At 66.6% G+C, this 50110-nt stretch carries 44 protein-coding genes and 1 pseudogene (1 of these 45 cut by a window edge); 18 read left to right on the top strand and 27 right to left on the bottom strand.

Annotated features, from left to right (window positions below):
* Window positions 1-211 precede the first annotated feature (211 nt).
* Window positions 212-943, bottom strand: a complete 732-nt coding sequence (locus tag ACYCUK_RS05420; RefSeq protein WP_461593805.1) for an HNH endonuclease — start codon at window positions 941-943, stop codon at window positions 212-214.
* A gap of 754 nt (window positions 944-1697) precedes the next feature.
* On the opposite strand from ACYCUK_RS05420, the gene ACYCUK_RS05415 reads away from it, so the two are divergent.
* From ACYCUK_RS05415 to glcF, 3 genes are all read left to right on the top strand, one after another.
* Window positions 1698-3191 carry an FAD-linked oxidase C-terminal domain-containing protein gene (locus ACYCUK_RS05415; protein WP_461593804.1) on the top strand — a complete coding sequence of 498 codons (1494 nt, stop codon included), beginning with the start codon at window positions 1698-1700 and terminating at the stop codon, window positions 3189-3191.
* Between the two features lie 295 nt (window positions 3192-3486).
* Window positions 3487-4611, top strand: coding sequence for a glycolate oxidase subunit GlcE (glcE, locus tag ACYCUK_RS05410; protein ID WP_461593803.1), 1125 nt, complete (start codon window positions 3487-3489; stop codon window positions 4609-4611).
* A 73-nt stretch (window positions 4612-4684) separates the two neighbouring features.
* Window positions 4685-5911: a glycolate oxidase subunit GlcF gene (gene glcF, locus ACYCUK_RS05405; protein WP_461593802.1), complete on the top strand. Its 1227-nt coding sequence runs from the start codon at window positions 4685-4687 to the stop codon at window positions 5909-5911.
* A 47-nt stretch (window positions 5912-5958) separates the two neighbouring features.
* Here glcF and ACYCUK_RS05400 read toward each other — a convergent pair whose 3' ends face one another.
* From ACYCUK_RS05400 to lplT, 4 genes are all read right to left on the bottom strand, one after another.
* The gene (locus tag ACYCUK_RS05400) at window positions 5959-6510 is read right to left on the bottom strand and encodes a glutathione peroxidase (protein WP_461593801.1); all 552 of its coding nucleotides are present in this window, start codon (window positions 6508-6510) and stop codon (window positions 5959-5961) included.
* Window positions 6507-7436, bottom strand: a complete 930-nt coding sequence (locus tag ACYCUK_RS05395; RefSeq protein WP_461593800.1) for a DMT family transporter — start codon at window positions 7434-7436, stop codon at window positions 6507-6509. Before ACYCUK_RS05395 ends, ACYCUK_RS05400 begins: the two co-directional genes overlap by 4 nt.
* A gap of 132 nt (window positions 7437-7568) precedes the next feature.
* Window positions 7569-8375, bottom strand: a complete 807-nt coding sequence (locus tag ACYCUK_RS05390) for a TlpA family protein disulfide reductase (protein WP_461593799.1) — start codon at window positions 8373-8375, stop codon at window positions 7569-7571.
* Between the two features lie 40 nt (window positions 8376-8415).
* Window positions 8416-9741 (bottom strand): lysophospholipid transporter LplT, encoded by a 1326-nt coding sequence (gene lplT / locus ACYCUK_RS05385; protein ID WP_461593798.1) that lies wholly within the window; start codon window positions 9739-9741, stop codon window positions 8416-8418.
* Between the two features lie 307 nt (window positions 9742-10048).
* Here lplT and alr point away from each other — a divergent pair, with 307 nt between their 5' ends.
* From alr to ACYCUK_RS05370, 3 genes are all read left to right on the top strand, one after another.
* A complete protein-coding gene (gene alr / locus ACYCUK_RS05380) occupies window positions 10049-11242 on the top strand; it encodes an alanine racemase (RefSeq protein WP_461593797.1) in 1194 nt (397 codons plus the stop codon).
* A gap of 21 nt (window positions 11243-11263) precedes the next feature.
* Entirely contained in the window at window positions 11264-12679 is a 1416-nt protein-coding gene (gene radA / locus ACYCUK_RS05375; protein ID WP_461593796.1) for a DNA repair protein RadA, read from the top strand.
* An 80-nt stretch (window positions 12680-12759) separates the two neighbouring features.
* The gene (locus tag ACYCUK_RS05370; RefSeq protein WP_461593795.1) at window positions 12760-13083 is read left to right on the top strand and encodes a type II toxin-antitoxin system HicB family antitoxin; all 324 of its coding nucleotides are present in this window, start codon (window positions 12760-12762) and stop codon (window positions 13081-13083) included.
* A 79-nt stretch (window positions 13084-13162) separates the two neighbouring features.
* Here ACYCUK_RS05370 and ACYCUK_RS05365 read toward each other — a convergent pair whose 3' ends face one another.
* The 4 genes from ACYCUK_RS05365 to ACYCUK_RS05350 form a co-directional block, all read right to left on the bottom strand.
* Window positions 13163-13795: a LysE/ArgO family amino acid transporter gene (locus ACYCUK_RS05365; protein ID WP_461593794.1), complete on the bottom strand. Its 633-nt coding sequence runs from the start codon at window positions 13793-13795 to the stop codon at window positions 13163-13165.
* A gap of 92 nt (window positions 13796-13887) precedes the next feature.
* Complete coding sequence (locus ACYCUK_RS05360; RefSeq protein WP_461593793.1) at window positions 13888-14289, bottom strand: type II toxin-antitoxin system RelE/ParE family toxin; 402 nt, start codon at window positions 14287-14289, stop codon at window positions 13888-13890.
* 14 nt (window positions 14290-14303) lie between these two features.
* Window positions 14304-14606 carry a type II toxin-antitoxin system Phd/YefM family antitoxin gene (locus ACYCUK_RS05355; protein WP_461593792.1) on the bottom strand — a complete coding sequence of 101 codons (303 nt, stop codon included), beginning with the start codon at window positions 14604-14606 and terminating at the stop codon, window positions 14304-14306.
* 341 nt (window positions 14607-14947) lie between these two features.
* The gene (locus ACYCUK_RS05350; RefSeq protein ID WP_461593791.1) at window positions 14948-15478 is read right to left on the bottom strand and encodes a glycine zipper 2TM domain-containing protein; all 531 of its coding nucleotides are present in this window, start codon (window positions 15476-15478) and stop codon (window positions 14948-14950) included.
* A gap of 230 nt (window positions 15479-15708) precedes the next feature.
* On the opposite strand from ACYCUK_RS05350, the gene ACYCUK_RS05345 reads away from it, so the two are divergent.
* Window positions 15709-16131, top strand: coding sequence for a DoxX family protein (locus ACYCUK_RS05345; RefSeq protein ID WP_461593790.1), 423 nt, complete (start codon window positions 15709-15711; stop codon window positions 16129-16131).
* A gap of 218 nt (window positions 16132-16349) precedes the next feature.
* Here ACYCUK_RS05345 and ACYCUK_RS05340 read toward each other — a convergent pair whose 3' ends face one another.
* Window positions 16350-18215 (bottom strand): ABC transporter ATP-binding protein/permease, encoded by a 1866-nt coding sequence (locus tag ACYCUK_RS05340; protein ID WP_461593789.1) that lies wholly within the window; start codon window positions 18213-18215, stop codon window positions 16350-16352.
* A 231-nt stretch (window positions 18216-18446) separates the two neighbouring features.
* Here ACYCUK_RS05340 and ACYCUK_RS05335 point away from each other — a divergent pair, with 231 nt between their 5' ends.
* Genes ACYCUK_RS05335 through waaF form a run of 5 tightly spaced genes read left to right on the top strand, consistent with a single transcriptional unit; the run spans window position 18447 to window position 21218 of the window.
* Window positions 18447-19382, top strand: a complete 936-nt coding sequence (locus ACYCUK_RS05335) for a branched-chain amino acid transaminase (protein WP_461593788.1) — start codon at window positions 18447-18449, stop codon at window positions 19380-19382.
* A 34-nt stretch (window positions 19383-19416) separates the two neighbouring features.
* Complete coding sequence (locus ACYCUK_RS05330) at window positions 19417-19605, top strand: type II toxin-antitoxin system HicA family toxin (protein WP_461593787.1); 189 nt, start codon at window positions 19417-19419, stop codon at window positions 19603-19605.
* Window positions 19606-19613: 8 nt separating this feature from the next.
* The gene (locus ACYCUK_RS05325) at window positions 19614-19826 is read left to right on the top strand and encodes a type II toxin-antitoxin system HicB family antitoxin (RefSeq protein ID WP_461593786.1); all 213 of its coding nucleotides are present in this window, start codon (window positions 19614-19616) and stop codon (window positions 19824-19826) included.
* Between the two features lie 23 nt (window positions 19827-19849).
* Entirely contained in the window at window positions 19850-20050 is a 201-nt protein-coding gene (locus ACYCUK_RS05320) for a zinc-finger domain-containing protein (protein ID WP_461593785.1), read from the top strand.
* 13 nt (window positions 20051-20063) lie between these two features.
* On the top strand, window positions 20064-21218 hold the full coding sequence (gene waaF / locus ACYCUK_RS05315; RefSeq protein WP_461593784.1) for a lipopolysaccharide heptosyltransferase II: 1155 nt from the start codon (window positions 20064-20066) through the stop codon (window positions 21216-21218).
* A 242-nt stretch (window positions 21219-21460) separates the two neighbouring features.
* On the opposite strand, the gene ACYCUK_RS05310 is transcribed toward waaF, so the two are convergent.
* Window positions 21461-22870, bottom strand: coding sequence for a DEAD/DEAH box helicase (locus tag ACYCUK_RS05310; protein WP_461593783.1), 1410 nt, complete (start codon window positions 22868-22870; stop codon window positions 21461-21463).
* Window positions 22871-23206: 336 nt separating this feature from the next.
* On the opposite strand from ACYCUK_RS05310, the gene ACYCUK_RS05305 reads away from it, so the two are divergent.
* Window positions 23207-23662, top strand: a complete 456-nt coding sequence (locus ACYCUK_RS05305; RefSeq protein ID WP_461593782.1) for a RidA family protein — start codon at window positions 23207-23209, stop codon at window positions 23660-23662.
* A 107-nt stretch (window positions 23663-23769) separates the two neighbouring features.
* Here the strand turns inward: ACYCUK_RS05305 and parC are convergent, their stop codons facing one another.
* On the bottom strand, window positions 23770-26148 hold the full coding sequence (gene parC / locus ACYCUK_RS05300; protein WP_461593781.1) for a DNA topoisomerase IV subunit A: 2379 nt from the start codon (window positions 26146-26148) through the stop codon (window positions 23770-23772).
* Window positions 26149-26262: 114 nt separating this feature from the next.
* Window positions 26263-28236: a DNA topoisomerase IV subunit B gene (locus ACYCUK_RS05295; protein ID WP_461593780.1), complete on the bottom strand. Its 1974-nt coding sequence runs from the start codon at window positions 28234-28236 to the stop codon at window positions 26263-26265.
* 378 nt (window positions 28237-28614) lie between these two features.
* Between ACYCUK_RS05295 and ACYCUK_RS05290 the strand changes: the two genes are divergently transcribed.
* Genes ACYCUK_RS05290 through bamC form a run of 3 tightly spaced genes read left to right on the top strand, consistent with a single transcriptional unit; the run spans window position 28615 to window position 31303 of the window.
* Window positions 28615-29229, top strand: coding sequence for a class I SAM-dependent methyltransferase (locus ACYCUK_RS05290; RefSeq protein WP_461593779.1), 615 nt, complete (start codon window positions 28615-28617; stop codon window positions 29227-29229).
* A 30-nt stretch (window positions 29230-29259) separates the two neighbouring features.
* On the top strand, window positions 29260-30147 hold the full coding sequence (gene dapA, locus ACYCUK_RS05285) for a 4-hydroxy-tetrahydrodipicolinate synthase (protein ID WP_461593778.1): 888 nt from the start codon (window positions 29260-29262) through the stop codon (window positions 30145-30147).
* 10 nt (window positions 30148-30157) lie between these two features.
* Window positions 30158-31303 (top strand): outer membrane protein assembly factor BamC, encoded by a 1146-nt coding sequence (gene bamC, locus ACYCUK_RS05280; protein ID WP_461593777.1) that lies wholly within the window; start codon window positions 30158-30160, stop codon window positions 31301-31303.
* An 89-nt stretch (window positions 31304-31392) separates the two neighbouring features.
* Here the strand turns inward: bamC and ACYCUK_RS05275 are convergent, their stop codons facing one another.
* The 9 genes from ACYCUK_RS05275 to ACYCUK_RS05235 all read right to left on the bottom strand — a co-directional run bounded on the left by ACYCUK_RS05275 (window position 31393) and on the right by ACYCUK_RS05235 (window position 41640).
* Window positions 31393-32610 (bottom strand): DesA family fatty acid desaturase, encoded by a 1218-nt coding sequence (locus ACYCUK_RS05275; protein WP_461593776.1) that lies wholly within the window; start codon window positions 32608-32610, stop codon window positions 31393-31395.
* Between the two features lie 228 nt (window positions 32611-32838).
* A complete protein-coding gene (locus ACYCUK_RS05270) occupies window positions 32839-34104 on the bottom strand; it encodes an RsmB/NOP family class I SAM-dependent RNA methyltransferase (RefSeq protein WP_461593775.1) in 1266 nt (421 codons plus the stop codon).
* Complete coding sequence (gene purN / locus ACYCUK_RS05265; protein ID WP_461593774.1) at window positions 34101-34751, bottom strand: phosphoribosylglycinamide formyltransferase; 651 nt, start codon at window positions 34749-34751, stop codon at window positions 34101-34103. Before purN ends, ACYCUK_RS05270 begins: the two co-directional genes overlap by 4 nt.
* A 151-nt stretch (window positions 34752-34902) precedes the next feature.
* Entirely contained in the window at window positions 34903-35334 is a 432-nt protein-coding gene (locus ACYCUK_RS05260) for a type IV pilin protein (protein ID WP_461593773.1), read from the bottom strand.
* A gap of 12 nt (window positions 35335-35346) precedes the next feature.
* Window positions 35347-39129 carry a PilC/PilY family type IV pilus protein gene (locus ACYCUK_RS05255; RefSeq protein ID WP_461593772.1) on the bottom strand — a complete coding sequence of 1261 codons (3783 nt, stop codon included), beginning with the start codon at window positions 39127-39129 and terminating at the stop codon, window positions 35347-35349.
* A gap of 54 nt (window positions 39130-39183) precedes the next feature.
* Complete coding sequence (locus ACYCUK_RS05250) at window positions 39184-39735, bottom strand: pilus assembly PilX family protein (protein ID WP_461593771.1); 552 nt, start codon at window positions 39733-39735, stop codon at window positions 39184-39186.
* Window positions 39736-39755: 20 nt separating this feature from the next.
* On the bottom strand, window positions 39756-40568 hold the full coding sequence (locus ACYCUK_RS05245; protein ID WP_461593770.1) for a PilW family protein: 813 nt from the start codon (window positions 40566-40568) through the stop codon (window positions 39756-39758).
* Entirely contained in the window at window positions 40565-41131 is a 567-nt protein-coding gene (pilV, locus tag ACYCUK_RS05240; protein WP_461593769.1) for a type IV pilus modification protein PilV, read from the bottom strand. The genes ACYCUK_RS05245 and pilV overlap by 4 nt, the downstream gene beginning before the upstream one ends.
* The gene (locus tag ACYCUK_RS05235) at window positions 41128-41640 is read right to left on the bottom strand and encodes a GspH/FimT family pseudopilin (RefSeq protein ID WP_461593768.1); all 513 of its coding nucleotides are present in this window, start codon (window positions 41638-41640) and stop codon (window positions 41128-41130) included. The genes pilV and ACYCUK_RS05235 overlap by 4 nt, the downstream gene beginning before the upstream one ends.
* A gap of 193 nt (window positions 41641-41833) precedes the next feature.
* Here ACYCUK_RS05235 and nrdR point away from each other — a divergent pair, with 193 nt between their 5' ends.
* The gene (gene nrdR / locus ACYCUK_RS05230; RefSeq protein WP_112485772.1) at window positions 41834-42322 is read left to right on the top strand and encodes a transcriptional regulator NrdR; all 489 of its coding nucleotides are present in this window, start codon (window positions 41834-41836) and stop codon (window positions 42320-42322) included.
* Window positions 42323-42368: 46 nt separating this feature from the next.
* Entirely contained in the window at window positions 42369-43508 is a 1140-nt protein-coding gene (gene ribD, locus ACYCUK_RS05225; RefSeq protein ID WP_461593767.1) for a bifunctional diaminohydroxyphosphoribosylaminopyrimidine deaminase/5-amino-6-(5-phosphoribosylamino)uracil reductase RibD, read from the top strand.
* A gap of 12 nt (window positions 43509-43520) precedes the next feature.
* Here ribD and ACYCUK_RS05220 read toward each other — a convergent pair whose 3' ends face one another.
* The 5 genes and pseudogenes from ACYCUK_RS05220 to ACYCUK_RS05200 all read right to left on the bottom strand — a co-directional run.
* Complete coding sequence (locus ACYCUK_RS05220) at window positions 43521-44717, bottom strand: pyridoxal phosphate-dependent aminotransferase (RefSeq protein WP_461593766.1); 1197 nt, start codon at window positions 44715-44717, stop codon at window positions 43521-43523.
* Between the two features lie 253 nt (window positions 44718-44970).
* A pseudogene (gene nusB, locus ACYCUK_RS05215) lies at window positions 44971-45477 on the bottom strand (transcription antitermination factor NusB); the annotation flags it as partial.
* On the bottom strand, window positions 45423-45890 hold the full coding sequence (gene ribH / locus ACYCUK_RS05210; protein WP_461593765.1) for a 6,7-dimethyl-8-ribityllumazine synthase: 468 nt from the start codon (window positions 45888-45890) through the stop codon (window positions 45423-45425). The gene ribH and the pseudogene nusB, both read right to left, overlap by 55 nt.
* Window positions 45891-45903: 13 nt before the next feature.
* Window positions 45904-47070 (bottom strand): bifunctional 3,4-dihydroxy-2-butanone-4-phosphate synthase/GTP cyclohydrolase II, encoded by a 1167-nt coding sequence (gene ribBA, locus ACYCUK_RS05205; RefSeq protein ID WP_461593764.1) that lies wholly within the window; start codon window positions 47068-47070, stop codon window positions 45904-45906.
* Between the two features lie 156 nt (window positions 47071-47226).
* On the bottom strand, window positions 47227-50110 hold the 3' portion of the coding sequence (locus tag ACYCUK_RS05200; RefSeq protein WP_461593763.1) for a translocation/assembly module TamB domain-containing protein. The gene runs 1100 nt beyond the window's last position; 2884 of the gene's 3984 nt are visible here — the last part of the coding sequence; its start codon lies off the right edge, out of view; it ends in the stop codon at window positions 47227-47229.

Genomic DNA, 50110 nt, shown 5'->3' with positions numbered 1-50110 from the left:
GCTTGATATTTAGATTGGGTGTTGATGTATTCCAGGCCACTGACGGAGTATGGCGACTTGTTCGCGACGCGACCGAGGTTGAGGATAACCGCCGTAGCCACAGCGACAATAACAAGCGCAAGCATGATTTCCATCCTTTTATTCTCCTAAGCGGCTAACGTAAAATTGAGGGGCTCGCCCGCTTCTGGGCGAGTCCCGCTCGAATGCCGGGTTAGCGGTTACCCTCGGTTTTATTTTCGTACATATCCATGACAGGGCGGCTCCCACGGCGAGAGTTGCAATGCAAGCAGGCAGTAGTAAGGTTTTCGTAAGTATTATCTCCGCCTTCCGAAACTGGCTGAATATGATCTAGTGTTGCAGTAAACCTAGTAAGTTGCTTGCTACAGTAATGGCATTTGTAGCTATCTCGCTCAAAGACCTTGAGTCTGTTTTCTTTCACATTGTAGTAATCCAACTCCCGGCGTACATCTATTTGTGAAGGTTCGGCTTGCATCGAAAGACTGGCTTTGTAGGTTTTGCATAGTTCAATTTCTTCAGGAAGAAAGATTTTATACAAAGTGCCTTCCCTGTTGGTATCACCTGATTTTTGAATAACTCCCTTTTTCTCTAAACCGGCAAGAGCTTCTTGAACGGAGCTATAACTTAGCGATGACGATTGCCCACTGCTAGATGTAACTATCCCTTGCTGCATACCGCGTGTGCTCACTCTCGCATATTGTTGACCATTTCCAAGAATGGCTCTGCGGAAAAGGTGCCAATATATTGCAGCTTCATACGGAAATAACTGTGGCTGAAGGTAATCAACGACAGCAGAGACAATGGAGGGTATCTCTAACGCATCAAAATTGTGCGCGAAAATGGATTCGTCACTGTCACGAGCTTCGCTTTCAAGCGTGTCGAGAAGTGCTCTGATTTTCTCAATTGTGTTTTCTGGCTCGTCCATAGTTTTGACCGCTAACGTAATGTAGGCCGTCGGATAAACCTGGCATCCCAGGATATCCGACGGAATAGACACAATAGCCTGTGGAACTTGCGAAAGCGCTGAAAGTCTGCGACCCGCATGACGGCTGGGTTTCCAAGGCTATGACGGGGCGGACTCACGCTGATGAGCGGCACACAAACCCCGTCATCGATCTGCGCGGATTGATGCTCCACCGGGGCCATCCCTGATGCGACACTGCGCAGCAAATTGGCTTCCATCACCCACATCTGTCCAGCTCCACGTTGCACCACTGGAGAATTCTTCAGCATCTCCGCCGTTCACAGACTAGCGGTGACGGCAGGGCATGCCAAGTTCAAAGCTGTACTGCTTGACGTCCGCATGCAATTGTTGCGTTTCGTCGCTTGGATGCGGCAAGCGCATCAGCCGGTCACGGGAGTTCCGTGTGAATCCGGCGTTCGCCGCTTTTCCGGCATTCGGCTGCGGCTGCGCATGCGTGCCTCTGTCCGGTTTGACCGTTGACCCAGCCTTCGATGGCGCGGGTCAACTGGCCGCTTCTTGCCTGAGAACACCATCCGGCTGCTTTCCGGGCCGCCGCCCCGCACCCGCGCCACCTCCCTTTACCCCCATCCCGATCAAGACAGCTTTGCCCGGCGTTCACGCCTGCGTCGGGTTTGTCCCTCATGCACTGCAACATGGGCTGCGCTATGGTTTGAAACAATCCATAAAACCAACTTGCGTTCACAAGCCCGCAACCATGAATGCCCCCATCCCCCAAGACCTCGCCGCGCGCGCGCGGCGCCAAGCCGAGGTGGTGGCCGCCCTGACGGACGTGCTGCCTGCCTCCTGCCTGCTGTGGCAGCGCGAGGATGTAACCCCCTACGAATGCGACGGCCTGTCCGTCTACCGGCAGAAGCCGATGGTCGTGGCGCTGCCGGAGACCGAGGCCCAGGTGGCCGCGGTGTTGCGCGTTTGCCACCACCTGCACGTGCCCGTGGTGGCGCGCGGCGCGGGCACCGGGCTGTCGGGCGGGGCGCTGCCGCATGCCGAGGGCGTGCTGCTGGCGCTCTCGCGCTTCAACCGCATCAAGACCATCGACAAGCTGGCGCGCACGGCCACGGTGGAATGCGGCGTGCGCAACCTGGCCATTTCCGAAGCCGCCGCGCCCCACGGCCTGTACTACGCGCCCGACCCCTCCAGCCAGATCGCCTGCACCATCGGTGGCAACGTGGCGGAGAACTCCGGCGGCGTGCATTGCCTGAAATACGGCCTCACCGTGCACAACGTGCTGCAAGTGCGCGGCTACACCGTGGAGGGCGAGCCCATCACGGTGGGCAATCTGGCCGGCGACTGCGCGGGGCCGGATCTGCTGGCCGTGGTCATCGGCAGCGAGGGCATGCTGATGGTCGTCACCGAAGTAACCGTCAAGCTCATTCCGAAGCCTGTGCTGGCGCGCTGCATCATGGCCAGCTTCGACGATCTGCGCAAGGCCGGCGACGCCGTGGCCAGCCTGATTGCCGACGGCATCATCCCGGCCGGGCTGGAGATGATGGACAAGCCCATGACCCGCGCCGTGGAGGATTTCGTGCATGCCGGCTACGACCTGGACGCCGCGGCCATTCTGCTGTGCGAGTCCGACGGCACGCCGGAGGAGGTGGAGGAGGAAATCGGCCGCATGCTCGCGGTGCTGCAAGGCTGCGGCGCCACCGCCACCACCGTGAGCCAGAGCGAGGCCGAGCGCCTGCGCTTCTGGAGCGGGCGCAAGAACGCGTTTCCCGCCTCGGGCCGCATCTCGCCCGACTACTACTGCATGGACGGCACCATCCCGCGCAAGCGCATCGCCGACATGCTGCTGGCCATCCAGGGCATGGAGCGCGAGTTCGCGCTGCGCTGCGTCAACGTGTTCCATGCCGGCGACGGCAATCTGCACCCGCTGATCTTGTTCGACGCCAACCAGGCCGGCGAGCTGGAGCGCGCCGAGGCCTTCGGCGCAAAAATCCTGGAGGCCTGCGTCGAGATGGGCGGCTCCATCACCGGCGAGCATGGCGTGGGGCTGGAAAAAATCAACTCCATGTGCGTGCAGTTCAGCCCCGAGGAACTCGAACAGTTCCTGGCCATGCGCCGCGCCTTCGACCCCGCCGAGCACCTCAACCCGGGCAAGAACATCCCCAGCCACGCGCGTTGCGCCGAGTACGGCAAGATGCATGTGCGCGGCGGGCGCGTGGCGTTTCCGGAGCTGCCACGCTTTTGAGCCGCGCACTCACCCCGCCCGGAGCGCTTCTCCTCCACAAACTGCGGTGGACGAAAAGGGACCGTGATGGCAACCAGCACGTCGCGCAGCGCTGTTCTCACTTCCCCCGCTGGTGGGGGCAGCCGGGAGGGGCACCCAGAATCTTCGCGCAGCGCAGCTTTCACCTCCCCCACGGGTGGGGGAGGCCGGGAGGGGGAGCCGCGATGCGCAACAACCCTCCCCTCTCCAACCCTCCCCACGGCGTGGGGAGGGCGTGAACCGCAGGACTCGATCCACCATTTCATCGCCTGAACCCGTGAACCCATCCGACACACTCGCCACCCTGCAAGAGCAGGTGCAGCAGGCAGCAGCCAACCACACCCCGCTTGCCGTGCGCGGCGGCGGCAGCAAATCCTGGCTCAACCCCGCCTCGCGCCAAGCGCGCACCGGCACCATGCTGGACCTGCATGCCTACGCCGGCATCGTCAGCTACGAGCCCACCGAACTCGTCGTCACCGCCCGCGCCGGCACACCGCTTGCCGAGCTGGAAGCCCTGCTTGCGACCCAAGGCCAATGCCTGCCGTTCGATCCGCCCCATTTCGCCCACACCGGCGCCCGCGCCACGGTGGGCGGCATGGTGGCGGCAGGGCTTGCCGGTCCCGCCCGCCAGGGCGCCGGCGCGGTGCGCGACTATGTGCTGGGCGCGGTGCTGCTGAGCGGCCGCGCCGAGGTGCTGCATTTCGGCGGCCAGGTGATGAAGAACGTCGCCGGCTTCGACGTCTCGCGCCTGCTGGTGGGGTCGATGGGCTCGCTCGGCGCCATTCTGGAGGTCTCGCTCAAGGTGCTGCCGCGCGCCCCGGCCGACGCCACGCTGGTGTTCGAGATGAGCAAGGAGCGCGCGATCGAGCAGGTCAACATCTGGGGCGGCCAGCCGCTGCCCATCGCCGCCAGCGCCTGGTGCTGCGGCGGCGATGGCTCCGATCACCTCCTCCACCTGCGCCTGCGCGGCGCCCAGGCTGCAGTGGCCGCCGCCTGCGCCCGTCTGGGTGGGCAGCGCGTGGACGATGCCGCGGCAGCCGCGTTGTGGCAAGGCCTGCGCGAGCAAACCCTGCCCTGGTTCGCCACCACCTGGGCGCAACCCGGAGCCGCCGGCGAAGCCCTGTGGCGCCTGGCGGTGCCGCCCACCACGCCGCCCATGCGCCTGCAGGGCGATCTGCTCATCGAATGGGGCGGCGCCCAGCGCTGGCTCAAAACCGCACTGCCCGCCGCCGTGATGCGCGAAGCCGCCGCACGGGCCGGTGGCCACGCCACGCGCTTTCGCGGCGGCGACCCGGACACGCCGGTGTTCACCCCGCCAGCGCCGCCGCTGGACCGCATCCACCGCGAGATCAAGCGCGCCTTCGATCCTCACGGCATCTTTCCGACGGTGATGGCCAGCTGAACCCAGCACCGACGACCTCCCGCCCTTCGCGTCTCACCGCCCCCCGCCTCACCGACCCCTCCTTCCTGCCTTCATGGAAACCCGACTCTCCCCCGAATTCGCCGGCACGCCCGACGGCCAGCAGGCCCAGAGCATCCTGCGCGCCTGCGTGCATTGCGGTTTTTGCACCGCCACCTGCCCCACCTACCAGTTGCTGGGCGACGAGCTGGATGGCCCGCGCGGACGCATCTACCTCATCAAGCAGGTGCTCGAAGGCGCCGCGCCCACGCGCAGCACGCAGCAGCATCTGGACCGCTGCCTCACCTGCCGCAATTGCGAAACCGCCTGCCCCTCCGGCGTGGCCTACGGCCAGTTGGTGGACATCGGCCGCCGTGTGGTGGACGCCAAGGTGCAGCGCCCAATGGCTGAACGCGCCAAACGCTGGGCGCTGAAAGAAGGCCTCACTTCGCCGCTGTTCGGCACGGCGATGAAGCTCGGCCAGGCGCTCAAGCCGCTGGTGCCCAAATCGCTGAAAGAGAAGGTGCCGCCGGCAACACCGGCCAGCGCCTGGCCGACGCGTGAACACGCGCGCAAGGTGCTGATGCTGGCCGGCTGCGTGCAACCGGCCATGGCGCCGAACATCAACGCCGCCACCGCCCGCGTGCTCGACGCCCTGGGCGTGCAGGCGCTGGTGGCCGAAGGTGCGGGCTGCTGCGGCGCCATCCGCCAGCACCTGAGCGACCACGACGGGGCGCTGGCCGACATGCGCCGCAACATCGACGCCTGGTGGCCGCAAGTCGAGCGTGGCATGGTCGAGGCCATCGTCGTCAACGCCTCAGGCTGCGGCGTGCTGGTGAAGGACTACGGCCGCGAGCTGCGGCACGATCCGGCCTATGCCGACAAGGCCGCACGCATTTCCGCACTCGCACGCGACCCGATCGAATTCCTCGCCGCGCACGGCGAGCACATCGCCGCCAAGCTCCGGCACAAGCCGGCCGAAAACCTGGCCTGGCACCCGCCCTGCACCTTGCAACATGGCCAGCGCCTGGGCGGGCAGGTGGAAGCGCTGCTGCGCAGCCTGGGTTTCAGCGTCAGCCTGCCGGCGGAGAGCCACCTGTGCTGCGGCTCGGCCGGCACCTACTCCATGCTGCAGGCGGATTTGTCGAAGCAGTTGCGCGAGCGCAAGCTCAAGCACCTGGCGCATGTGGCGCCGCAGCGCATCCTCAGCGCCAACATCGGCTGCATCCAGCACTTGCAAGCCGGCACCACCATGCCGGTGCAGCACTGGCTGGAGTTCCTCGACGAAGCCTTGCGGAACTAACTGAGAGCGGGCTCGAACCGGGTCGAGCTGGACCGACCCTGGCCGGATCAACCGGCAGCCACGGGTGCCGACACGGGGTTGTCCAGCGCGATCTCGATGTCGGCCCGCAGCGCATCCGGCTGGGTCTGCGGCGCGTAGCGGCGGATCACCTGACCGTCGCGGCCAACCAGGAATTTGGTGAAATTCCATTTGACGACTTCGGTGCCGAGCACGCCGCTGGCCTGGTCCTTGAGCCAGCGCCACAACGGGTGGGTATGGGCGCCGTTGACGTCGATCTTGTCGAACAGCGGAAATTCGACGCCGTAGTTGATGCTGCAAAACTGGGCGATCTGCTCCGGCGTGCCCGGCTCCTGCGCGCCGAACTGGTTGCAGGGAAAGGCCAGGACCTCGAAACCACGGTCGCGGTAGGCGTGGTGCAGCGCCTGCAGCCCGGCGTATTGCGGCGTGAAGCCGCAGGCGCTGGCGGTGTTGACGATGAGCAGCACCTTGCCGCGCCATTGCGCCAGCGACTGCGCCTGGCCGTGGATGTCGGCGGCGCTGAAGTCGAACACGCTGGGTGTTGCAGGTTTCGTGGTGGTATCGGTGTCGGCGGCGCTCATATCGGAGTCTCCCGGGGCGAATGTTGCTGCGGTGGCTGCGGCGGCAGCGCCGGTTGGCGCCAGGCCGCGAGCAGGATGGCCAGCAAAATGAGGCTACCACCGATCAGCGCCTGCACGCTGAGTTGCTCGGCCCCCAGCAGCACCGCGCTGCCGCTGGCGAAGACGATCTCCACCGTCATCACCACCGCCGTGAGGCTGGACGGCAGGCGCTCTGCGCCATATTGCAGGCCGAGGTTGGCGGCGAGAAAGGCCAGCGCCAACAAGCCCACGGCCAACACCAGCGGCAGCGTCGGCACGGGCAGGCCGCTGGCCACGCCAGCGGCCGCCAGCGCCGCCGCCAAGCCACCGGCCACCAGCGTGCCGCCGGCGAACATCGCCAAGCCGCGCGCCTCCGGCGGCGTATGCGCATACTTGCGCAACAGCACGTTGTTGAGGGCGAAGGTCATGCCGCCCACCACGCCCAGCCAGTCGGCCGGATGCTGCGGCAGCGGCAACCCGCCGCCCGGCGGCCACAGCACCACCATCGCCCCGGCCAAGGCCAGCACCAGCCGCAACCCCACCAGCGGCGTAAGCCGCTCCTGCAGCAGCCAGCGCGCCAGCAGCGCCGCCCACACCGGCATGAGGTAGAACAGCAGCACCACCCGCACCACATCGCCCTCGGTCACGCCCCAGTTGAACGCCGCGTTGGTCGCGCCCGAAGACAACAGAATCAGCCACAGCGCAGGGTTGCGCAGCAGCGCGCCCAAAGCCCGAGGCCGCGCCAACAGAATGGCCGCCGTGCTCAGCCCATAGATCGCCGCCGTTGCCCACAAGGGATTCAAGCCCAGCGCATGGAGGTCGCGAAACGGCCACCACGACACGCCCCAAACGAAGGCGTTGAGCATCAGGCCGCTGATGGCGGCCAGGGTTTGGCGGGACGTGTGCATACAGAGAAGTGGAGTCCGCTCGGTGAGCAGAGAAAACATGCAGATCGGTGGGTGGCCAACGTCTTGTTTCGTCCTCCTGCGGCAAGGCGAAGCAAGGTCGCGCACCACCAGCAAGCTTAGGTGAAAGACGTCTTAGTTCCCGCCCAGTTCCGCAACGCCCTGCTGCAGCGTCGCGGCCGACAGTTCGCCGATATGCATGCGCTGCACCTTGCCGTCTGCGGCGATGAACAGCGTGGTGGGCAGGCCGGGGGACTGGTAGTACGACAGCAGGCGGCTGTCGGGGTCGAGCAGCACCTCGGGGGGCGCGAGTTTTTCGCGGTGCAGGAAGTCGGCGACGCGCTGTGCCGATTCGCCCTCGTTCACCAGCACGATGCGCACGTTGTGTTCCCGTTGCGCGGCCTGCACCAGGGTGGGCAGTTCGCGCCGGCAGGGCGGGCACCAGGTGGCCCAGAGGTTGAGCACCAGCGGCTTGCCTTCCAGGCTTCGCAGCGCGACCTCGCCGCCGCCCAAACGCTGCAGACTGAGCTGCGGCAGTGGCGGCCGGGGTGGCTGCACCGCCTGCAACAAGGCACCGGCTGCCAGGATGACGGCCGCACCGGTTGCCGCGCTCATCGGCAGGCTGCGCCGTAGCGTGGGCCGGCGCCAGGCCCAGAACGCCACGCCAAGCACGGCAGCCGCCCAGCCCGCCACGGGCGTGAAGCCGCGGTCGCGAATGTCCAGCATGGACAGCATCGTGGGGTAGTTCGCCAGGTGCTGCGCAACGAAGACCGCGCGCGCCACCACCAGGGCCAGCACCAGCAGGGGCAGCAAGGCCGGCTCCGCATGGCCCTGGCCTTTGCGCTGCGCCGCGCCGGCCACAAACACCGCCACGGTGTAGCCCAGCACCAGGATGAGCGGTCCCCAGGGTAGCACCAGGGGGCCGATGCGCAGCGCGTCCATCAGGTGGCGGCGGTTGGGTTCAACCGTGAGGACGATGGGCTCAATGCCCGGACTCGTGGCGCGGCTCGCCGATGATCTGGGTCCAGTCGCGCTCGCGCATATTGCGCTTGTTCCACTGCATCACCAGCCACATGGTGCCGACCACGAACACGCCGAACAGGCCGATGATCCACTGGATATGCAGGTTCAGTTTGATGAGCAGGGCGTACACCGACAGCATGACCAGCACGCTGACGTTCTCGTTGAAGTTCTGCACCGCAATCGAATGCCCGGCCGACAACAGCACGTAGCCGCGGTGCTGCAGCAGCGCGTTCATCGGCACCACGAAGTAACCGGCCATGGCGCCGATGGCGACCATGAACATGCCGGCCAGCACCAGATAGAGCGGCAGATGCAGGCTGCCGACGCTGAACTGCAGGTCGGGCACCAGGCTGCGCGTATACAGCGACAGCACCATGCACAGAATGCCCATGCCCATGCCCATGGGCAGCACGGTCAGGCTCTTTTTCAGCGGCACGCGGGTGGCGGCCAGTATGGCGCCTGCCGCCACGCCGAATGCCACGGTGGCTTGCAGCGTGGCGGCTTTGCTCAGGTCCAGCCCCAGGGCATACTCGGCCCACTTGATGACGATGAATTGCAGCGTGGCGCCTGCGCCCCAGAACAGCGTGGTCACGGCCATGGAAATCTGCCCCAGCTTGTCGGTCCACAGCACCTTGGTGCAGTGGATGAACTCGACCAGTTGCTTCGCCGGGTTGGCGGTCTGGTGCGGGTAGCGGGCGCCGGTGTCGGGAATTTTCAGATTGCACAGCGCGGCGATGATGTAGACAAAGACGATGACCCCAAGCGCCGCCTCGGCCGCGGTGTTGATGCCCAGGTGCGCGAGACCCGGCAGACCCAGCAGATAACGGCTGGCCATCTGGCTCACCAGAAAGCCGCCGAACACGGTGCCGAGAATGATGGAGCCCACCGTGGTGCCCTCGATCCAGCCATTGGCCGCCACCAGTTGTTGCGGTGGCAGCAGCTCGGTGAGGATACCGTACTTGGCCGGCGAGTAGGCTGCGGCGCCGAGACCGACCACGCCGTAAGCCAGCAACGGGTGGACGCTGGCGAGCATGAGCATGAGTCCGACGACCTTCACCAGATTGGTGATGAACATGACCCTGCCCTTCATCATCGAATCGGCGAAGGCGCCGACGAACGGCGCCAGCACCACGTAGGACACGGTGAAAAAAAACTTCAGCAGTGGCGTCATCCAGCCCGGAGCCTGCAGTTGCAGCAGCAAGGCGATGGAGGCGATGAGCAACGCGTTGTCGGCCAGCGACGAAAAGAACTGCGCGGCCATGATCCAGTAAAAGCCTTTTTTCATTATCTCGATCGCAGTTGCATCACGGGTGTCGCCGGTCGCGCGGGCGGCCCTGCTTGTCTCCCCCAGCCTGTTGCTCGCTGCCGCCAGGCTGCGGCTTTCGAGAAAAACGGAGTGCCCCGAAATTTTTTCGATCCCCACGGGGCGGCTGCGCTAAGTTGCAGGTCTGGGGGCGGTTTATAGCACAGCGGTCGAGCCAGGATTTCTGCGCAAACTACACTGCGCTTCCACCTCCCGCACACCCCCTGCACGCCTCCTGGTCACCACCTGCACGACCCCATCACGAGCACGGCAACGCCCTGCGCCCCCCATGCCACGCCCCATTCAAGCCACCATCCACCCCGAGGCCCTGACCCATAACCTGGCGCGCGCGCGGCTGGCGGCGCCGCAGGCGAAGGTGTGGGCGGTGGTGAAGGCCAATGCCTATGGGCATGGCATCGAGCGCGCGTTCGCGGCCTTGCGCGCGGCCGACGGCTTTGCCCTGCTCGACCTGGCCGAGGCCGAAGCCCTGCGCGCCCTGGGCTGGGGCGGGCCCATCCTGCTGCTGGAGGGCTGCTTCGGCGCGGACGACCTGCAGCTTTGCGAGCGCCTCAACCTGTGGCATGTGGTGCACGACGCGGCCCAGCTCAACTGGCTGGCGGCTCGGCGCAAACCCCGCGCGCACCGCGTGTATCTCAAGATGAACACGGGCATGAACCGGCTGGGCTTCACGCCCGCGCAGTACCGCGCCGCGTGGGAGCGGCTGCAGCAATGCCCGGCCGTGGGCGAGATCACCCACATGACCCATTTCGCCACCGCCGACGGCCCGCAAGGCACGGCCGATGCGTTCGACTTGTTCCAGCGCTGCATGGACGACCTGCCGGGCGAGCGCAGCCTGTGCAATTCGGCAGCGTTGTTGCGCCATGGTCATGGGCACCGCCCGGCGGATGGGGTGCTCAAGCTCGCCGCGCATGCCACCCGCACCGCAAGCACCGCACAAGCCACCGAACAAGAAGCGCCCCAAGCCGCCATTCTGGGCGACTGGGTTCGTCCCGGCATCATGCTCTACGGCGGCTCGCCCACCGGCCTGGCGTCCGATGCGAAGGCCTGGGATCTGCACCCGGCCATGAGCCTCGACACCCGCATCGTCGGCGTGCAGCAGATTCCCGCCGGTGCCAGCGTGGGCTACGGCGCCGCCTTCACCTCCGAGCAGCCGATGCGCATCGGCGTGGCCGCCGTGGGCTATGCCGACGGCTACCCGCGCCATGCGCCCACCGGCACTCCCATCGTGGTGGACGGCATCCGCACCCGCATCGTCGGCCGCGTGTCGATGGACATGGTCACCGTGGACCTCGACCCCGTGCGCGCCGCCGGCCGCGCCGCCGACGTCGGCAGCCCGGTGCTGTGCTGGGGCCGCCACAACGGCATCGAGTTGCCCATCGACGAAGTCGCCGCCGCCGCTGGAACCCTGGGCTACGAATTGATGTGCGCCCTGGCCTTGCGCGTACCCGTGCAAGTGGAGTGAGGGGCGTGGTCACGCCGCATCATGGCTAAACCCCAAACCGTCTACGTCTGCTCCGAATGCGGCGGCAAGAGCGCCAAGTGGCAGGGCCGCTGCCCGCATTGCGAGGTCTGGAACACGCTGGTGGAAACGGTGGAGAGCGCGGCGTCCGGCCCCCGCCCCGGCGCGCGGCATGGCGCGGCGGCAGCGCAGTTCGCCGCGCGCGGCGTGCTGGCCGCCCCCAGCGGGCCCATTCTGCTCACCGAGGTGCAGGCCGAGCGCCATCGCCACCAGCCCAGCGGCATCGATGAACTCGACCGCGTGCTCGGCGGCGGCCTCGTGCCCGGCGGCGTGCTGCTGCTGGGCGGCGACCCGGGCATCGGCAAGTCCACGCTGCTGCTGCAGGTTCTCGCGGGGCTGGCGACCACCTTGCCGGTGCTCTATATCAGTGGCGAAGAATCCGCCGCGCAAGTCGCGCTGCGGGCGCAGCGCCTGGGGCTGAAAGACGCCCCGGTGCGACTGATGGCCGAAACGCAGTTGGAGGTCATGCTCGACACCCTGGCGAATGAACGTCCCGCCGTGGCGGTGATTGACTCCATCCAGACCGTCTACACCGAGGCCTTGTCATCCGCCCCCGGCTCCGTCTCGCAGGTGCGTGAATGCGCGGCGCAGCTCGCCCGCGCCGCCAAAACCAGCGGCATCACCCTGGTGCTCGTCGGCCATGTCACCAAGGAAGGCGCGCTCGCCGGGCCGCGCGTGCTGGAGCACATGGTCGATACCGTGCTGTATTTCGAGGGCGACGCGCAGTCGCGCTTCCGCCTCATCCGCGCCATCAAAAACCGCTTCGGCGCGGTGAACGAACTCGGCGTGTTCGCCATGACCGAGCATGGTCTCAAAGGCGTGTCCAACCCCTCGGCCATCTTTCTCTCCACCCATGCCGAACCCGTGCCCGGCACCTGCGTGCTCGCCACGCTGGAAGGCACGCGCCCACTGCTGGTGGAAGTGCAGGCGCTGGTGGACAGCGCCGCCGCGCCCAGCCCGAGGCGCCTGTCCGTCGGCCTGGACGCCGCGCGCCTGGCCATGCTGCTCGCCGTGCTGCACCGCCACGCCGGCGTGGCCAGCGGCGATCAGGACGTGTTCGTCAACGCCGTGGGTGGCGTGCGCATCACCGAACCCGCCGCCGACCTCGCCGTGCTGCTCGCCATCCAGAGTTCGCTACGCAACCGCCCCCTGCCCCGCGGCCTGCTCGCCTTCGGCGAAGTGGGCCTGGCCGGCGAAATCCGCCCCGCCCCCCGCGGCCAGGAACGCCTGCGCGAAGCCGCCAAGCTCGGCTTCTCCATCGCCATCATCCCGGCAGCGAATGCACCCAAGGGCGCGGGCAGACAGTTCGAGGGGCTGGAACTGCACCCGGTGTCGCGCATCGATGAGGCGCTGGAGGTGGTGCGGGGGTTGCAGGGGTAACAACGCGGCAGCTCCCAAAAGCGCTTCGTACCGAGTTCGGCAGGTGCTCCTTGCCATCGGGAAACTAGAGGGCTTTCACCATGAGCGTTGACCATTACACCTATCGCGTCACTTGGTCGCCGGAGGATGGCGTGCATGTCGGCTTGTGCGCCGAGTTTCCTTCCCTCTCCTGGCTGGCTTCGACGCCCGAAGCGGCCTTGAAAGGGATTCGGCAAGTTGTGGCCGAAGCCGTGGCCGATCTGCCAGCCAGCGGCGAAGACATTCCAGCTCCGCTTGCCGAGAAGCATGACAGCGGCGAGTTCCGGGTTCGCATTCCGCCGGAAGTTCACCGCGCCTTGGCCTTGCAAGCTGCTGAACAGCACGTCAGCCTGAACCGCCTCGCCAGCGCGAAACTGGCGGCTTAAAGACTTTGGCTTGGTTGGACGCCTTGGTGCACAGATACGGCGTCGTCCCGCTGTGGATTCAAGCTCGAACCCATCCCGGCTACAGCAGCCCCGCTGCGACATACGCGGCCAATCCCAACAAGCAGAGCGCCACCAAACCATCAAGGATGCGCCAGACGGCGGTCGAGGTCACCCAGGCGCGCGCCCTGCTTGCGCCCCAGACCAGTAGGCTGAACCACAGTGCGGAAGCCAGTACAGCACCGAGCGTGAATGCCGGGCGCTGCGGCGCTGGCAATGCGGCACCCACCGTACCCAGAATGAGCAAGGTGTCGAGCCACGCCACCGGATTGAGCAGGGAAGCAGCGAGCAGTTCCGGCCAACCATTGCCGCGCGGGGCTGTGCGTTCTGCAGGTTCAGTGGCTTGCCACTTCGCCACCTCGGCATCGCCACGCAACGCGGCGCGTGCCGCGCGCTGGCCGTGCCATGACATGACGACCACGCCAATCCATAGCACCGTGTGTTGCCGTGTGGGAGATTGCTGCAGCATGGCCGACACACCCACCATGCCGATAGTGATGAGCAGTGCGTCGCTAAAGGCACCGATGGCGACCAGCCCGGGCGGCCAGCGTCCGGCCAGGGCCATGAGGAGAACAACGATGTCTTTCGGACCGGGATAGATGAAAACGCCCAGGCCAAGGAGCAGGCCTTGCGACAAGGCGGAGGTTGTGGTCATGGTGCATGCCGACAACCTCCGAAGCTGGACCGGCTCAGGTCAGAAACAAGGAAATCATAGCCACGGCGCGTGATGATTCCAATGCGCCCCTGTCATTGCGTCCCCTTGCTGCACTCCCACTGGCTTTCAAAATCGAAAGAGAGTTGCAGGTGGTGCCTGATGGACAACAGATGGATTGTCGAGTCGATGCGGACGTAAAGCAGCAGGTAGTGAGGAAGGATGTATTCGCGCAGCTCGCCGTCCTTTGCAATGGCCTCGAGTTTGCGGTGCAAACTGTCGATGCCGTTGCTGGCTTCGACGGAGCGGGTTGGGCGGTCAAAGAACCGCCTGCCCATGCCGGGAAAGCGTTCCAGGTTCGGGATCACGGTGTCGGTCAGTTCGATCAGCAGGGCATCGAATGCCTGGAGCGCATCAGCCTCCAGCAAGAAGCGCTCGACCTCTTTGAGATTGCCCTCGAAGTTCGCCGTGAGCTTGACGCGGTGCTTGTTTGCCATGTTGCCCCGACGACTCAGCCGCTGGCCTTCGCGGCGCGGCGGCGCTTGAGTGCGGTCAAGGCACTGCGCGCGTCTTTCACCTTGCCAGCGCCGACATCATCCAGGCCTTTTGCTGCATCGCTGATGACGAGGAGATGGATGCGCTCGCGCTCCAGTTGGTGGTAGTAATCCAGCCGTTCGGAGTCGATGATGGCGACATAGCTCTCGCCGTTTTTGGTGATGATTTTTTCAGCGCCAGCCTTGACCTGCTCAACCAGATCGGACAAATGGGTACGGGCCTGCGTGAGAGGCACGACATCGCTTGCAGAGAATGCCATAACAGCCTCCAGTGGATTCATAACGTACAGAATACCGTGCACTATACGCGCGGTCATTGGCATTGAACATGCGAGGCGGAGGCTACCCAGCCTGTCCGAACCAGCAGGCGAAAGCCAACACGGCGCCGAGCGTGAAGCCGGACTCCGCCCTGTTGACATTCAGCCCCGAAGCTTGCCCTGGATGTGCAAGGTGACGAGCCACGCCGCTGATGACTGCCGTTCCCCGTTGAGGCACCTTGTTCGCGCTCTGACGTCAAGAGGCTGCAGGGAAGAGCCGGACGGAAGCCTGAATGGGAGCCTTGACGCGGGACCCCCTGGCCCGACGCCAAGCCGGTGGCGCCTCAGTTGCACCCCGTGGCCATCGCCCCCAGGCCGGAGCCCACCGCCGCTGCCGCGACGCGGCCGTTGCCGTGGCCGACCATGGAGCCGATCAAGCCGCCAGCCACGGCCCCGAGCGCCTGGTTGACGCTGGGGCCGCCCGGGCAGTTCTGCGTGGCGATGGCGCCGATGCCGGCACCGGCTGCGGCGGCTGCGACCCGTCCGTTGCCATTGCCGATGGCCGAGCCTGCCAAGCCTCCGGCCACGGCCCCCAGCGCGGGGTTGATGGCCGGGGCGGCGTAGCTCGGAGCCGGCGCGTAACTGGGCGCGGGCGCATAGACGGGCGCCTGGTTGTTGTAGCCGTAAGCGGGTGCCGGTTGTGCCGCATAGGCGGGTTGTTGGGCATAACTCGGCTGCTGCCCATAGACCGGCGGGGGGGCGTAGGCGGGCTGCGGGGCGTAGCCATAGCCGGGCTGGGCGGGGTATTGGGCGCAGCCGGCAAGAGCGGCGAAAGCCGGCAGCATGATGGTCAGGGCCAATGAACGGACACGCATCGCAGTTCTCCTTCCTCTGAGTGTTGATTATCGTATTCAACGAACCAGCACGAATTTTGCGGACAGCTGACGCGAACGGATGTCGCGGTTGTGACGCCGGACATGAATCTGCCTACACTTCGGCAACCGCGGCGCATGCCGCCAAGCTCGCACGGCGCATGGCGAGCCTTCATCCACGCAGCCGGTGCGGCCACGACCGCAAACCGCCGGCCAACACCCAGGAGATTCGGATGCAAGACGCACTAGGAGCCCTGTTGATTGCCATTGGCCGCGTGTTGATGGCCGCTGTTTTCATCCACGCCGGCCTGTCGAAAATCGACGGCTACGCCCAGACCGCCGGCTTCATGCAGTCGCACGGGGTGCCGGGCGGGCTGCTGCCGCTGGTCATCCTGCTGGAACTGGGCGGCGGCATCGCCCTGGCGCTTGGCCTGTTCACCCGTTTCATGGCTGCGGCGCTGGCGCTGTTTTCCATTGCGGCAATCCTGATCTTCGTGCTGCCGCCGGCCGGGCGCATGGGTGTGATCGTGATGTACGCCGAAATCGCCATGGTCGGCGGGCTGGTTCACTACGCGGTGCGCGGCGGTGGCGGGCTCAGCATCGACCAACTGCGGCAGACCAAAAAAAGGCGGCGTTCGAGCGGCTTCGGGTATTGAGCGCAGGCACCGCCCGTGGCTGGGCGCAAGACGCTCTCAAGGAAACGCAGGGCCGTCCCGAGTTTCCTTGACTCCCTCGGGGGGAGTCCGCTTGCGGACTGCAGGGGCGCTCATGAGCAAACGTCGGGCCGCCCCGGGTTTTCTCATCCCGCTCGGGGGGGCTGCTCTCAACCCAACTTGGGCGTGCAGCAGGTGGGCCAGGCCCGTGGCCAGTCGCGTCAAGCCCCTGCCAGCGCCCAATCGCCCGACTCGCTCGCGGCCTGGGTTTCGGCCAATTGCGGGGTGTGCGACACCAGGCGGGCAGGCTCGCCCTCGCCACCGGCCTTGACCAACAGAATCTGCCGGTGAAAACGCACCACCCCGGGCCGGTGCGCCACGCTCACCAGAGTGGTATGCGGCAACTCGCGCTGCAGCAACTCGTACATGGCGGCTTCGGTGGGTGGGTCGAGCGCGCTGGTGGCTTCGTCCAGGAACAGCCAGTCGGGCGCGGCCAGCAAGGCGCGGGCAATCGCCAGGCGCTGTTGCTCGCCGGGTGAGAGGCGCTGCATCCAGGTGTCGGCTTGGTCGATGGACGCGAACAGATAGGGCACGCGGGCCTGGGTCAGCACCACTTGCAAACGGGCATCGTCAAACTGCTCTGTCGGCATGGGATAAGTGAGCGCCTGGCGCAGCGTGCCGATGGGCAGATACGGCTTTTGCGGCAGGAACAGGCTGCGCCCTGCTGGCAGGCGGTAATGCGTGCCTTCGGCATACGGCCAGATGCCGGCGAGCCAGCGCACCAGGGTGCTCTTGCCCAGGCCCGAGGGGCCGACGAACAGGGTGTGCTGCATGGGCTGGATGCGCTGGCCGTCGGCCTGGAGCAGCAGCCGGCCGTCGGGCGTGGCGACGCGCAGATCGCCGAGCTCGATGGCGAGCGCGGCTCCGCCGCTGCTGCCGCCACTGCCGGGGCCTTGCGGCAGCAGCCCGCCGGCCGCAGGCGCTCCGGGCAACTGCCCATCCATCAAATCTGAAATCGGCACATGGCGCACCGCCTCGACCGACTGCACGAAGGTGTAGAGCCGCTCGACCGTGGCGCGCCAGTCGACGATGCGGCCATACGCGTCGATGAACCATGACAAGGCGCCCTGCACCTGGCCGAAGGCACTGGCGGTTTGCGTCAGCCCGCCAAGCTGGATCTGCCCGGCAAAGTAACGCGGAGCGGCCACCAGGATGGGGAAGATGATGGCGAGCTGGCCGTAGAACGAGCTGTACCAGGTGAACAACTTCTGCCGCTTCATGATGCCCCACCAGTTGCTCCACACATTGGCGAAGCGGCTGTTGTGGCCTTCCATCTCGCGGTCTTCGCCGCGGTAGAGGGCGATGCCCTCGTTGTGTTCGCGCGTGCGCGCCAGGCCGAAGCGGAAGTCGGCCTCGTAGCGCTGCTGGTTGAAGTTCAGTTTGATGAGCGGCTTGCCCACCTTGTGCGCGAAATAGCTGCCGATGCCGGCGTAGGCGATGGCGACCCACACCATGTAGCCGGGAATGCTGTAGCCCAGAAGCGTGAAAGCGCCCGACAAGGTCCACAAGATGGTGAGGAAGGACAGCAGCGTGACCAGGGACGAGATGAAGCCAAAGAACAGGCTGAGCGAATCGTTGACGAAGCTGCGAATGTCATCGGCAATCCGCTGGTCGGGGTTGTCGGAGTTGCCCTGGCGCAGCGACATGCGGTAATGCGCACCGCCCACCAGCCAGTCTTTCAGGAACACCTCGGTGACCCAGCGCCGCCAGCGGATCTGCAGCATTTGCAGGAAGTATTGCGAATACACCGCCAGCACGATGTAGAGCAGCGCATAGCCGCTGAAGACCAGCAGCAGGTGCTTGAAGTCCGGAAAATTCTTGGCCTGAATCGAGTTGTAGAACGCCGCATTCCAGAAGTTCAGCCGCACGTTCACCCAGACGAGGGCCAGGTTCATCGCCAGGATGACGAGCAGCAGTGCCCAGCCCTTTTTCTTGTCGTCGGAGACCCAATAGGGCTTGGCGAGCTGGATGAAATCACGGAACGCGAAACGGTAGGGCTTGGGCTGGGTGTCGGACATGGTGGCCATGGCGGCAAGGAATGGGGAACAGCGAGCGTCCCGACGCGGCGCGCGGGCAGAAAAATCGTCCACAGCATAGCCACAGGTGCTGAAGTCTGTCTGAATCCGGGTCTGCGCTGGGGCTGCTCCTGCGTCAGCTCGGACGCCTGCCTGGGAGTTGCTCGCCTGGCCAAGCGCCAGGGCGCCGACAGGCTCCTAGAATGATCCGTTCGACCCGACTATCCCTGGAGACTTTGCATCATGGCCCTGCCCACATCCATGTCCGACCGCGACGGCAAAATCTGGATGGACGGCCAGCTCGTCGAATGGCGCGACGCCAAAATTCACGTGCTGACCCACACCCTGCATTACGGCTGCGGCGCTTTCGAAGGCGTGCGCGCCTACAAGACCGACAAGGGCACGGCCATCTTCCGCCTGCGCGACCACACCGAGCGCCTGTTCAACAGCGCCAAGATTTTGCGCATGGAGATCCCCTTCACCCTCGAGCAGGCGATGCAGGCGCAGCTCGACGTGGTGCGGCTCAACGGCTTCGACTCCTGCTACATCCGCCCCCTCACCTGGATTGGCGACAAGAAGCTGGGGGTCTCGCCGCGCGGCAACACCATTCACCTGATGGTCGCCGCCTGGCCCTGGGGCGCGTATCTCGGCGAAGAGGGCCTCAAGCGCGGCATCCGCGTCAAGACCAGCAGTTTCACCCGCCATCATGTGAACATCACCATGTGCAATGCCAAGGCGGTGAGCAATTACACCAACTCCATCATGGCGAACATGGAAGTGACCGCCGATGGCTACGACGAGGCACTGCTGCTCGACCCGCAAGGGTTCGTGAGCGAAGGCGCGGGCGAGAATATTTTCGTGGTGCGCGAAGGCGTGCTCTACACCCCGGACCTGTCGTCCGGCGCGCTCAACGGCATCACCCGCAAAACGGTGTTCGCCATTTGCGAAGACCTGGGCCTGACGGTGAAGGAAAAGCGCATCACCCGCGACGAGGTGTATATCTGCGACGAAGCCTTCTTCACCGGGACCGCGGCGGAAGTCACGCCGATTCGCGAACTCGACGGCATCACCCTCGGCCCCGGCCATCGCGGCCCGATCACCGAGCGCATCCAGAACGCCTTCTTCGACATCGTCGGCGGCCGCAACCCGAAGTACGCGGGCTGGCTGTCGGCGGTTTGAGTCGTTGTCCATTCCTGCATGCTGACGTGAAACGATGAAGGTCGGTGAGATACTGCGTCTGCCGCACGAGGCCGGGTGGACATTGGTTGCGACGCGAGGTAGCCACCGACAGTTCAAACATCCAACCCAGCCGGGTCGGGTCACGGTGCCAGGCAAACCTGCCGACGATCTGGCAGCCGGAACTCTGAACAGCATCCTGAAGCAAGCCAACTTGAAAAAGTGAGATCCATCATGCGTTACGCCATCGTGATCGAACCTGCCGACGGCAATTTCTCCGCCTACGTTCCAGACTTGCCGGGATGCGTTGCAACGGGCGCGACGGTTGCTGAGACCGAGCGCGAAATCCGTGAGGCGATTGCCTTTCATCTCGAGGGTTTGCAGCAGGATGGGTTGACCATTCCACCGCCGCAAAGCCAGGTTGAATACGTTGAAATAGCCGCCTGAATTCCACTCTCTCGAAAGCACCCATGAGCGCCATTCCCAAGCCCGACATGCCCGTGGTCGAACTCAAGGCCAAAGACCTGCCCGCTTACTGCCCCAACCCGAACATGCCCATCTGGAGCAGCCACCCGCGCGTGTTCATCGACATCACCCACGGCGAAGCCGCCTGCCCCTACTGCGGCACGCGTTACCGCCTGGCCGAAGGCGAAGTGGCGCACGGGCATTGAGGCGGCGTCCCGCATGACCCGCGTCCTGCTGATCGCCCCACAGTGGATCGGCGACGCGGTGATGGCGCAGCCGCTGGTGGCGCTGCTCGCGGCGCGCGGCGAGCAGGTCACCGCGCTGGGCCTGCCCGGTGTTGCGCCGGTTCTGCGCGCCATGCCGGGTGTGGTGGACGTGATCGAAGCGCCGTTCGCGCATGGCAAGCTCGACTTCCCCGTCCGCCGCCGCCTCGCCGCGCAGTTGCGCGAGCGAGGCTACGAGCGCGCCTACATCCTCGGCAACAACGTCAAGTCGCGGCTGGTGCCATGGCTGGCGCGCATTCCGCAGCGCATCGGTTATCGGGGCGAAGCGCGCGGGCTGCTGCTGACCTACGCCGCGCATGCGCCAGACTCTGCCCATGCGTCCAGCGCCGCGCACCCGGTCGAGCCGCTTGCCATCTCGCCCATTGCCGGCCGCATTCCGCGCGAAGCCGCAGGTAGCAAGCTGGCCAGTGCCGGGCAGGCCGGCGCTTCGCGCAGCGACATGCGGCGCCACTACGCGGCACTTGCAGCCTGCGCTCAGCCTGGCGCCGCCACAGCCGCGGCTGCCTCAGCAGCAGCAACGGGCCCAGCGCCGATTCTCGAACCCACGCTGCACATCGCGGCCAGCATGGCTGACACCGCCCGCCAGCAATTCGGCCTGCCCGAACGCTGGATCGCACTCTGCCCCGGTGCCGAATACGGTCCCGCCAAACAATGGCCGGTGGAGCACTACGCGGCGCTGGCCCGGCTGGCGCAGCAGCAGGGTTACACCGTTGCCGTGCTTGGAGCGCCGCGTGATGCGGCCATGGGTGAGGCCATCGCCACGCAGGCAGCGGGAAGCGTCAACCTCTGCGGCAAAACCCGTGTGGAGCAAGTCATCGCCCTGCTCGCCAGCAGCCAGGGCACGGTCAGCAACGACTCCGGCCTGATGCACGTCGCCGCCGCGCTGGGCTGCGCCACCGTCGGCCTCTACGGCTCCACCGACCCGCGCCACACCCCGCCGGCTGCGCACCGCAGCGCCACCATCTGGCTGCAACTCGACTGCAGCCCCTGCTTCCAGCGCACCTGCCCGCTGGGCCACCTGAACTGCCTGCGCGGCATCACGCCCGAGCAGACATGGGGGCAATTGCGTGGGTTGATGCAGGGGTCGTAGGTCTTCGCCGCAGGCCTTCGCTTGCGCATGGCGGCTGGTGGTTCGAAGCAGCTTGCCGCGAGCATCGGGCTGGCGTGCAAGAACAAAGGGCGAGTGCCGCGGCTGCGGCCCTCGCCCTTTGTTCTTGTTGATCGATCTCTCGCGGACCTTGGTTCCGTTCCGCCAGAGCCCGTTCGAGCTTAGGGCAACACGGAACAAGTCCCTCGTGCGCGTTGCAGCACGGGAACGGATTCAGCGTCGCCTTAGCGCCCGCCGTCGCGCCTGGGGGCGCCGGACGGGCCACGCCGGCCAGCATCGCGGCGGGGTGCGCCGGAACCTGCACCGGCACCATCACGGCGACCGCTGCCATGGGCGTGGCTGGTGGCATCGCTACGGCCATGACCATGACCCGCGACAGCGCCGCGCGATGCGCCTTCGCCACGGCGCTGGCCACCACCGCCACCGGCTGGCTTGCCACCGCCGCCAATGGTGGTGCGACCGACGCGAATGGGCTGCGCACGCTCTTTCGGATCGGGCTCGAAGCCGGTGATGAGCTTGCGGTCGATGGGCTTGCCGATGAGATTCTCGATGTCGCGCAGGAAGCGCAACTCGTCCACGCACACCAGCGAGATGGCCTGGCCTTCGGCGCCTGCGCGGCCAGTACGGCCAATGCGGTGGACGTAGTCCTCGGGCACGTTGGGCAACTCGTAGTTCACCACCATGGGCAACTGGTCGATGTCGATGCCGCGCGCGGCGATGTAGGTGGCCACCAGCACCTGCAGCTTGCCGCTCTTGAACGAGGCCAGCGCGCGGGTGCGTGCGCCCTGGCTCTTGTTGCCGTGAATGGCATCGGCGCCGATGCCGTCGGTGTTGAGCTGTTCGGCCAGGCGGTTGGCGCCATGCTTGGTCCGCATGAACACCAGCACCTGGTACCAGTTGCTTTCGCGGATGAGGTGCGAGAGCAGCTCGCGCTTGCGCTCACGGCCCACCGGGTGCACGGTCTGCTGCACCGTGGCAGCGGTGGCGTTGCGGCGCGCCACTTCGATCACCGCCGGCTTGTTCAGCAGCCCGTTGGCCAGGCCCTTGATCTCGTCGGAGAACGTGGCCGAGAACAGCAGGTTCTGACGCTGCTTGGGCAGCAGGGCGAGGACGCGCTTGATGTCGTGGATGAAGCCCATGTCGAGCATGCGGTCGGCCTCGTCCAACACCAGGGTGTCGATGCCGGAGAGGTTGAGCGAGCGCTGGCCGTGGTGGTCGAGCATGCGGCCGGGCGTGGCGACGACGATGTCCACGCCGCGCTTAAGCGCGTCGAGCTGCGGCTGCATGCCCACGCCGCCGTACATCACCATGCTGCGCAGCTTGAGGTTCTTGCCGTAGTCGCGCACGCTCTCGGCCACTTGCGCGGCGAGTTCACGCGTGGGCACCAGCACCAGCACGCGGGGAATGACGCGGCCCTGGGCGTCGTGCGCCTGCTCGGTCTGGCTCAGGCGATGCAGGATGGGCAGGGTGAAGGCGGCTGTCTTGCCGGTGCCGGTTTGCGCGGCGGCCAGCAAGTCGCCGCCCTTGAGCACCGCGGGAATGGCCTGAGCCTGAATGGGCGTGGGTATGGTGTAGCCCTGCTCGAGCACGGCGCGCAGGATAGGCTCGGCAAGTCCGAGTTGATCAAAGTTCATGGAAGCTTTCGAAGCCGCATGGCGCAAGCCTTGTGCGGCAAGTGTCTTGCAACCGCTCAACCGGGAGGCCGAACACCAGCTTGTTGCAAGACGGAGCCGGAGAGTTCCGGCAGGATGTCAGATCGACAGGGTGCGCAGAACTGGGCAGCACACCGCAGCCGCACACTATAGCAGCGCTGGTCAGGTGCCGTACTGCGGATGACGCTTTGGCGCAACGGCGGTGCCGCGCAAACATCACGGACTGCAGCGTCCCGAACGTCCCAGCCTGCTTATGCTGTGTGTTCGAGCCAACGGTTCAATCCAATCGAGTCAATCCCAACATACGGCACCACCACCATGTCCATCTCCGCCACACTGCAACAACTCGGCATCACCCTGCCGCAAATCGCCACCCCGGCCGCTGCTTATCTGCCTTTCGTGCAGACCGGAAATCTGCTGTTTCTCTCGGGCCACATCAGCAAGCAAAACGGTGCGGTCTGGGCCGGTCAGCTCGGGCGGGAACTCACCACGGCGCAGGGGCGTGAAGCGGCGCATCTCGTGGCCATCGACCTGATGGGCACGCTGCAGGCGGCCACGGGCGATCTTGGGCGCATACGCCGCATCGTCAAGCTCATGGGCCTGGTGAACTCGGTGCCCAGTTTCACCGAGCAGCATCTGGTCATCAACGGCGCGTCGGAACTGCTCGGCCAGGTGTTCGGTGCCAAGGGCCAGCATGCGCGCAGCGCCTTCGGCGTGGCGCAGATTCCGCTGGGTGCGGCGGTGGAAATCGAGTTGATTGCCGAAGTGGATTGAGGCGCGAGTCGCTCACGCCCGACGCGGCGGCCGGCGGCGTTTCAAGCCGCGCGCAGCACGTTGGATTTGACGATCCTGCTTGACCAGGGGCAACGTGCGCCGGTGGTTCACACCGCCCGCAGCCCCGCAGGTTTGAAGCCCGGCCCGGCAACGGACTTGCCCTTGCGGGCGCGCTTGCCGGCGTAGTCCTGCTGCGCGCGCGCCTGCAGGGTCTGGGTCTTGGGCGTGCCGCCACGGCCGGTTCCCAGAATGTCCAACGCGACCCCGGGCAGCAGGGCAACGGCGGCCAGCACGGTTTCCTTCGACTCCAGCGCCATCAACGTGACGCCGCGCCCGCCGCGCGGCAGTTGGCGCAATTCGTCCACGCCGAAGATCAACAGCCGCCCGCTGCTTCCGAGCACGGCGATACGCTCGGCCGCCACCACGACGCCCGCTTCGCCACGGGCCATGCGCAGGGCTTGCGGCGGCAACAGGGTTTCGCCGGCTTCGATGGCGAGGAAGGTTTTGCCGGCCTTCTGCCGGCTGTTCAGGCTTTCGGCCGGGGCGATCAAGCCGTAGCCGGCGCTGCTGGCGAGCAGCAGCGGCGTGTCGGCCGCGCCGGCCCAGTAGTGCGCGGGCGTGGTGCCCGAGGCCAGGTCGATGAAGCTGGTGACGGGTTGGCCGTCGCCGCGGCCACCGGGCAATTGCGCGATGCCGATGCTGTAGGCGCGGCCATCGCTGCCCAGCACCCAGAGGGTGCCGGTGCTGCGGCACTCGAAAGTGGCGAGCAAGGCGTCGCCCGGCTTGAAACCGAGGTTGGCAAGCTCCAGGCCGTGGCCCTTTTGCGTGCGCAGCCAGCCCATTTGCGAGACGATGGCCGTGACGGGTTCATCCGGCACGCGCACGTCCAGCGTGGCCCGGCTCTCGGCCTGAATCAAGGTGCGGCGGGCATCGCCGAACTGCCTGGCATCGGCCTCGATCTCCTTGATGACCTTGCGTGTCAGCGCCCGGTCGTCGGCCAGCAGGGTTTGCAACTCGCCCTGTTCCACCGTGAGCTTGTCGATCTCCTGCTCGATCTTGATGGCTTCCAGCCGCGCGAGTTGGCGCAGGCGGATGTCGAGAATGTCGTCGGCCTGGCGCTCGCTCAAGTTGAAGCGCTGCATCAGCGCGTCCTTGGGCTCGTCGCTTTCGCGGATGATGCGAATGACCTCGTCGATGTTCAGCAGGACGACGCGCCGGCCTTCGAGAATATGCAGGCGCTCCTGCACCTGCTCCAGCCGGTGGCGACTGCGGCGGCGCACGGTGGCCTGGCGGAAAGCGGTCCATTCGCGCAGGATGTCGAGCAGGCTTTTTTGCCGCGGCTTGCCGTCCGCCCCCACCACCACCAGATTGAGCGGCACGCTCTGCTCCAGGCTGGTGGTGGAGAGCAGCACGCTGACCAGTTCGTCCACCGGCACGCGCGAGCTTTTCGGCTCGAACACCAGGCGCACGGCGGCGTCGCGCCCGGACTCGTCGCGCACGCCGTCGAGCACGGCCAGCACGGTCTGCTTGAGCTGTTGCTGCTCCGTGCTGATGGCCTTCTTGCCGGCCTTGGGCTTGGGGTCGGTGAGTTCCTCGATCTCCTGCAGCACGCGCTGCGCGCTGGCGCCCGGCGGCAGCTCGGTGACGATGAGTTGCCATTGCCCGCGCGCCAGTTCTTCAACGCTCCAGCGCGCGCGCACCTTGAGGCTGCCACGCCCGTTGGCATAGGCCTCGCGGATGTCTTGCGGGCTGCTGATGATCTGCCCGGCGGTGGCGAAGTCCGGCCCCGGCACGATGTCGAGCAGTTCGTCCAGCGTGAGGCCGGGCTTGCGCAGCACGGCGACGCAGGCCGCCGCCACTTCGCGCAGGTTGTGCGCCGGAATTTCGGTGGCCAGGCCCACGGCAATGCCGCTGGCGCCGTTGAGCAGAACGAAAGGCAGGCGCGCCGGCAGCAGGCGCGGCTCGATGGTGGAGCCGTCGTAGTTGGGCACGAAGTCCACCGTGCCCATGTCCACTTCGTCGAGCAGCAGCCGGGCGATGGGCGTGAGCCGCGCCTCGGTGTAGCGCATGGCGGCGGCGCCGTCGCCGTCGCGGCTGCCGAAGTTGCCCTGGCCGTCGATCAGCGGGTAGCGCTGGGCGAAGTCCTGCGCCAGGCGCACCAGGGCGTCGTAGGCGGCCTGGTCGCTGTGCGGGTGGAACTTGCCGAGCACGTCGCCCACCACGCGGGCGGACTTCACCGGCTTGGCGCCCGAGGCCAGGCCCATGCGATCCATCGCGTACAGCAAGCGGCGCTGCACGGGCTTCAAGCCGTCGCAAACGTCCGGCAGGGCGCGGCCCTTGACCACGGAGATGGCGTAGTCGAGATAGGCCCGGCGCGCGTAGTCGGCCAGCGAGGGGTTGTCGGCGTCAGCCACGTCCAGGGATGCGGGCGGGTCGGCAGGCGGGGTCGAGAACAGATCAGGCGTGGGGTCGGCGGGTGTGGTCATGAGGCGGGGATGAAAACAGCAAGCATGGGGCCGCGAAGGACGTGAAGAAAAACACACGAAGCAAGACGAAGATCGAACGCTGGGCGCCGCGCATTCGGGCGCGCAGCGCCTGCCCTAAACATCCACCTCGATCTGATCACCATAGGCCTCCATCAGGTTGCGCCGGGCCTGGGCTTCGCCCTTGCCCATGAGCTGCACGAACAGCTCGGTGGTGGCGGTCTCGCCGACCCGGCCGAGGTGCACGGGCATGAGGCGGCGGGTGTCGGGGTTGAGGGTGGTTTCCCAAAGCTGCTCGGCGCTCATCTCGCCCAGTCCCTTGAAGCGCGACACGCTCCAGGCGCCTTCGCGCACGCCGTCCTTGCGCAGGCGGTCGAGGATGGCGGTGAGCTCGCCTTCGTCCAGCGCATACAGCTTGGTTGCCGGTTTTTTGCCGCGCGCCGGTGCGTCCACGCGGAACAGCGGCGGCCGCGCCACATGCACGTGGCCACGGGCGACGAGCTGCGGAAAGTGGCGGAAGAACAGCGTGAGCAGCAGCACCTGGATGTGCGAGCCGTCCACGTCGGCATCGCTCAGGATGCAGACCTTGCCGTAGCGCAGCTGGGCGAAGTCGACGGCGTCGTTCGGCCCATGCGGGTCGAGCCCGATGGCCACGGCGATGTCGTGAATTTCCTGGTTGGCGAACAGCCGGTCGCGCTCCACCTCCCAGGCGTTGAGCACCTTGCCGCGCAGCGGCAGCACCGCCTGGAATTCCTTGTCGCGCCCCATCTTGGCCGAGCCTCCGGCCGAGTCGCCCTCCACCAGGAACACCTCGTTGCGCGCCACGTCGCGGCTTTCGCAATCGGTCAATTTGCCCGGCAGCACGGCCATGCCCGAACCCTTGCGCTTCTCCACTTTCTGCGCCGCGCGCTGGCGGCTCTGCGCCTGGGCAATCACCAGCTCCGCAAGCGCCTTGCCCTGCTCGACATGCTGGCTCATCCACAGCTCCAGCGCCGGGCGCACGAAGCCGGACACCAGGCGCACCGCATCGCGGCTGTTCAGGCGCTCTTTCATCTGGCCCTGGAACTGCGGGTCCAGCACCTTGGCCGAGAGCACGAAGGAAGCGCGCGAGAACACGTCTTCCGGCAGCAGCTTCACGCCCTTGGGGCAGAGCGCATGCAGTTCGATGAAACCCTTCACCGCCTGGAACAGGCCTTCGCGCAAGCCCGACTCATGCGTGCCGCCGGCAGGCGTGGGAATGAGGTTGACGTAGGACTCGCGCAGCACATTGCCTTCGCTGCTGAACGCCACGCACCACGCCGCGCCCTCGCCCGCCGCGAAGCCTTCGGTCTGGCTGCCGGCCTGGCCTTCGCCTTCGAACTCGACCAGCACCGGCGTGTCGCCCAGGGCCTCGTGCAGGTAGCCGCGCAGGCCTTCATCAAAACGCCAGGTCTGCGTCTCGCCGGTCTTCTCCTGCAGCAGACTCACCTCCAGGCCCGGCAGCAGCACGGCCTTGCTGCGCAGCAGGTGCAGCAGCTCGGACTGGGGCAACTGCACGCCGTCGAAATACTTGGCGTCCGGCCACGTCCGCACGCGGGTGCCGGTCTTCCATTCACCGCGCGTCAGCGGCCGCGTCCGCAGGGGCTCGACCGGAGCGCCGTGGGCAAAGGCGAGCGTGGCCGCCTGGCCGTCGCGGTGCACTTCGACTTCAAGGCGGGTGGCCAGCGCATTGGTCACGCTCACGCCCACGCCGTGCAGGCCGCCGGAGAAGCGGTAGGCGGCACCGGCGTCGAGTTTGTCGAACTTGCCACCGGCATGCAGCCGGGTGAAGACCAGTTCCACCACCGGCACGCCCTCCTCGGGATGCAGGCCGATGGGAATGCCGCGGCCGTCGTCCTGCACGCTGGTGCTGCCGTCCGCATGCTGCGTCAGGGTGATGTGTCGGGCATGGCCCGCCAGGGCTTCATCGGCGCTGTTGTCGATGACCTCCTGGATGACGTGCAGCGGGTTGACCGTGGAGGTGTACATGCCCGGCCGCTGCTGCACCGGCTCCAGGCCCTTGAGCACGCGGATGGAGGCTTCGCTGTAGGCCGGAGGGGTTCGGGTTGCCATGGGGATTGTGGATCAGACGAGGACATTGTGGACAAGCGTCAGGGGGTGTCCGGCTGGCCCTGTCGGTTGCGTTGGTGCAAAAAACTTATCCCCACCAGATGGGGATAGAGCACCTGGCCGGAAGCCGAAAACCTTGATTCCATGCGGCTCGGCTCGGGCCTGCCCAAAAATTCAGCAGCGAGGCGGCCGGCTGAAAAGACGTTAACAAGACTTGACAAGACCAGGCCGAGCCTATCTCGATGAGTTCAAGCGCCGGAATTCTAAGAGCCACGCCTGGCGGCCTGCCCGACTTGGGTTGGGTGGAGGTTGGTGGGCGGCAAAGCCGGGCCGGGCCGATTCTGCTTGAATGTCGCGACTCACTTCCCGCGCCACACACCCATGACTCTGCCTTCCCACCATCCTGGCCTCGACGCAGCCGATGCGCGACACGCGCAACTCGCGCCTTCGCCCTGGGTGCTGCGCTTTGCACCGCTCATCGCACCCGCCGCCTCGGTGCTCGACGTGGCCTGCGGCGGTGGCCGCCATGTGCGCCTGCTGGCCGAGCGCGGCCATGCGGTGCACGCGGTGGATCGCGATGCCCAGGCCGTGGCGCCGCTGCATGCCATCGCCCAGGTCCGTGTGGCGGACCTGGAAGCGGGTGACTGGCCCTATGCGACGCAGACCTTCGGCGGCGTGATCGTCGCCAACTACCTGTGGCGGGCGCTGCTGCCGCAGATCGTGGCGGCCGTGGCTCCGGGGGGGGTGCTCATCTACGAGACCTTCGCACTCGGCAATGCCAGCGTGGGCAAACCCAGCAACCCGGACTTCCTGCTGCGCCCCGGCGAGTTGCTGGACCTGGTGCGCCCTGCCCTGCGTGTGGTGGCCTATGAGGACGGCTATGTCGATGCGCCCAAACCCGCCTTCGTCCAGCGGGTGTGCGCGGTGCGCGAGCCCGCGCCACCACACCATGCCGAGGCAGGCGCTGCGGCGCTTCCCGCCAAGTACAATCTGTAGGTTTCATCTCCAGCGTGGCATGAACCCCGCATGAACCCAATCACCGGCAGTATCGTGGCCCTGGTCACACCCATGGGTGATGACGGCAGCGTCGATTTCGACGCCCTGCGCAAGCTCATCGACTGGCACATCGCCGAAGGCACCGATTGCATCGGCGTGGTCGGCACCACCGGCGAATCGCCCACGGTCAGCGTGAAAGAGCAGCGCGACATCATTCGCGTGGCCGTCGAACACGCCGCGGGGCGCGTGCCCATCATGGCCGGGGCCGGGGCCAATTCCACGGCCGAGGCCATCGAGCTGACGCGCTTCTGCGAGGACGTCGGCGCCGACTGCACGCTGCAGGTCGTGCCCTACTACAACAAGCCGACGCAGGAGGGCATCTACCGCCACTTCCGCGCCATCGCCGAAGCCGTGGACATCCCCATGGTGCTGTACAACGTGCCCGGCCGCACCGTCGCCGACATGCTGGCCGAGACCGTGCTGCGCCTGGCCGAGGTGCCGAACATCGTCGGCATCAAGGAAGCCACCGGCAATATCGACCGTGCGCTGCAAATCCTGCGCAAGCGCCCCCAAGGCTTTGCCGTGTACTCGGGCGACGACCCCACCGCCGTGGCGCTCATGCTGCTGGGCGGCCAGGGCAACGTCAGCGTCACGGCCAACGTCGCCCCACGGTCGATGCACGCGTTGTGCATGGCCGCCATCGCCGGCCATGCCAGCGAGGCGGCGCAACTGCACTTCAAGCTCATGGAACTGAACCGTTTGCTGTTCATCGAACCCAACCCCATTCCCGTCAAGTGGGCACTCGCCGCCATGGGAAAAATGGGTGGCAGCTTGCGCCTGCCGCTCACGCCGCTGTCCAGCCATCAAGATGCCCTTCGTGCTGCCTTGGCCGACCTGGGCATCCCCGTCCACCACTGAAACGTCCACCATGCGTCGCACCCCTGTCCTGCATTTGTCCGCTCTCGCCCTGGCCCTGGCCTCGCTAGGTGGCTGTTCCTCGCTCAACACCGTCGTCACGGGCAAGAGTGTCGATTACGAAAGCGCCAAAGCCGGCCCCGACCTCGTGGTGCCGCCCGACCTCACGCAACTGGCGCGCGAGCAACGCTACACCATGCCCGAGGGCGGCACCAAGACCGGACCGGTGAGCGCCCTGGCCTACCAGAACGTCACCACGCAGCAAGCGCAAGTCGTCCAGAGCAATGCCGTGCTGCCGCAGTACCCGGGCATGCGCATCGAGCAGGCTGGCGGCCAGCGCTGGCTGGTGGTGGATACACCGCCCGACAAGCTGTGGGATACGGTGAAGGAGTTCTGGCAGCAAAACGGCTTCTACCTCACCAAGGCCGATGCGACCACCGGCGAGATGGAAACCGACTGGGCCGAGAACCGCGCCAAGCTGCCGCAAGATTTCATTCGCAAATACCTCGGCAAGGTGTTCGACAGCATGTATGACACCGGCGAGCGCGACCGCTTCCGCACGGTGTTCGAACGCACGCCGGATGGCAAGGGCACCGAGATTTTCATCACCCACCAGACCATGGTGGAGGTCTACACCAACCAGGACAAGACCCAGACCACCTGGCAGCCCGGCACGCCCGACCCGACACTGGACACCGTGTTCCTGCGCAAACTCATGGTGCGTCTGGGCATGAATGAAGCCCAGGCCAAGGCCGCCGTGGCTGACGTAACGACTCCCGCAACAGCCCTGCATGCCAGCCTGATCGACAACGGGCGCGCCCTGCAGGTGCAGGACGGCTTCGACGAAGCCTGGCGCAAGGTGGGGCTGGCCATCAACACGGCCGGGTTCACGGTGACCGACCGCAATCGCACGGCTGGCGCGTATGACATTCGTTACGTCAATCCGGCGGAGGCCTTGAAGGCCGAAGAGAACAAGGGCGGTTTCCTCAGCAAGCTGTTCGGTGGCGACAAGACCGTCGTCAAGCCCGAGGACTTCCGCATCCTGGTGCAGCCCGCGGGCTCGGTGTCACAAGTCAGCGTGCAGGCGGTGAAGGCCAGCGCCGGCAGCCAGCAGTCCGCGCAGAACATTCTCAAGGTGTTGCAGCAGCAATTGCAGTAACCGGTGCCGTGAATGGCGCGCCGGTCGTGGCGCCTGGCTCCCGACAAAACACGCTGTGTCGCCAGCCCTGCATCACATCCGGGACAAGATCAAACCTGGTAGCTGCGCAAACGTAGCGACATGCTCTGCAGCGCCGCAATGCCGCTTTGCTCGGCGCGCTGGCACCAGTCCTGCAGGTGCAGGCGCACTTGCTCGGCAGAGGCCGAGGACTGCTCCCAAACCGCCTTGAGGTCTTCGCGCATGTGCAGGAGCTTGTCGATCACCGGGCTGTTCTGTGCAGCGGCGTCAACCACGGCGAGCGACTTCGCATCCAGGGTCTCGCGTTCGCGCGTGACGAGTTTGCGCGCGGCGCGCAGCGCCGCCCATTGCCCGCGCGAACCTGCGCCCTGCGAGCGGATACCGGCCTGGGCACGCAGCAGTTCGGCGTGCATCGCGCGCTTGATCTCGCGGGCGTAGCGTGCCATCAGGTCGTAACGGTTGGTGATGACGGTCTGCACCAGCGCCAGATCCACATGCGGCCGCAGCGCGCCGATTTTCGCCTGGGGCGGCAGCTTGCGTGCCTTGGCCAGGCCGAACCAGGTGAGCAGGCGGATATAGGCCCAGCCGATGTCGAACTCCCACCATTTGAGCGAGAGTTTGGCCGAGGTCGGATAGGTGTGATGGTTGTTGTGCAGTTCCTCGCCACCGATGAGGATGCCCCAGGGGAAGACGTTGTGGCTGTTGTCGCGGCTGGCGTAGTTGCGGTAACCCCACCAGTGGCCGAGGCCGTTGATGACGCCCGCGGCCCAGATCGGAATCCACAGCATCTGCACCGCCCAGATGGTGCCGCCGATGGCGCCGAACATGAGGACGTTGGCAATGAGGGTGATGCCCACGCCTTGCCAGGCAAAGCGCGAATAGACGTTGCGCTCCAGCCAGTCGTCGGGCGTGCCACGGCCGAATTTGGCCAGGGTTTCCTGGTTTTTCGACTCGGCCCGGTACAACTCCGAGCCGCGCAACAGCACGGTGGAAATGCCGCGTGCGACGGGGCTGTGCGGGTCGTCCACGGTTTCGCATTTGGCGTGGTGCTTGCGGTGGATGGCGACCCATTCCTTGGTCACCATGCCGGTGGTGAGCCAGAGCCAGAGGCGGAAGAAATGCATCACCGCCGGGTGCAGTTCCAGGGCGCGGTGGGCCTGCGAGCGGTGCAGGAACACGGTGACGGCGATGATGGTGATGTGGGTCACCACCAGGGTGTAGAGCACTATCTGCCAGGCGCTTGCATGCAACACGCCATGCCCCGCCCAATTCAGGAAACCATTCAACATTGTTCTTGCAATCCGTAAGACTTCAAACGTGAGGGTCGGCTCACAAAGCCGCGGCACGGACTCGCGAGATGAAGCTGTGCGCGCCGTTATCCAACCTTCTTATTTTAGAGCCTAGACTGACCCGTCACGGAACAAGGCCATGCGCCTGAACCGAGCGGCGCTCCGGTGTGAAACCGCGCTGCAATGCCAGCGAAGCAGCCGATGGTTGGCAGCGCACGCGGCAGGGGTTCAAGCGCGTTGCATCACCGCGGCAAAAAAACCGTCGGTACCGTGCCGGTGTGGGAACAATTCCAGCATCGGGTTGTCCGTTGCCGGCTCGAAGCTCACTTGCTGGTGGGCCAGCGTTTCGGCTGCGTTGTGGAGCGTGAAGTCGGCCCGCTCACGCAGGAATTGCGCCACGATCTCCCGGTTCTCGGCCGGCAACAGGCTGCAGGTGGCATAGACCAGGCGCCCGCCGGGTTTGAGCAGCGTGGCCGCCGATTTCAGAATGGACGCCTGCTGCGCCGCCAGCTTGGACACGTCGGCTTCGTTCAGGCGCCATTTCAAGTCGGGGTTGCGGCGCAGGGTTCCCGTGCCGGTGCAGGGAGCGTCCACCAGCACGCGGTCGAGTTTCCCGGCCAGGCGCTGGATGCGGTCGTCGCGCTCATGGGCAATGACCACCGGATACACGTTCGACAGGCCGCTGCGCGCCAGGCGCGGGCGCAGTTTGTCGAGGCGGTGCTCGGCCACGTCGAAGGCATAGAGCCGGCCGGTGTTGCGCATCATCGCGCCCAACGCCAGGGTCTTGCCGCCGGCGCCGGCGCAGAAGTCAGCCACCATCTCGCCGCGCCGGGGTGCGAGCAGCAGCGCCAGCAACTGGCTGCCTTCGTCCTGCACTTCGATCGCGCCTTCGGTGAACAGGGTCGAGCGGTTGAGCGCCGGCTTGCCCTGCACGCGCAAGCCCCAGGGCGAATAACGCATGGTCTCGGAGGCGATGCCCAGGCTGCGCAGTTCGGCCAACGCTGCCTCGCGCGTGGTCTTGAGCAGGTTGACGCGCAAATCCAGCGGAGCCGGCTGCAGCAGGCTTTGGGCCAGGGCCTCGAATTCACCGCCGCCCAGGTCGCCACGGGCCTGCAGCGCCTGCGCCATCCAGTCTGGCTGGCTGTAGCGCAATTCAGGCGGCAAGGTGGACAAGTCGAGCTTGAGAATCCCCTCGCGCCAAGCCAGCAGCTCGGCCGGAAAGGCCTCGTCGAGCTGACCATGCGCGTCGCCCTGCCAGCCGAGCACGAGCAGGTGCAAGTCCTGCGCGCCGCTTGCGCCTTGCGCCAGGTGGCGGTAGAGGCGCAGATTGCGCACGATCTGGTAGATGCTCTCGGCCAGGACATGGCGATCGCGCTGGCCGAGCTGGGGATGGGCGCGGAAATAGCGCGAGATGACGACATCGGCCGGCAAGTCGAAGCGCAACACCGCGCGCAACAACTCGCGCGCAGTACTGACCAGAACGCGGGGCTTCATACCGCCTCCTGCCGGGGCTGGGCGCATGGCGCGGGCAGCACCCGCACATGCAGGCCCTGGACCTGCAAGCGTCCTTCCACCAGGGCACGCACCGCTGCGGGATAAATGCGGTGCTCCTGGTCCAGCACGCGCGCGGCCAGGGATTCTTCGGTGTCGCCGTCCAGCACGGGCACGACGGCCTGGGCGACGATGGGGCCGTGGTCCACATCGGGCGTGACCAGGTGCACCGTGGCGCCGTGCCACTTCACCCCGGCATCGAGCGCGCGCCGGTGCGTGCCCAGGCCCGCGAACGCGGGCAAGAGCGAGGGATGGATGTTGATCAGGCGGCCGGCATATCGGCGCACAAAACCGGGCGTGAGCACGCGCATGAAACCGGCCAGCGCCACCGCCTTCGGTGCGTAAGCATTGATGCATGCGGCCAGCGCGGCGTCGAAGGCCTCGCGGCTCGACGCCTGGCGATGATCGACCACGTGCGTGGCAATGCCCCGCTCGCGCGCGAAGCCCAGTCCAGCGGCATCCGGTCGGTTGCTGATGACGGCAGCCACCCGCGCCGGCCAGGCTTCGGCCGTGCACGCGCGCACGATGGCCTGCATATTGGTGCCGCGACCGGAGATGAGGATGACGATGGGGGCTTGAGCTGCTTGCATGGGCGGCAGTGTAGCCGTGGGCTTGCGCGCCAACGGCACCAAGCGCCCTGCGGCGCGGCTGGAGCACTGCACGCAGGCGAACGCACGCAGCCGTGCGTTGTCTCCTCAGCGTCCTGGGTGCGGCCGCGGAAAAGCGGCCGCACCGGCTTGCTCACCAACAAGTGCTGACGGGCAGCGCACCACTCACCGTTTTCACGCCCAGCGCGTTGACCGAAAAATTGCCGCAACCGTCGTTCTGCTGGTCGCCTTGCGCCGTGGCCGTCGCCGTGAACGACGGCGGGCTGGTGGTGTTATCCACCGTGACGCTGAGCTGGAAGTAGTTGGTCGCGGCGTCGGGCACGGCTGCCGGCAGCGCGCTGTAGCCCAGGTCCGCGGCCGTGGCCGAGTAGGCGTTGTTGGTGGTGTAGAACCTTTCTTCGCGGCTGGCCAGGTCCAGCACCGCCGTCTTGGCCGCGGTGCGGCGCGACTTGCGCACCGAGTCCTGGTAGGCCGGCAGCGCAATGGCGCTCAGGATGGCGATCACCACCACCACGATCATGAGCTCGATGAGGGTGAAGCCCCGCAGGGTTTGACGGCGGTTCATCATGCCTCCGGCTCAGCGCAGTTCAGTCCAGGTCAGGCGCTGGCCAGTGCCGTTGGGCGCCGGATTGACCTGCTGCACATTGGGATTGCCACTGTTGTCCTGGTTGATCATGTAAGGCTTGCCTTGATCGGTGACGAGACTCGGGGAGCCCACTGCGTTCAGGTACATGCCACTGACGATCTGACCGCCGATGGTGACGAAATTTCCAAGGCTGTCGGCGAAGAAGGAGTTGGGCAAGGCGCCCCCATTGAGCGGGTTGATCGCCATGGTCCAGCCCCCTGGCGGCGCTGGCGCGTAGCAGCTCAGGCCTTGCGAATTGGGCGAGGGAATGGTGCTGTTGACGATGAAGGTGCCAAAGGCCAGCGTCGGGTTGTAGATGATGCTTTCGCCGGAACTGGGCAAGTCGAGATAGAAGCCCAACTGGTTGTTGTTGCTGGGGCAGGATGACGAATTCTTCCAGCACACGGTGTTGGTGGTGAGGGTCCGGTAGCCCGTTCCCGTGCCGGCAAACGCCCGGCCGCTGGTGTCATAAGCGCCTTGCACCGTTTGCTGCTGCATCACGCTGCGGGCAATGCTTTGGGTGCCGCTCAAGGATGTGTACTGCGCCTGGGACTGCGCATTCCAACCGTTCATATCCCAGTCCCAGACGCCGTAGATGCTCTGCACGCCCGTGGGCGAGTTGTTCGGCAACTGGTCGGCGGTTTCGATATTCTTGCCCGTGCCGAACATCACTTCGATGCGCGGCTGCCCCACGCGTGAAGGCACCGAGAGCACTTGCACTTGCGTGGTGATGGGCTGGGCCGTGGACGTCGCGTTCTTGGCGGAAAACAGCGCTTTCGCCGACGTGCCACCAAACTTCGAGACTGCCCATCCGCCCGAGGCCGTGCAGCCGGTGGTGGTCACGCCCGGGGGATTGCAGCCGCTCACGTCGAATCGCCAGAGGTTGCCGAACAGGTCGCCGGCGTACAAGTAGTCGACGACGTGGTCGCCGTCCAGATCGGCCGAGGTGACGTAGTTGATGCCGTTGGCACGATGCTGGCCGGTCGGGTCCGAACTGGGGCCCGCGCCCGTATCCAGTTCGTAAATGGCCCCTGTCTGGCCGCTCGGGTTGGTGCCCGAGGCGCCATTCTTCACGGTGGCGATGAAAATGGCTGCGGTTCCCGTGCTGCTGTTGTAGCCATTGCCGAAAATCACCGCCCAGTCGCCGTTGTGCATGCGGCGGACGATGGGCGTGCCATAGCTGTAGCCCAGGTCGTTCTTGCAGTTGGCATTGTTGGCGCAAGTGAGGTTGCTCAGGTTGAGTTCCTTCACCACCAGGGTCGACGCATTGCTCTGGCTGAAGTTGGCTGGATTCGTGATGTCGAGGGCATACACGCCCTGTCCGCCACCGCCCAGCCCCCCCACCAGCCAGGTATGCCAGGCCCTGTTGTAATAAAGATCGCCCGTGCCCGGCGTGGCATCGACGAAATAGCGATGCGTGTAACCCGGGGCGGTGAAGTTGAAGTTGCTGTTGATCGGCGTGCCTGAGGGGTTGGTCGCGATCTGGCCGAGCACGGTGCTCGGCATATAGGCGATCAACTCCTTGCCGTTATTCGTCGTGGTGCTGAACGTTCCCGTCGAGGTGTACTTGCCTGCGGCGAAACCATGGACGAAGCCATCGTTGCTGCCAGCGTAGACGACGTGCTGCCGGGTCTTGTTATTCGACACAAAGCTGCCGTAGCTGTTGCTTGCTGCGTTTTCGGCCGGTGCCAGGCTCGAGTAGAGCGCGTCTCCCCAGGATGTCGGGTAGCTCAAGTTCGGCGGCCCGACCCAAACCGGGCTGGAGCCGACGATGTCGCCGAGCACGCTGGTGCGGGTGCGAAATGGGCCGCCCTTGCTTTGCTCCTTGCTGCGGTCGCCACGCAGAAAATTCACCACGTCGGAGCCGGTGAGTGACGTTCCACTCAGCACCGGATCATTGTTCAGGGCCGACTGCTGCGCACTGTTCAAACTGCCGTAGGCGAAGGCAACGCCTTGGCTGCCGTTCCAGGTCAACATCGCGCGGCTGGTTGCGCTTTGCGCCCCTGACGAAAGATAGGCCGCGGCAGGAGTTGGGGGCGACAGGCAGGGGGACCCGGTCAGCTCACAAGCCGCGTCCCAGTTCGGTGTCGAGCTGGCGGCGAGCTTGCCATTGACATCGGCCCCAAGCGGGTAGGCGAACAACTGCCCCCACCAGTTCGCCGGGTGGTACTGGCCGAGGTAGATCTGGGTGGAGGTTTGAACCACGGCTCCCTTGACCGCGTTCACCCCAATGGAGTTGAGGGTCTGCGGCACCTGGGCCAGGTTCAGACTGGCCGTGGCCGGATTCGTGTTGATGGTTGACGCCAGGCTCGTGCTGTCGTTATTCGGATAGGCATCGGTGAACTCCGTCGTGCTGATCGTGGCCACATTGCTGAGCGCACCGGTGGTGCCCGCCGGAACCTGCCCCTGGATGGTGAAGGTGGCATTGCCCACGAGGGCGAGCTTGATGCCGCTGACGCTGAAGCTGCTGCCGGCGATCGTGCCGGCGCTTGCCGCTGCCGGGCAACTGGAGCCCGCACTCGCCGTGCAAGACCAGGTCACGTTGGCCAGGGCGCTGGGGAGGACGTTCGTGAGGGTGGCGTTGTTGGCCGGGGTGGAGCCGATGTTCGCGGCGGTGACGACATAGGTGACCGTGCTGCCTGCGGCGACCGTGCTGGGGCCGGACTGGGTCACGCTCAAGTCCGGCAGGCCCTCGGTGAAATACACATCCCGGACTTCGTGGTAATTGGTCGCCCCGCCGGTGGAGCCGGCGAAGCCGAACTTCACGGTTGGCGGCAATGGGGTCCAGTTCGATGGAATCGTGAAGTCTGGCGCCTTGTTACCGGTGGCGGGGGGCGTATTGCCTGCTGGATAGGGCGCACTCATCATCTGTGTGAAGGCGCCATTCGGTGTGGTCGCCCAATACAGCGTGACGGTGTAGCCGTTTTGCGGATTCGCCGGATCCGTCGGAGAAATATTCAGCCGGACGCGACGGTAGAACAGCGCATCGGTCGGCCGCACGCTGGCGGACGGTGTGTAGAACGTCGAAAAAGGCCCGACCGAGGCCGGCACGTTTTTCTGGTTGACGTCGGCCAGCCATTTGTAGCCATTGCTGCCATTGCCCGGACCGCGGATGCCCAGCGCGGTGTAATAGCCCGAGCTGTGGCCCTGAGGCTCACCGCCATTCTGGCAACGGTCGTAGCCATTCTCGAAATTGCCATAGTCGTCGATGCCGACGCCGATCACGGCGTTGCTCAGGCCTCCCGGAGTGTTGCCATAGCCGGCGCAATAGCCGAGCGCACCGCCGAAGTCGCCCTGCACGAATTTCGTGGTCGCGCCATCGAACAAATACATGCTGATGCCGTCGGCGCCGGTACCGCCCCAAGCGGTGTAGGTGAACTCCACCTGAATGCCCAGACTGCTGACGTTGATGGGCAGGTTGTAATAGGCCGAACCCTTCTGGTTGTTGGTGTTGTCGGTCAGCCGCAGCCAACCCTGGCCTGCCGCGTCGACGCCCGTTGCCGCCGTCAGCGAGGAGTTCTTCCCGGTATAGGCCACGCCAGGGCTTGCAGCGCCGGCGTAGGTCCAGCCGCTGGCGCCGGCATCGCGAAAGCATTGCGAAACCGGCTGGAAACTGGCCGATGTGGCGGGCTTTTCTTCGTCGGCTTGCGAGGCGCCGGCGAACAAGACCGAGCTCGCCGCAAACAGCGCCCGGTACACAGTGCTGCGGTAACGAATTGGATTGAATCGAGCCATGGTGCTTGCCCCTGGGAATGGTGTTTGATGTGCCGGGTCGATGCGTTGTCCGCCTCAAGGCCCGGTGAGGTCTTTGATCGACGTGAAGGCGTACGTGCTTTGCACCACGGCAACGGCATTGGCGTTGCCGCCATAGCCCAGCGCCGTGATGAGATAGACGGTGGCGTTCTTGGTGGCGTCAGGCCCGAGGTACTGGATGTGGAACTTGGGGCTGGCGTAGTAGGTGCCAGCGCCTCCCGAGGTGGACACCGTGGCCGATGGCAAGGCGTAGGTGGTGGCCTTCGTCCAGTTGGATAAGACTGCCGGGCTGCTGAGCTGGTTGGTGCACACGCGCGCCGTATCGACGGGCGAAGGCGCGCCGGAGCATGCGGCCCCGGTGCCGGCGTTGTTCTGGTTCAACCACCATTCGGCATAGCTCAAGGCACTGTTGGCGGCTTCGAGGGCGCGTGTTTTTTCGCGCAAGTTGCCGGCCATGCGCTCTTGCATGCCAAAGCTGCGAAACATGGCCACCGCAATGACGGTGAGCACCACCAGAATGAGCAGACTGGCGATGAGCACGAAGCCCGAATGCTGTGGACGATGGGACTCGCAGGCCAGTGCCTGCATGGCGATTGGCGACGGCCTTGTCATAGTTGCCCCAGGATGTCGATGACCCGCGTGAAGTCCACGGTTGCCGGCTGCCCCGGCTGTCCGGCGAGCGGGTTGCTGAAGGTCAAGGCGACCTTGACGCTCTTGACGCTCGACCAGTTGCTCACGCTGGCCGCCGAGAGGTATCGATTGACCGAACCGCCGCCATTGGTGTCCACCCCGTACAGCAAGGTCATGGCGGTCACGCCGTCCGAGTGCAGCGTGCCGGCCAGATTGCTGCCGACGAGAGCCTGGGTCTGGCCGCCAGTCCCGCTGGTTGCGGTGCTGACGGTGCAACGCAACGCGCCCCCGCTGAAGGAGTACGTGTTCAGGTAGGTGACGTTGGCCGTGGCCGTGGACGGATTCGTGTCGCCCAGACAGCTCATGGTGCCGTCGCCAGGGGCCGCCACCATACGCACGACGATGGCGTCCTGGCCATTGAGGGTGCCGCCAAAAACCGACTGGCCAGCCGCGAAAGTTGCCGGCAAGGGGGCGGAAGCCGCGTTCTGCACCGGCAGCGCCGTCCCCGTGTTGGGAATCGGCGTTGGCGGCTGGGGGGTTGGGTAATAGCCCGCGCCATGGATGACCTCGCTCATCAGGGTCATGGCCAGACGCTCGTTGTCCTGCAAACCGGCAATGCCCTGCTGCGCGCTGAAGGTCTGGCGGGTGGTGTAGAAAATGGTGAACAAACCGCCGAGCAGAAACAGGGCAATCGCCATGGCGACGAGGACCTCGACCAGCCCCAAGCCGCGCTGCCCGAAATGCCCCGCCGGCTTCGGCGTGCGCTGAGGAATGCAACGGCGTGTTGTCATGGCTGCACCAGCAGGGTGTAGGTTTGTGTGGCCGAGGAACCCGGCGCCCCATTCAGCGCCACCGTCTTTTCGGACCAGGACACGCTCACCTGGCAGCTCACCGGATTGCCGGCTGCGCATTGCACCCGCCCGGTGCCGTTGGGCAATTGCTGCGCGATGGACAGGCCCCAGCTCTGCAAGTCGTAGGCGGCCATTTGCAGCGGTGCCGAGCACACGCTCGTTTCGCAGTCCGTCCCCTGGCTGCTCACGGAACCGCTCAAGGTGGTTGACGACCACGAGGTTCCAGACAGCGAGCCCGTGACCGTCACGTCCACCGAAGACGCCGACTCCCAATAGCCCCGGTTGGCGCGCATCATCGAACCCATGCTGGCGGCCTGGATGGCGGCAAGACTGCGCTGGCGCGCCGTGCTGGTGTTGCTGAGGGCAAGAGCCTGCATGCCGGCGATGCCGAGCAGCCCGATGGCGATCACGAGCAGCGCGATCAGAACCTCGATCAAGCTGAACCCCGACTGGAACTTGTGAGTGCTCCAGGGGTGGCCCTGCGTTTTCTTGCGTGGCTTCATGGGCAGCCCGATCCTGAAAGTAATTGCACATAGCCAACCGTCGAAATCCTGACGCACTGGAGGCGATCGGCAGCCCCTGCCGCGTCGTCAAGCTTGATGCTGCCGGCATTGCTGCTGAAACCGTTGCGATTGAAGGTCACGGCCGGGAGACTTGACGATGCCAGGGTGTCGGTGGAGCCGAGAGCGGGCTGAACCCGCAAAATCGGCTCTCCCGTATCGACGGTCCTGTTGCCGTTGGCATCCGAAAAAATCAGCCACCCATTCGCCCAGTTCGTGGAGTTGCTGCATGCCGCGCCGTTGCTCGAAGCACAAACCGTGACCGGCTGCCCCTGCTTCACCGCCTCGCCGCGGGCGTATTGCAGGTCGCCGATCAAGGCGTTCATTTCCGACGCCATGCGGTTGGTGGTGGTGATGCCCTGGTAGGACGGCAGGCCCACGACCAGCAGGATGGCCACCAGGGTCACCGTCACCAGAAGCTCGACCAGGGTCATGCCGGATGCAGTTTTCATGGGGGCAAGCCTAGCCAGTCTTCGTTTCCTTCAGTAACTTTTCGGGACGAGCGGTATCAATCGGCCGATGAACGGTCCGTTGCGGTGAGGGTTTGCGACACTGGATGCCTGGCTGCGCCGGCGCCTGCCTGGCGTTTGGCGCTGGACCCGGCGCCGGGGAATAATGCCGGTTGCGCCTCTTTGCGAACCCGCCATGAAATGTCCTTTCTGCCAGCATCCCGACACCCAGGTGGTGGAGACCCGTGAGGTGGAAGACGGCACGGCGCTGCGGCGCCGGCGGCGCTGCGCGGGTTGCGACAAGCGCTTCACCACCTATGAACGCGCCGAGGTGAGTTTTCCCGCGGTGGTGAAAAAAGACGGCCGGCGGGTGGACTATTCGCGCGACAAGCTCCTCGCCTCGCTGACCCTGGCGCTGCGCAAGCGCCCGGTGGGGGCGGACGCGGTGGACGCCGCCATCGGCCGCATCGAGGAAAGCCTGCTGCAGACCGGCGCTCGCGAGCTGGATTCGGCCCAGATCGGCGAGTGGGTGATGGACGAACTCAAGCGCCTGGACGACGTGGCGTATGTGCGCTTCGCCTCGGTCTACCGCAGCTTCAAGGACCCGGCGCAGTTCGTGCAGATCCTGGAAGAAATGGCGCGCAGCGGCAAGCCGATCCGTGCACCCCGCGCCAGGAAAACCTGACCCTCCCCAACCTGCCAGGCCCTGCCTGATCGACCGAGCACCGCGCATGACGATCCCCTCCACCCCCACCCAAGCGGACTCCGCCGATGCAGCCTTCATGCGCCGCGCGCTGGAGCTGGCCGAAGGCGCGCTCTACCGCACCAGCCCCAACCCGCGCGTGGGCTGCGTCATCGTGCAGGGCGGGCGCGTCGTGGCCGAAGGCGCCACCGAGCCGGCCGGGCAGCGGCATGCGGAAATCGTCGCGCTCGACGCCGCAAGGGCACAGGGCGTGGACGTGCGCGGCGCCAGCGTCTACGTCACGCTCGAGCCCTGCGCCCACTTCGGCCGCACCCCGCCCTGCGCCGGCGCGCTGGTGGCGGCCGGCGTGGCCCGGGTGGTGGCCGCCGCGCGCGACCCCAACCCGCGGGTGGACGGCGGCGGCCTGGCACGCCTGGCGGCTGCCGGCATCCGCACCGAGTGTGGCCTGCTGGAAAACGCGGCGCGTGAACTCAACCTCGGTTTTTTCTCGCGCTTCGAGCGCGGCCGGCCCTGGGTGCGGCTGAAAGCGGCGGCCTCGCTGGATGGCATCACCGCCCTGCCCAACGGCCAAAGCCAGTGGATCACCGGGCCCGCGGCGCGTGCCGACGGCCACCACTGGCGCGCACGCGCCTGCGCCGTGCTCACCGGCATGGGCACCGTGCGCGACGACGACCCGCAACTCACGGTGCGCCATGTGGCCACACAGCGCCAGCCGGTGCGCGTGGTGGTGGACAGCCGCCTGGAGTTGCCACCCACGGCCCGCCTGCTGCAGACCGAGCCGCACAAGGTTTGGGTGGCGCACGCGCTGCCGCCGGAGCAGGCCGAGCCGCGTGCACGCGTGCTGCGCGAGCTGGGCGTGCAACTCATCGCCCTGCCGGTGGACGCCGCCAAACCGGGCAAGACCGACCTGGACGCACTGCTGCGCGAACTGGCGGTGCGCGAAATTGGCGAACTGCATGTGGAAGCCGGCGCGCGGCTCAACGCCTCGCTGCTGAACGCCGGGCTGGTGGACGAGTTGCTGCTCTACCTCGCACCCAGGCTGCTGGGCCAGGGCGCAGGCATCGCGCCCTTCGGGCCGCTGCAGGCGGTGGCCGATGGCATCAAGCTGCAGGGCCTGCAGATCGAGCCGGTTGGCGAGGACTGGCGGGTGCGTGCGCGCTTGGGGTGAACGAGAACCGGCTCAGCCGGTGGCGCTGCGCCTGTTGCCACGGGCCAGGTAAGCGCCCAGCCGACCGGCTGCTTCGCGCAAGTTCTCCACGCTGTTGGCGTAGCTCAGGCGGAACCAGCGTTCGGGCTGCACGGTGGCGAAATCCTTGCCCGGCACCAGCACCACGCCGGTCTCGCGCATCACGTCGAAGCAGAAGTCCCAGCTGTCCGCAGCGTGGCGCGAGCAATCGGCCCAGACATAGAAGGCGCCGTCGGGCAGCACCGGCACGTCCAGGCCGATGGCTTGCAGCGCAGGGACGATGACGTCGCGCCGGCGCTGGAATTCGGCGCGACGGCGCTCGGCCTCGGCCAGGGTGGCTGGCGCGAAGCAGGCCAGCGCGGCATGTTGTGCCGGGGTGCTGGGGCAGATGTAGAGGTTGCCGGCCAGGCGGGTCAGCGGTTCCACGAGTTCCTGCGGCACCACCATCCAGCCGAGGCGCCAGCCGGTCATCTGGAAATACTTCGAGAAGCTGTTGATGCTGATGATCGATGCATCCAGCGCCAGCGCGGTGCGGCCGTAGGCGGGGTCGAAACCGAGTTCGAGATAGATCTCGTCCACCAGCAAAAAGCCGCCATGCTTGCGCACCACGGCGGCGATGCGCGCCAACTCATCCGGTGCAATCGACGTGCCGGTGGGGTTGGACGGCGAGGCCAGCAGCACGCCGCGCGTGGCCGGGCCCCAGGCGGCGTCGATCTGCGCGGCGGTGGGCTGGAAGCGCGTGGCCGCCGTGGTGGGCAGCAGGCGTGCGCTGCCGCCGGCCGCCGCCACGAAGTTCTTGTTGCACGGGTAGGTGGGGTCGGGCATCAGCACTTCGCTGCCCGGCTCGACCAGCAGCAGGCAGGCCAGGGTGAGCGCGCCGGAAGCGCCGGCGGTGATGAAGATGCGCTCGGGCGACACCGCCACGCCATGCTTGCCGGCGTAATGCTGGGCGATGGCTTCGCGCAGCGCCGGCAGGCCCGGGGCCAGGGTGTAGCCGCTGCGGCCCTCGCGCAACGCGACGATGCCGGCGTCCACCACCGGTTGCGGCGCGGTGAAGTCGGGCTCGCCGACGCTGAGGTGAATCATGCTGCGGCCTTGGCGCCTCCATTGCGCCTGCTGCTCCCAGGCGGCGCGCACCACATCCATCACATAAAACGGCTCGACCTGTTGAAGGCGGCTGGCGAGTTGCATGGCTTCAGGACTCCTCGGGTTTGCGCCTCGCGGCCGGTTTGCGCTGGGCCCAGACGTCGTCGGGTTTGGAAGCGGGCCGGGTTGCGGCTGCGGCGTCCTGCCCGACGACAGCGCTGCGCGATGCCGCAGGACGACGCGGTGCACGCTCCGGCTTGCGGCGAGCGGACTCTCTGGGCTTGAAGCTCACCGGCACCTTGGCCGCAGGGTTGGCCGGCATGCCGCCCTCGTGCTCCCGGTAGGGCTGCGGCGTCAGCCGGTCGCCGGTTTCATCCGGTCGCAGGATGATGGCCAGACGGTCGAGCACGCCGTTGACGTACTTGAACCCGTCGGTGCCGCCATAGACCTTGGCCAGATCCACCGCCTCGTTGATGATGACCTTGTACGGCACCTCCAGCATGAAGCGGAGTTCGTACGTGCCCAGCAGCAGCAGCGCATGCTCCACCGGCGACAGCTCGCGCGTGGGGCGGTCCAGATAGGGCTGGATGACGGCGTCGAGGCTGCCGGCCTCGCGCATGCAGCCATGCAGCACGGCCTGGAAATGCTCGGTGTCGAGCTTGATGGTGGGGTAGCGCTCGCGCAGGAAAGCCTCGATGGCGCCAGCCTCGCTGCCCGACACCAGCCACTCGAACACGCCCTGCAGGGCCAGTTCGCGCGACTTGCGCCGCGCACTCTTGGGATTGGCTGAATTCATGGTGTGGCGGTGCCTCAGGCGCCGACCTGCGCCAGCAGATTGGCCATTTCCACCGCCACGCGAGCGCATTCGCCGCCCTTGTCGATGCGCACGATGGCCTGCGCTTCGGTGTCGACCGTGATGATGCCGTTGGCCACCGGCAGGCCGAAGTCCAGCGCCACCTGCTGCACGCCCACGGCGCTGGTGTTGCACACCAGCTCGAAGTGGTAGGTGTCGCCGCGAATGACGCAACCCAGGGCGATGAGCGCATCGAAACTGCCGCCCTCGGCCATGGCGGCCAGCGCCTGCGGCACTTCCAGCGCGCCGGGAACGGTGAGGTGGCGAACGGCATCCGGCTTGACGCCGAGCCCGTGCAATTCAGCCAGGCAGGCCTCGGCCATGCGGTCGGTGAGCTGCACGTTGAAGCGCGCCTGGACGATGCCGATGCGCAGCTCGGTGCCATCGAGCAGGGCGGGGTTGTCGCGATGTTGGGCGTGTCGCATGAAAGGGCTGAGGTTAAGGATCGGATCGGCGCGCGGGAGCTTGCGGCTGCACGACAGAGATGGCCGTGGCGCCTGGCGTGGCGGGCGGGGGTTCGAAGCCTTCCACCTCCAGGCCGTAGCCGGTCATGCTCGGCATCTTGCGCGGCGCGGCCAGCAGGCGCATGCGGCGCACGCCGAGGTCGCGCAGGATTTGCGCGCCAATGCCATAGGTGCGCAAGGCGGCGGCCGCGCCGCGTGGCGGCACCGGCTGGTGCAAGGCGGCGAAATGCTGCAGCAGCCCGGAAGCGCTTTCGCCGGCGTTGAGCAGCACGGCCACCCCGGCCTCGGCCTGGGTGATGCGCGCCAGCGCCTGCGGCAAATTCCACGAATGGGTGGTGGCCTGGGCGTCGAGCAGGTCGAGCGCCGACAGCGGCTCGTGCACCCGCACCAGCACCGGCTCGCGCGCCTGGGCGGGCTTGCCATGCACCAGCGCGAGGTGCACGCCGCTGCCGGTGCGGTCGCGGTAAAGCAGGGCTTGAAACGTGCCGAACGCGGTCTGCATCGGGCGCGCATCCACGCGCTCGATCAGGCTCTCGGTGCGGCTGCGGTATTCGATCAGGTCGGCAATCGCGCCAATCTTCAGGCCGTGATGCGCGGCGAAGCGTTCCAGGTCGGGCAGGCGGGCCATGGTGCCGTCGTCGTTCATGATCTCGCAGATCACGGCGGCTGGCTCCAAGCCAGCGAGGGCGGCGAGGTCGCAGCCGGCCTCGGTATGGCCGGCGCGCATCAACACGCCACCGTCCCGCGCCATCAGCGGAAACACATGGCCGGGCTGCACGATGTCGGCGGGCTTGGCATGCGGCGCCACGGCCACGCGCGTGGTGAGCGCGCGATCGGCAGCGGAAATGCCGGTGCTCACGCCCTCCGCCGCTTCGATCGACACGGTGAACGCGGTGCCGTGGGAGGAGCCGTTGCGCTGCACCATGGGCTTGAGGCCGATCTGCTCGCAGCGCGCGCGGGTGAGGGTGAGGCAGATGAGCCCGCGGGCGTGCGTCGCCATGAAATTGATGGCCTCGGGCGAGACATGCTGGGCGGCGAGCACCAGATCGCCCTCGTTCTCGCGGTCTTCCTCGTCGACGAGGATGACCATGCGGCCAGCCTGCATCTCGGCGACGATTTCGGGGATGGGGGATAAAGGCATGCGAAGGCTGCGCCCGGGAGGCGCGCTGGACTCAAAACGGCATTGTAGGAGGCCGGCTACAGCGATGCAGCCACGGAGCACACGAGAAAACAGCGGTGCCGCCGCGAGGGTGATGGATCTCCCCCGACCGCACGCTGCCGACGGCGGCAAACCGACTCAATCGAAACGGAAGGTGTAGAACAAGTCGACCGCGCTGTCGGCGCCGGACTGCAGGCGCAGGTAGAAGCGGTGGGTGAAGTCGTAGCGGATGTTGAACAGGCTGCCGGTGGTGCCCAGGCCGCGCTCCACACTGACCGAGAGCTTGGAGGTGATGCGTTTGCCCAGGGTGACGATGCTGTTTTGCAACCCGCCCTGACCGCTGAGCGAGAGCTGGTCCAGCCCCAGCGCACTGGCGATGCGGCTGGTGACGGGCGCGCCCTGCCCGGAGGCCAGCAGCGCTCCGGCAGCGGTTTGCAGCAGCGCCAGATTGTTGGGGCTGGCGCTGGTGAGGTCTTGCCCGAGCACCAGCCAGGACAGGATTTCGCTGTCGGGCATGACTGGCGTGGAGGTGAGCGTGACGACGGGCGCGCGCAAGGTGCCTGTCACTTGCACCCCCACCTGCACCGGCAGGCCGTCGCGCTGGGCGCTGAAGTTCAGCCCGGGGCTGTCGATCGGGCCGGAGAAATTCACCGCCCCGCCTTTCACCAGGGTGAGGGTCTGGCCGTAGGCGCTGTAAGTGCCTTCGCGCACTTCAATGCTGCCGAACGCGGCCAGCGGGCGGCCGGGCGCGGCGCGCAAGGTGAGCTGGCCGCCGAGCTTGGCGTTCAGGCCGTAGCCGGTGACATGCACTTCGCGCCCCAGATCGACCTCGACCACGGCCGCGATGTCGTAGCCGGCCGCGGGCGGCGACGTGGGCGCAAGCGCCGGCCGGCCCACGACGACCACGTCGCTCGCCAGCTTGGGCGCACTGCCGCGCGGCAGCTCGAAGTCGGCGCTGTCCACGCTCAGTTTGCTGTTCAGCTGCACGCTATGGCCTTGCAGCGTGAGCGTGCCGCTGCCGCTGACCACCGCCTGGCGGTCGGGGCGGTTGAGCACCTGCAACTGCTGCGCGCTGAACTGCAGGCTGGCCTGCGGCTTGGCGTTGGCGAAGCTGGCACTGCCGCTGGCCGTGAGCTTGCCCTGCCCGCCCTGCACGCTGAAGCTGGTGAGCTGCAGGGTGTCGCCGCTGAAGCTGGCGTCGAGCACGCCGCCTTGCAAGTTCAGGCCCTCGTCGGGCAGGGCCACGGCCAGGGCGCGGCCGGTGAACGCACCACGCAGTTCGGGCTTGGCCACGCTGCCGGCGGCTTTCATGTCCAGCAGCAGCGTGCCGCCCAGCTTGGCGGTGGGGCCGAGCAATGGCGCGGCCCAGGCGATGCTCGGCAAGTCGGCATGCAGGCTGCCGGCCAGCGGCGCTTCCCCGGCCACGCCCCAGGCCTGGCCGTGTTTGCTCACCTCGGTCTGCACCTCGGCGTGCAGGCTGCCGAGCAGGCTGCCGGCGGCGTCGAACCGGGCGGACACGGCATCGTCCTTCGCTTGCAGTTGCAGCCGCAGTTGCGACAAGCCCAGGCTCAAGCGCGGGTCGGTGGGCAGGTTCACATCGCCCGCGCTGCGCGCAACAACGACATGGCCCGACAGGGTGTTGGCGGCATGCAGCGACCAGTCGGCGTCGAACCGCAGGGTGGACTGCACGCCGTGCTGATGGACGCCGAACAGGGTCAGCCAGTAGGCCGGGTCCAGGCCCTGCGCGCTGCCCGTGGTGTCGAGTTGCCCGGCGTTCCACGCCGCGCTGGCGAGGTCGAGCGAGCCGCCGGCGCTGCGCAACCTGGCGTGCTGCAGCTCCACATGGTCTTTCGCCAGCAGCAATTGCGCCGGGGCCAGCAAGTCCACGGCGTAGCGCCCGCGGTTGCTGAACTGCTCGATGCTCCCCTTCCAACCCTGCGCGGCGGTGTAGCCGCCGGCCAGCGCGGCGCTCAAGTCGAGGTCGGCGTTGCGCAGGCGCAGCGCGATCCGCTGCGCGTCCAGCCGGCCCGTCGCATCCACCTCGGCCTGCTGCAGCGCGAACGTGCCGGCGGTGATGCCGCTGCCCTTGAGGTGCAGCTTGAGCAGGCCCTGCGCTCCGGCTTGCAATTGGCCGCTGGCGTCCAGCGCCTGCACCCGCACCTTGCCAGGGGCGGCCAGTTGGCTGGCGCGCAAGGTGAACTGGCCCGACGGCGCGGCGGGCGTGCCGGCCAGGGTGCCGCTGCCCTGCGCCCGGCCGGCGAAAGCAGGGTCGATCTCGGCCAGCGCGGGCGCGGCCAGGGTCCAGTGCAGCAGGTCGCCGGCGCGGCCGAAATCGCCCAGCGCCTTGAGCGTGTTGCTGCCGAGCTTGAGGTCGGCCTCGAGGCCGCGTACCCCCGCCGGCGACACCTGGCCGCGCGCCGATCCGGAGAACACATGGCCGCGCCAGCGGCTGGGCTGCACTTGCAAATCCACCTGCGCGCTGCGTGCGGCGGCGTCGCCCCGGGCTTGCAGCTTGAGGTTGAGGTCGGCTGCGGGGTAGGCGCCGGGTGTGGCACCAAAGCGGCTGGGATCGAAGTGGTCGAGCACGGCATGCGCGGCGAAGCGTTGCGGCGCGCGCAAGTCCAGCGAGCCGCTGGCGTCCAGCTGCCCGCCCTGGGCCTGCAGATGGGCGCGGGCGATGTCGATGCGCTCGCCACGCCGGCTGGCGCGCAGCTCGGCCAGCCACCCGGGCTGCGCCAGCCGCGCCTGCAAATCCTGCTGCTGCAGGCTGCCGCGCAGTTGCAGCGGGCCGCTCAGGCGCGTGGCCAGCAAGGAGGAGTCGATGGCGCGCAAGTCGAGCTGGCTGGCCTGCAGGTCGAGGCGGAAGTGGCCTGGGGCCGCAGCATCGGCAGCCTGGCCACCAGCCCGAGCGACGGCAGTGCCGGCCGTGGGCTGCGTGCCTGGCCGGCTTGCGGGCTGGACGCCAGGCGCTGCAGCCACGCCAGGCGCTGGCGTCGGCGTTGCCATGTCGTAGCTGGCGCTG

The sequence above is a fragment of the Thiomonas sp. genome, assembly GCF_054608695.1.
Note: the sequence above shows the minus strand (reverse complement) of the source record. Positions and strands in the feature narration are given on the sequence as shown.

What these genes read in the sequence shown, in the direction of transcription:
- ACYCUK_RS05420 (WP_461593805.1), bottom strand. Translation starts at nt 943, where the DNA reads ATGGACGAGCCAGAAAACACAATTGAGAAAATCAGAGCACTTCTCGAC.
- ACYCUK_RS05415 (WP_461593804.1), top strand. Translation starts at nt 1,698, where the DNA reads ATGAATGCCCCCATCCCCCAAGACCTCGCCGCGCGCGCGCGGCGCCAA.
- glcF (WP_461593802.1), top strand. Translation starts at nt 4,685, where the DNA reads ATGGAAACCCGACTCTCCCCCGAATTCGCCGGCACGCCCGACGGCCAG.
- ACYCUK_RS05400 (WP_461593801.1), bottom strand. Translation starts at nt 6,510, where the DNA reads ATGAGCGCCGCCGACACCGATACCACCACGAAACCTGCAACACCCAGC.
- ACYCUK_RS05395 (WP_461593800.1), bottom strand. Translation starts at nt 7,436, where the DNA reads ATGCACACGTCCCGCCAAACCCTGGCCGCCATCAGCGGCCTGATGCTC.
- ACYCUK_RS05390 (WP_461593799.1), bottom strand. Translation starts at nt 8,375, where the DNA reads ATGGACGCGCTGCGCATCGGCCCCCTGGTGCTACCCTGGGGACCGCTC.
- lplT (WP_461593798.1), bottom strand. Translation starts at nt 9,741, where the DNA reads ATGAAAAAAGGCTTTTACTGGATCATGGCCGCGCAGTTCTTTTCGTCG.
- alr (WP_461593797.1), top strand. Translation starts at nt 10,049, where the DNA reads ATGCCACGCCCCATTCAAGCCACCATCCACCCCGAGGCCCTGACCCAT.
- radA (WP_461593796.1), top strand. Translation starts at nt 11,264, where the DNA reads ATGGCTAAACCCCAAACCGTCTACGTCTGCTCCGAATGCGGCGGCAAG.
- ACYCUK_RS05370 (WP_461593795.1), top strand. Translation starts at nt 12,760, where the DNA reads ATGAGCGTTGACCATTACACCTATCGCGTCACTTGGTCGCCGGAGGAT.
- ACYCUK_RS05365 (WP_461593794.1), bottom strand. Translation starts at nt 13,795, where the DNA reads ATGACCACAACCTCCGCCTTGTCGCAAGGCCTGCTCCTTGGCCTGGGC.
- ACYCUK_RS05360 (WP_461593793.1), bottom strand. Translation starts at nt 14,289, where the DNA reads ATGGCAAACAAGCACCGCGTCAAGCTCACGGCGAACTTCGAGGGCAAT.
- ACYCUK_RS05355 (WP_461593792.1), bottom strand. Translation starts at nt 14,606, where the DNA reads ATGGCATTCTCTGCAAGCGATGTCGTGCCTCTCACGCAGGCCCGTACC.
- ACYCUK_RS05350 (WP_461593791.1), bottom strand. Translation starts at nt 15,478, where the DNA reads ATGCGTGTCCGTTCATTGGCCCTGACCATCATGCTGCCGGCTTTCGCC.
- ACYCUK_RS05345 (WP_461593790.1), top strand. Translation starts at nt 15,709, where the DNA reads ATGCAAGACGCACTAGGAGCCCTGTTGATTGCCATTGGCCGCGTGTTG.
- ACYCUK_RS05340 (WP_461593789.1), bottom strand. Translation starts at nt 18,215, where the DNA reads ATGGCCACCATGTCCGACACCCAGCCCAAGCCCTACCGTTTCGCGTTC.
- ACYCUK_RS05335 (WP_461593788.1), top strand. Translation starts at nt 18,447, where the DNA reads ATGGCCCTGCCCACATCCATGTCCGACCGCGACGGCAAAATCTGGATG.
- ACYCUK_RS05330 (WP_461593787.1), top strand. Translation starts at nt 19,417, where the DNA reads ATGAAGGTCGGTGAGATACTGCGTCTGCCGCACGAGGCCGGGTGGACA.
- ACYCUK_RS05325 (WP_461593786.1), top strand. Translation starts at nt 19,614, where the DNA reads ATGCGTTACGCCATCGTGATCGAACCTGCCGACGGCAATTTCTCCGCC.
- ACYCUK_RS05320 (WP_461593785.1), top strand. Translation starts at nt 19,850, where the DNA reads ATGAGCGCCATTCCCAAGCCCGACATGCCCGTGGTCGAACTCAAGGCC.
- waaF (WP_461593784.1), top strand. Translation starts at nt 20,064, where the DNA reads ATGACCCGCGTCCTGCTGATCGCCCCACAGTGGATCGGCGACGCGGTG.
- ACYCUK_RS05310 (WP_461593783.1), bottom strand. Translation starts at nt 22,870, where the DNA reads ATGAACTTTGATCAACTCGGACTTGCCGAGCCTATCCTGCGCGCCGTG.
- ACYCUK_RS05305 (WP_461593782.1), top strand. Translation starts at nt 23,207, where the DNA reads ATGTCCATCTCCGCCACACTGCAACAACTCGGCATCACCCTGCCGCAA.
- parC (WP_461593781.1), bottom strand. Translation starts at nt 26,148, where the DNA reads ATGACCACACCCGCCGACCCCACGCCTGATCTGTTCTCGACCCCGCCT.
- ACYCUK_RS05295 (WP_461593780.1), bottom strand. Translation starts at nt 28,236, where the DNA reads ATGGCAACCCGAACCCCTCCGGCCTACAGCGAAGCCTCCATCCGCGTG.
- ACYCUK_RS05290 (WP_461593779.1), top strand. Translation starts at nt 28,615, where the DNA reads ATGACTCTGCCTTCCCACCATCCTGGCCTCGACGCAGCCGATGCGCGA.
- dapA (WP_461593778.1), top strand. Translation starts at nt 29,260, where the DNA reads ATGAACCCAATCACCGGCAGTATCGTGGCCCTGGTCACACCCATGGGT.
- bamC (WP_461593777.1), top strand. Translation starts at nt 30,158, where the DNA reads ATGCGTCGCACCCCTGTCCTGCATTTGTCCGCTCTCGCCCTGGCCCTG.
- ACYCUK_RS05275 (WP_461593776.1), bottom strand. Translation starts at nt 32,610, where the DNA reads ATGTTGAATGGTTTCCTGAATTGGGCGGGGCATGGCGTGTTGCATGCA.
- ACYCUK_RS05270 (WP_461593775.1), bottom strand. Translation starts at nt 34,104, where the DNA reads ATGAAGCCCCGCGTTCTGGTCAGTACTGCGCGCGAGTTGTTGCGCGCG.
- purN (WP_461593774.1), bottom strand. Translation starts at nt 34,751, where the DNA reads ATGCAAGCAGCTCAAGCCCCCATCGTCATCCTCATCTCCGGTCGCGGC.
- ACYCUK_RS05260 (WP_461593773.1), bottom strand. Translation starts at nt 35,334, where the DNA reads ATGAACCGCCGTCAAACCCTGCGGGGCTTCACCCTCATCGAGCTCATG.
- ACYCUK_RS05255 (WP_461593772.1), bottom strand. Translation starts at nt 39,129, where the DNA reads ATGGCTCGATTCAATCCAATTCGTTACCGCAGCACTGTGTACCGGGCG.
- ACYCUK_RS05250 (WP_461593771.1), bottom strand. Translation starts at nt 39,735, where the DNA reads ATGCAGGCACTGGCCTGCGAGTCCCATCGTCCACAGCATTCGGGCTTC.
- ACYCUK_RS05245 (WP_461593770.1), bottom strand. Translation starts at nt 40,568, where the DNA reads ATGACAACACGCCGTTGCATTCCTCAGCGCACGCCGAAGCCGGCGGGG.
- pilV (WP_461593769.1), bottom strand. Translation starts at nt 41,131, where the DNA reads ATGAAGCCACGCAAGAAAACGCAGGGCCACCCCTGGAGCACTCACAAG.
- ACYCUK_RS05235 (WP_461593768.1), bottom strand. Translation starts at nt 41,640, where the DNA reads ATGAAAACTGCATCCGGCATGACCCTGGTCGAGCTTCTGGTGACGGTG.
- nrdR (WP_112485772.1), top strand. Translation starts at nt 41,834, where the DNA reads ATGAAATGTCCTTTCTGCCAGCATCCCGACACCCAGGTGGTGGAGACC.
- ribD (WP_461593767.1), top strand. Translation starts at nt 42,369, where the DNA reads ATGACGATCCCCTCCACCCCCACCCAAGCGGACTCCGCCGATGCAGCC.
- ACYCUK_RS05220 (WP_461593766.1), bottom strand. Translation starts at nt 44,717, where the DNA reads ATGCAACTCGCCAGCCGCCTTCAACAGGTCGAGCCGTTTTATGTGATG.
- ribH (WP_461593765.1), bottom strand. Translation starts at nt 45,890, where the DNA reads ATGCGACACGCCCAACATCGCGACAACCCCGCCCTGCTCGATGGCACC.
- ribBA (WP_461593764.1), bottom strand. Translation starts at nt 47,070, where the DNA reads ATGCCTTTATCCCCCATCCCCGAAATCGTCGCCGAGATGCAGGCTGGC.